General features: G+C 73.2%; 43 protein-coding genes (2 of these 43 only partly in view). 22 read left to right on the top strand and 21 right to left on the bottom strand.

Going from position 1 to position 57,671, the window contains the following annotated elements; translation table 11 throughout:
• Window positions 1-108 carry the beginning of a PPOX class F420-dependent oxidoreductase gene (locus tag AB1207_RS07385; protein ID WP_367637306.1) on the bottom strand. 288 nt of this gene lie to the left of the window's left edge, so the window shows 108 of its 396 coding nt (coding positions 1-108); its start codon is at window positions 106-108; the stop codon falls past the left edge of the window.
• Window positions 105-752 carry a TetR/AcrR family transcriptional regulator gene (locus AB1207_RS07380; protein ID WP_367637305.1) on the bottom strand — a complete coding sequence of 216 codons (648 nt, stop codon included), beginning with the start codon at window positions 750-752 and terminating at the stop codon, window positions 105-107. Before AB1207_RS07380 ends, AB1207_RS07385 begins: the two co-directional genes overlap by 4 nt.
• Window positions 753-1,076: 324 nt before the next feature.
• On the opposite strand from AB1207_RS07380, the gene AB1207_RS07375 reads away from it, so the two are divergent.
• Window positions 1,077-2,792: an ATP-binding SpoIIE family protein phosphatase gene (locus tag AB1207_RS07375; protein ID WP_367637303.1), complete on the top strand. Its 1,716-nt coding sequence runs from the start codon at window positions 1,077-1,079 to the stop codon at window positions 2,790-2,792.
• A 64-nt stretch (window positions 2,793-2,856) separates the two neighbouring features.
• Window positions 2,857-4,656: a putative bifunctional diguanylate cyclase/phosphodiesterase gene (locus tag AB1207_RS07370; RefSeq protein WP_367637302.1), complete on the top strand. Its 1,800-nt coding sequence runs from the start codon at window positions 2,857-2,859 to the stop codon at window positions 4,654-4,656.
• Between the two features lie 9 nt (window positions 4,657-4,665).
• Here the strand turns inward: AB1207_RS07370 and AB1207_RS07365 are convergent, their stop codons facing one another.
• The 6 genes from AB1207_RS07365 to AB1207_RS07340 form a co-directional block, all read right to left on the bottom strand.
• On the bottom strand, window positions 4,666-5,697 hold the full coding sequence (locus AB1207_RS07365; RefSeq protein WP_367637301.1) for a glutathione S-transferase family protein: 1,032 nt from the start codon (window positions 5,695-5,697) through the stop codon (window positions 4,666-4,668).
• A 50-nt stretch (window positions 5,698-5,747) separates the two neighbouring features.
• Window positions 5,748-7,244: an MFS transporter gene (locus AB1207_RS07360; RefSeq protein WP_367637300.1), complete on the bottom strand. Its 1,497-nt coding sequence runs from the start codon at window positions 7,242-7,244 to the stop codon at window positions 5,748-5,750.
• 161 nt (window positions 7,245-7,405) lie between these two features.
• Window positions 7,406-7,705: a hypothetical protein gene (locus AB1207_RS07355; RefSeq protein ID WP_367637299.1), complete on the bottom strand. Its 300-nt coding sequence runs from the start codon at window positions 7,703-7,705 to the stop codon at window positions 7,406-7,408.
• 159 nt (window positions 7,706-7,864) lie between these two features.
• Window positions 7,865-10,426: a cell wall-binding repeat-containing protein gene (locus tag AB1207_RS07350; RefSeq protein WP_367637298.1), complete on the bottom strand. Its 2,562-nt coding sequence runs from the start codon at window positions 10,424-10,426 to the stop codon at window positions 7,865-7,867.
• Window positions 10,423-11,511 (bottom strand): diguanylate cyclase domain-containing protein, encoded by a 1,089-nt coding sequence (locus AB1207_RS07345; protein WP_367637297.1) that lies wholly within the window; start codon window positions 11,509-11,511, stop codon window positions 10,423-10,425. Before AB1207_RS07345 ends, AB1207_RS07350 begins: the two co-directional genes overlap by 4 nt.
• 76 nt (window positions 11,512-11,587) lie before the next feature.
• Entirely contained in the window at window positions 11,588-12,226 is a 639-nt protein-coding gene (locus tag AB1207_RS07340) for a TetR/AcrR family transcriptional regulator (protein WP_367637296.1), read from the bottom strand.
• Between the two features lie 76 nt (window positions 12,227-12,302).
• Between AB1207_RS07340 and AB1207_RS07335 the strand changes: the two genes are divergently transcribed.
• The 5 genes from AB1207_RS07335 (at window position 12,303) to AB1207_RS07315 (ending at window position 19,467) form a co-directional block, all read left to right on the top strand.
• Window positions 12,303-13,781, top strand: coding sequence for a flavin-containing monooxygenase (locus tag AB1207_RS07335; protein ID WP_367637294.1), 1,479 nt, complete (start codon window positions 12,303-12,305; stop codon window positions 13,779-13,781).
• Window positions 13,778-14,635, top strand: a complete 858-nt coding sequence (locus tag AB1207_RS07330; RefSeq protein WP_367637293.1) for an alpha/beta fold hydrolase — start codon at window positions 13,778-13,780, stop codon at window positions 14,633-14,635. The genes AB1207_RS07335 and AB1207_RS07330 overlap by 4 nt, the downstream gene beginning before the upstream one ends.
• A complete protein-coding gene (locus tag AB1207_RS07325; protein WP_367637419.1) occupies window positions 14,635-15,684 on the top strand; it encodes a zinc-binding dehydrogenase in 1,050 nt (349 codons plus the stop codon). Before AB1207_RS07330 ends, AB1207_RS07325 begins: the two co-directional genes overlap by 1 nt.
• Before the next feature lie 70 nt (window positions 15,685-15,754).
• A complete protein-coding gene (locus tag AB1207_RS07320; protein ID WP_367637291.1) occupies window positions 15,755-17,878 on the top strand; it encodes a hypothetical protein in 2,124 nt (707 codons plus the stop codon).
• Complete coding sequence (locus AB1207_RS07315) at window positions 17,875-19,467, top strand: GGDEF domain-containing protein (RefSeq protein ID WP_367637289.1); 1,593 nt, start codon at window positions 17,875-17,877, stop codon at window positions 19,465-19,467. Before AB1207_RS07320 ends, AB1207_RS07315 begins: the two co-directional genes overlap by 4 nt.
• Before the next feature lie 73 nt (window positions 19,468-19,540).
• Here AB1207_RS07315 and AB1207_RS07310 read toward each other — a convergent pair whose 3' ends face one another.
• Window positions 19,541-22,402 (bottom strand): SpoIIE family protein phosphatase, encoded by a 2,862-nt coding sequence (locus tag AB1207_RS07310; RefSeq protein WP_367637287.1) that lies wholly within the window; start codon window positions 22,400-22,402, stop codon window positions 19,541-19,543.
• 131 nt (window positions 22,403-22,533) lie between these two features.
• On the opposite strand from AB1207_RS07310, the gene AB1207_RS07305 reads away from it, so the two are divergent.
• Window positions 22,534-22,731, top strand: a complete 198-nt coding sequence (locus tag AB1207_RS07305; protein ID WP_367637286.1) for an STAS domain-containing protein — start codon at window positions 22,534-22,536, stop codon at window positions 22,729-22,731.
• 75 nt (window positions 22,732-22,806) lie between these two features.
• On the opposite strand, the gene AB1207_RS07300 is transcribed toward AB1207_RS07305, so the two are convergent.
• Entirely contained in the window at window positions 22,807-23,181 is a 375-nt protein-coding gene (locus AB1207_RS07300) for an ATP-binding protein (protein WP_367637284.1), read from the bottom strand.
• Between the two features lie 227 nt (window positions 23,182-23,408).
• On the opposite strand from AB1207_RS07300, the gene AB1207_RS07295 reads away from it, so the two are divergent.
• The gene (locus AB1207_RS07295; RefSeq protein WP_367637283.1) at window positions 23,409-23,594 is read left to right on the top strand and encodes a hypothetical protein; all 186 of its coding nucleotides are present in this window, start codon (window positions 23,409-23,411) and stop codon (window positions 23,592-23,594) included.
• Between the two features lie 438 nt (window positions 23,595-24,032).
• Complete coding sequence (locus tag AB1207_RS07290) at window positions 24,033-24,959, top strand: PAS domain-containing protein (protein ID WP_367637282.1); 927 nt, start codon at window positions 24,033-24,035, stop codon at window positions 24,957-24,959.
• A 289-nt stretch (window positions 24,960-25,248) separates the two neighbouring features.
• Here AB1207_RS07290 and AB1207_RS07285 read toward each other — a convergent pair whose 3' ends face one another.
• Together AB1207_RS07285 and AB1207_RS07280 are read right to left on the bottom strand one after the other, a co-directional pair.
• A complete protein-coding gene (locus tag AB1207_RS07285) occupies window positions 25,249-25,953 on the bottom strand; it encodes a fasciclin domain-containing protein (protein WP_367637418.1) in 705 nt (234 codons plus the stop codon).
• A 218-nt stretch (window positions 25,954-26,171) separates the two neighbouring features.
• Window positions 26,172-27,623: a molybdopterin-dependent oxidoreductase gene (locus tag AB1207_RS07280; RefSeq protein WP_367637281.1), complete on the bottom strand. Its 1,452-nt coding sequence runs from the start codon at window positions 27,621-27,623 to the stop codon at window positions 26,172-26,174.
• Window positions 27,624-28,040: 417 nt separating this feature from the next.
• On the opposite strand from AB1207_RS07280, the gene AB1207_RS07275 reads away from it, so the two are divergent.
• The 4 genes from AB1207_RS07275 to AB1207_RS07260 all read left to right on the top strand — a co-directional run bounded on the left by AB1207_RS07275 (window position 28,041) and on the right by AB1207_RS07260 (window position 34,268).
• Window positions 28,041-28,928, top strand: coding sequence for a GTP-binding protein LepA (locus tag AB1207_RS07275; protein WP_367637280.1), 888 nt, complete (start codon window positions 28,041-28,043; stop codon window positions 28,926-28,928).
• Window positions 28,929-29,098: 170 nt separating this feature from the next.
• Window positions 29,099-31,753 carry a SpoIIE family protein phosphatase gene (locus tag AB1207_RS07270; RefSeq protein ID WP_367637279.1) on the top strand — a complete coding sequence of 885 codons (2,655 nt, stop codon included), beginning with the start codon at window positions 29,099-29,101 and terminating at the stop codon, window positions 31,751-31,753.
• A 491-nt stretch (window positions 31,754-32,244) separates the two neighbouring features.
• Window positions 32,245-33,171 carry a ferritin-like domain-containing protein gene (locus AB1207_RS07265; RefSeq protein ID WP_367637278.1) on the top strand — a complete coding sequence of 309 codons (927 nt, stop codon included), beginning with the start codon at window positions 32,245-32,247 and terminating at the stop codon, window positions 33,169-33,171.
• Between the two features lie 62 nt (window positions 33,172-33,233).
• Window positions 33,234-34,268, top strand: coding sequence for a cell wall-binding repeat-containing protein (locus AB1207_RS07260; RefSeq protein ID WP_367637277.1), 1,035 nt, complete (start codon window positions 33,234-33,236; stop codon window positions 34,266-34,268).
• Between the two features lie 160 nt (window positions 34,269-34,428).
• On the opposite strand, the gene AB1207_RS07255 is transcribed toward AB1207_RS07260, so the two are convergent.
• Entirely contained in the window at window positions 34,429-34,929 is a 501-nt protein-coding gene (locus AB1207_RS07255; protein ID WP_367637276.1) for a VOC family protein, read from the bottom strand.
• Between the two features lie 117 nt (window positions 34,930-35,046).
• Between AB1207_RS07255 and AB1207_RS07250 the strand changes: the two genes are divergently transcribed.
• Both AB1207_RS07250 and AB1207_RS07245 read left to right on the top strand, forming a co-directional pair.
• Window positions 35,047-35,883, top strand: a complete 837-nt coding sequence (locus AB1207_RS07250) for an alpha/beta fold hydrolase (protein ID WP_367637275.1) — start codon at window positions 35,047-35,049, stop codon at window positions 35,881-35,883.
• Between the two features lie 203 nt (window positions 35,884-36,086).
• On the top strand, window positions 36,087-36,527 hold the full coding sequence (locus AB1207_RS07245; RefSeq protein ID WP_367637274.1) for a hypothetical protein: 441 nt from the start codon (window positions 36,087-36,089) through the stop codon (window positions 36,525-36,527).
• A 33-nt stretch (window positions 36,528-36,560) separates the two neighbouring features.
• Here AB1207_RS07245 and AB1207_RS07240 read toward each other — a convergent pair whose 3' ends face one another.
• The 5 genes from AB1207_RS07240 to AB1207_RS07220 all read right to left on the bottom strand — a co-directional run bounded on the left by AB1207_RS07240 (window position 36,561) and on the right by AB1207_RS07220 (window position 44,209).
• A complete protein-coding gene (locus AB1207_RS07240; RefSeq protein ID WP_367637273.1) occupies window positions 36,561-37,643 on the bottom strand; it encodes an ABC transporter substrate-binding protein in 1,083 nt (360 codons plus the stop codon).
• A gap of 48 nt (window positions 37,644-37,691) precedes the next feature.
• Entirely contained in the window at window positions 37,692-38,651 is a 960-nt protein-coding gene (locus AB1207_RS07235; RefSeq protein WP_367637272.1) for a cell wall-binding repeat-containing protein, read from the bottom strand.
• Between the two features lie 97 nt (window positions 38,652-38,748).
• Window positions 38,749-40,053 (bottom strand): hypothetical protein, encoded by a 1,305-nt coding sequence (locus AB1207_RS07230; RefSeq protein WP_367637271.1) that lies wholly within the window; start codon window positions 40,051-40,053, stop codon window positions 38,749-38,751.
• 5 nt (window positions 40,054-40,058) lie between these two features.
• The gene (locus tag AB1207_RS07225; protein ID WP_367637270.1) at window positions 40,059-41,063 is read right to left on the bottom strand and encodes a glycosyltransferase; all 1,005 of its coding nucleotides are present in this window, start codon (window positions 41,061-41,063) and stop codon (window positions 40,059-40,061) included.
• A 521-nt stretch (window positions 41,064-41,584) separates the two neighbouring features.
• A complete protein-coding gene (locus tag AB1207_RS07220; RefSeq protein ID WP_367637268.1) occupies window positions 41,585-44,209 on the bottom strand; it encodes a beta strand repeat-containing protein in 2,625 nt (874 codons plus the stop codon).
• Between the two features lie 489 nt (window positions 44,210-44,698).
• On the opposite strand from AB1207_RS07220, the gene AB1207_RS07215 reads away from it, so the two are divergent.
• Window positions 44,699-46,954, top strand: a complete 2,256-nt coding sequence (locus AB1207_RS07215) for a putative bifunctional diguanylate cyclase/phosphodiesterase (RefSeq protein ID WP_367637267.1) — start codon at window positions 44,699-44,701, stop codon at window positions 46,952-46,954.
• Between the two features lie 3 nt (window positions 46,955-46,957).
• Here the strand turns inward: AB1207_RS07215 and AB1207_RS07210 are convergent, their stop codons facing one another.
• A complete protein-coding gene (locus tag AB1207_RS07210; RefSeq protein ID WP_367637266.1) occupies window positions 46,958-47,485 on the bottom strand; it encodes a GNAT family N-acetyltransferase in 528 nt (175 codons plus the stop codon).
• Window positions 47,486-47,624: 139 nt separating this feature from the next.
• On the opposite strand from AB1207_RS07210, the gene AB1207_RS07205 reads away from it, so the two are divergent.
• Window positions 47,625-48,539 (top strand): type IV toxin-antitoxin system AbiEi family antitoxin, encoded by a 915-nt coding sequence (locus tag AB1207_RS07205; protein WP_367637264.1) that lies wholly within the window; start codon window positions 47,625-47,627, stop codon window positions 48,537-48,539.
• Between the two features lie 46 nt (window positions 48,540-48,585).
• On the opposite strand, the gene AB1207_RS07200 is transcribed toward AB1207_RS07205, so the two are convergent.
• A complete protein-coding gene (locus AB1207_RS07200) occupies window positions 48,586-49,008 on the bottom strand; it encodes a cold shock domain-containing protein (protein ID WP_367637263.1) in 423 nt (140 codons plus the stop codon).
• A gap of 42 nt (window positions 49,009-49,050) precedes the next feature.
• Here AB1207_RS07200 and AB1207_RS07195 point away from each other — a divergent pair, with 42 nt between their 5' ends.
• From AB1207_RS07195 to AB1207_RS07185, 3 genes are read left to right on the top strand one after another with little or no spacing between them, the layout of a single operon-like run.
• Entirely contained in the window at window positions 49,051-51,342 is a 2,292-nt protein-coding gene (locus AB1207_RS07195) for a putative bifunctional diguanylate cyclase/phosphodiesterase (RefSeq protein ID WP_367637262.1), read from the top strand.
• Window positions 51,343-51,397: 55 nt separating this feature from the next.
• Window positions 51,398-53,752 (top strand): diguanylate cyclase, encoded by a 2,355-nt coding sequence (locus AB1207_RS07190; protein WP_367637261.1) that lies wholly within the window; start codon window positions 51,398-51,400, stop codon window positions 53,750-53,752.
• A gap of 23 nt (window positions 53,753-53,775) precedes the next feature.
• The gene (locus tag AB1207_RS07185) at window positions 53,776-56,013 is read left to right on the top strand and encodes a putative bifunctional diguanylate cyclase/phosphodiesterase (protein WP_367637260.1); all 2,238 of its coding nucleotides are present in this window, start codon (window positions 53,776-53,778) and stop codon (window positions 56,011-56,013) included.
• 7 nt (window positions 56,014-56,020) lie between these two features.
• Here AB1207_RS07185 and AB1207_RS07180 read toward each other — a convergent pair whose 3' ends face one another.
• On the bottom strand, window positions 56,021-56,278 hold the full coding sequence (locus tag AB1207_RS07180) for a hypothetical protein (RefSeq protein WP_367637259.1): 258 nt from the start codon (window positions 56,276-56,278) through the stop codon (window positions 56,021-56,023).
• A 193-nt stretch (window positions 56,279-56,471) separates the two neighbouring features.
• Between AB1207_RS07180 and AB1207_RS07175 the strand changes: the two genes are divergently transcribed.
• On the top strand, window positions 56,472-57,671 hold the 5' portion of the coding sequence (locus AB1207_RS07175; protein WP_367637257.1) for a PP2C family protein-serine/threonine phosphatase. It continues 903 nt past the right edge of the window; the window shows 1,200 of its 2,103 coding nt (coding positions 1-1,200); it begins with the start codon at window positions 56,472-56,474; its stop codon lies beyond the right edge, outside the window.

Below are 57,671 nucleotides of genomic sequence, written 5' to 3'. Positions count from 1 at the left end.
CCAGGTCTGGCTGACCTGGGGCGACCCGTCCGGCATCAGCGTGGTGACGAAGCAGAGCGCGCGGTCGCGCAGGACGGCGAGGAGGTCGGCGGGCAGGGCGGGGTTCACGGGGTTCCTCCGGGGGTCGTGGGGGCGCGGCCGAAGAGGGTCTCGACCACGTCGTCGGTGGGGGCCGGTCCGGGCAGGTCGGCGTGCCGCAGCCCGGCGAGCGCGACGGCGAGCGCCCGCCGCCACAGCTCCGGCGCACTGGCGCGGGAGGCGTCGAGCACGCTGCCGACCATCCGGTGGACGGCGACGAGGTCGACGGGGGTGACGCCGGGGGGCACCTCACCGGCGGCGACGGCGCGGGCGAGCAGGTCGCGGACGACGGGGGTCATGCGCTCGTGGGCGCGGCGCACGACGGCGGGCGAGCCGTCCTCGCCCCGCACGGCACGACCCAGGGCCGGGTTGGCGGCCTCGAGCTCGAGCTGCCGCTCGAAGAAGCCGACGATCCCGCGCCAGGGGTCCTCCTCGCGCGCGGCCTCCTCGGCGAGGGCGCAGACGGTGTCGACGTGGTCGCCGAAGACGGCGTCGAGCAGGTCCTGCCGGTCGGGGAAGCGGCGGTAGACGGTCCCGACGCCCATCTCGGCCTCGCGCGCGATCGCGTCGTAGGAGACGTCCAGACCCTTGCGGGACATGAGGTCCGCGGCGCACTCGACGAGCCGTCGGCGGTTGCGTTCGGCGTCGCGGCGCAGGGGGCGGTCGGGGGGCACCCCTCGACCCTAGCGAAGCGGAGCAATCTCTCCCATGTTGAGGGGCCTCTCCGTTTCTGATCCGCTGACGTCGCGGCCTCCACCTCCGCCCCCGCGCACCGACGTCGGCCCCGCGTCCACCTGCTGCACGTCCGATGCCCGAACCCCGCGCGGGGTTCGGCGTCGTCCCCGCCGACGCCGTCCAGGCGTCGCGCCGTCGGGTGCCGCACCGAGGGTCCAGGAACCTCCCAGCACACCGGGCGTCCGTGCCCTCGGTGTGGTCTGCTCTTGGGTTGACGGACGAGGACCCGTGGAGGGCCCGCCGCCCGACGACAGGGAGTCGTGATGGTCGGTGCGCGGTCGGTCTGGGAGGACCTGGCGGACTTCGCCGTGCGCCTCAGCGCGGCCGCCACCCTCGAGGACGTCCTGCACGCCCTCACCGACCACGGGCTGCGGATCCTGGGGTCGGCGGGCTGCGGCCTGGTGACCCGGGCGCAGGACGGCGGCTGGGAACTCGTGCTGGCGACGTCCTTCGGCAGCGAGCTGCGCTCCCGGTTCTCCTACGAACCCCACGACAGCCCCCTGCCGGCGTGCCGGGCCGCCCGCGAGGGGCGCACCTACCTGGTCCCGGACCGCGAGGCGGCGCTCGCCGTGCACCCGCGCATGGCCGACGTCGTCGACGTCACCGGTCGCGCCCGGTGGGCCCTGCTGCCCCTGCACGTCGCCGACGAGACGTACGGGTCGCTGGCGGTCTCCTGGGTCGCCCCGGGCGCGTTCGACGAGCAGGAGGAGACCCTCCTGGAGGTGTTCGCCGCGCACTGCGCGCCGTCGCTGCACCGGGTCGTGTCCCGGCACCGCGAGGACCAGGCGACCGCGCTCGTCGTCGGGCTCGCCCAGGAGCTGCAGCGCGGGGTCCTGTCACACCTGCCCGCCGTCGACGGCCTCGACCTCGGCGTCAGCTACCAGCCCGTGCAGGCGGGCGCGAGCATCGGGGGCGACTGGTACGACGTGCTCACCCGGTCCCGCGGGGACCTGCTGCTCGCCATCGGTGACGTCGCCGGGCACGACGCCCGGGCCGCGGCCGCCATGACCCGGCTGCGCACGATGCTGCGCGGGCTGGCCTGGGACAGCGACGACGGCCCGGCGCGGTTGCTGGACCGGCTCGACGCCGTCGTCGCCGCCCTCGAACCCGGGACCCTGGCCACGGCGGTCCTGGCGACCGCGACCCTCGAGCCGAGCGGTGCGCTGGACGTGCGGTGGGCCAACGCCGGCCACCCGCCGCCGCTCGTGCGCCGCCCCGACGGCGGGGTCGAGGTCCTGCGCGACTCCGGTGTCGACGACCTGCTGCTGGGCGTCGACGCCTCCCAGTCGCGCACCGAGCACCGCGCGGTGCTGGCCCCTGGCAGCCTCCTGGCCCTGGTGACCGACGGAGTGGTGGAGGACCGCGAGTCCGACCTGGAGCAGATGCTCGTCGCCTTCGGACGGACCCTCGACGACCCGCAGCGCTTCCGGGCCCAGGACCTGTGCGAACGGCTGGGGCGCAGCGGCGGCGGGGTTCCCGACGACGACCGCACGATCCTGCTCGTCGGCGTCGGCGGGCACGCCACCGCGGCCGGAGCGGCGGGCGGCGAGCACCTCGCCCACGCCGAGGCGGTGGGCAGTTCACGCGTCGTCGTGCTGGCCTGCTCGCCCGGGTCCGCGGCGGCCGCGCGCAGGGTCGTGCGGCAGCTGGCGCCGGCGGACGGCTGGGACGAGGACGCCGTCGACACCGCCGAACTCCTCGTGAGCGAACTCGTGACGAACGCCGTGACCCACGGCCGCAGCGACATCCGGCTGCAGGTGTCCAGTTCGGCCGACCGCCTGCTGGTGGAGGTGGCCGACGAGAACGACCGGCTGCCCGAGGTGCTGCCGACCGATCCCGACGCGCTCTCCGGCCGCGGTCTGCAGCTCGTCGAGGTCGCCGCGGACGCCTGGGGGTGCCACCGCGTGGACGGGGCCGACGGACCGGGGACGGGGAAGGTCGTGTGGTTCGCCCTGCACCGGGCGGGCCCCCTGCCCTGAGACCCGCGCCCGATCGACCCGTGCACAGGGTCAAGGATCGGGCGGGGTGCGCCGATGGTGTGGCGTGGCTGTGCTCTCGCGTGGGGTCCCCGAGGTGGCGACACCTCGGCTCATGGCGTACACGACGGGCGCCTTCTACGTGGCGGGCGGCACGGCCGCGATCCTCGTGACGTCGGGGTCCTGGTCCGCCCCCGACTGGCGCAGCGCGGCGATCCTCGCCCTCGCCGCCATCGCCGTGGCGGTCGGCTCGGTCCTGCTCCTGTGGGGCAGGAACCTGCCGCGCGGGGCGTTCGACCTCGTCGTCGCCCAGGGGGCCGCGTTCGTGGCCGCCGCCGTCGTCCTGTGCCGCGACGACGTCACCGCGCTGGGCGTGGCCGGCGTCTTCGTGTTCTGCGCCGTCGACAACCTCTACTTCTTCGCCCGGCGGGCCGCGCTGGTCCACACCGCGTGGCTGCTCACGGCCGTCGCCGGCAGCCTGCTCTGGCGCGGGGTCGAACCCGGGGTCGTCGGCGCCGTCATGACCGTCCAGGTCGCGGTCGTGGCCGTCATCGGCCGCCTCGTCCAGCGCGCCGCGCACGGCACCCGCGACAGCCTCACCGACCTGCTGAACCGCCGCGGCCTCGACGAGCGGCTCGAGGAGTCCGTCGCCACGGCCCACCGCACGGGCGCCCCGCTGTCGCTGGCGCTCGTCGACCTCGACCACTTCAAGCAGGTCAACGACCAGGGCGGCCACACCGCCGGCGACGAACTCCTCGCCGACCTCGCCGAGCGCCTGTCCTCGCGCCTGCACACCCTCGCACCGGCCGCGGCCCTGGCCCGGCACGGCGGTGACGAGTTCGCCGTCGTCCTGCCCGGCGCCGACCTCGCTCGCGCGGAGGAACTCGCGCAGGCCCTGCGCGCCGAGGCCGCCCCGACCGGGCTGTCCGTCGGCGTGGCGCAGCTGCGGGCGGCCGAGGACCCCGGAACCCTGCTGCGGCGCACGGACACCGCGCTGTACGAGGCGAAGGCCGGGGGTCGCGGCCGGGTCGCCGTCGCCGGCGGTGCCGACGACGACCTCCTGGAGGACCTGCGGACGGCGCTCGACGCGCACGCCCTCGACGTCGTGCTGCAACCCGTCGTGGTGCCGGGGGTCGGCCCCGACGCGACCCGCTTCGTCGGGGTCGAGGCCCTGGCCCGCTGGACGCACCCCGTGCGCGGCCCGGTATCCCCCGCGGTCTTCATCCCGCTGGCCGAGGCCAACGACCTCATCGGCGACCTCGACCGCGTCGTGACGCGCCGGGCCTGCGCGGACGCGGTCCTGCTGCGGGAGGCCACCGGCGCCGACCTGTTCCTCACCGTCAACGCCTCCGGACGCCACCTCGTCGACCCCGGCTTCGTGCCCGACCTGCTGGCCACGGCCGCCGAGACCGGCTGGCCCCTGTCGGGGCTCGTCGTGGAGGTCACCGAGAGCACCGTCGAGTCGGCCTCCGACGCCACCCGCGACACCCTGGAGGAACTGCGCGCCGTCGGCGTGAGAGTCGCCATCGACGACTTCGGGACGGGCTACTCCGCGCTCAGCCAGCTCGACACGATGCCCGCCGACTTCCTCAAGCTCGACGCGCACTTCACCGCGCAGCTGACCGTGAGCGACCGGCGCCGCGCCCTGCTCGCGGGCCTGCTGCGGATGTCGGGGGACCTCGGGCTCGTCGTCATCGCCGAGGGCGTGGAGACCGGGGAGCAGGAGGACGCGCTGGTCGCCCTCGGGTGCCCGCTGGCGCAGGGGTACTGGCACCAGCGGCCGCAGCCCGTCGCCGCCCTGGTCGCCGCCCTCCTCGCCGCCCGGGACCGCGACGACTCCCCCGGCGCGGTGCTCGGCGGCGTCTGACCGGCTCCGTCAGCCGGCCTGCGGGGCGTGACCGGCCGGGACGACCTCGGCGGGGACGGGAGGGGGCGGCGGGGTGCCGTCGCCGAACGGCCGGCCGCCCAGTCCTTCCCGGCCGTGCGGTTCCAGCCAGGACGACAGGTCCGGGCCGGCGGGCACGACGCCCGTTGGGTTGATGTCGCGGTGCACGACGTAGTAGTGCGCCTTGATGTGTTCGACGTCGGTGGTGTCGCCGAACCCCGGGGTCTGGTAGAGGTCGCGGAAGTAGGCCGACAGCACCGGCATCTCGGACAGCTTCTGCCGGTTGCACTTGAAGTGCCCGTGGTAGACGGGGTCGAACCGGGCGAGCGTGGTGAACAGGCGCACGTCGGCTTCGGTGATGGTGTCCCCCACGAGGTACCGCTGGGTCGACAACCGCTCCGACAGCGCGTCGAGCCGGGAGAACAGCCGGTCGTACGCCTTCTCGTACGCCTCCTGCGTGCCCGCGAAACCCGCCCGGTAGACGCCGTTGTTGACGTCGCGGAACACGTCCCGGTTCACCGCGTCGATCTCCTCGCGCAGGTGCTCGGGGTAGAGCTGCGGAGCCCCCTCGCGGTGGAACTGCGTCCACTCCAGCGAGAGGTCGATCGTGATCTGCGGGAAGTCGTTCGTCACGACCTGGCCGGTCGGGACGTCGACGATCGCGGGGACGGTGATGCCGCGGTCGTAGCCGGGGACGCGGGCGAAGAACGCCTCCTGCAGCCGCTCGATCCCGAGCACCGGGTCCCGGCCGTCGGGGTCGAGGTCGAACGTCCACGAGCGTTCGTCGTGGGTCGGTCCGCAGATGCCCATCGACAGGGCGTCCTCGAGGCCGAGCAGGCGGCGCACGATGATCGCCCGGTTGGCCCACGGGCAGGCCCGGCTCACGACGAGCCGGTACCTGCCCGCCTCCACCGGCCAGCCGTCCCGGCCGTCGGCGGTGATGCGCGTCTCGAGGTAGCGCTGGTCCCGGCGGAAGTCCCCCGTCGGGTTCACGTACCCCGTGCTGCCTCCCGTGGCGGCCATCGCGCTGCTCCCCCCGCGGCCGGGCGGACGCCGACCTGCTGGTTGCACACTCAAGCAGGCGTGGAGCCCGACCGCACCCCGTCACCGGACGACGCCGGGAACGGCAGTTCCGCGACGTCGAACAGCGGGTTCTCGTCCTGGGTGGCGACGAGTTCGTGCGCCTCCTCCTCCGAGGCGACGCTCGGCATCGCTCCCGGCAGCGGCCGCTGGGCGGACTCGCGCATGAAGAACACCCCGATCGCGCCGACGACGGAGGTGGCCATGAGGTAGACGGCCGGGACGAGGTCGTTGCCGGTGGCCTGCACCAGCGCCTCGACGATGAGCGGGGTCGTCCCGCCGAACACCGCGACGGCCACGTTGAAGGAGATCCCCATGCCGCCGTAGCGGCTCGACGTCGGGAACAGCGCCGGCAGCGCGGAGGCCTGGCACGCCACCCAGCAGGCGACGGGCACGGCCAGCATCACGAGGCCGACGAGCGTGGTGACGACGTCCCCGCGGCCGATGAGCCAGAAGATCGGCAGGCCCAGGACGATCATCCAGCCACCGCCGAACCACATGACCGGCCGACGCCCGACGCGGTCGGAGACGCGGCCCGCGACGGGCAGGAAGAGCGCGAGCACGACGAGCACGGGGATCGTCAGGAGCGTCCCGTGCAGCGGGTCGTAGCCGAGGGAGTCGGTGAGGTAGGTGGGCATGTAGCTCGTCAGGGCGTACCCGACGCTGTTCGCAGCGGCCACGAGGGCGACCGCGATGACCATGGGCCGCCAGTGCCGGCGCACGAGCTGCAGGGAGTTCTTCGGCCGACCCTCGGCCTCGGCCCGCGCGTCCGACGACGCCTCGTGCTCGTCCTGGGTCGCCTGGAACGCCGGCGACTCCTCGATCTTCAGGCGGAAGTAGACGGCGACGGAACCGATCACGCCACCGAACAGGAACGGGATGCGCCAGGCCCAGTCGAGCATCTGCTCACCGGTGGTGCTCAGCTGCACGACCGTCACGACGGCGGCGCCGAGCGCGAAACCCAGGTAGCTGCCGAAGTCCAGCAGGCTGCCGAAGAAACCGCGCCGGGCGTCCGGGGCGTACTCGCTGACGAAGGTCGTCGCGCCGGCGTACTCACCGCCGGTGGAGAAACCCTGGATGAGCTTGAGGACGACGAGCAGCACGGGGGCCAGCGCACCGACGGCCCCGTGGTCCGGCAGGACGCCGATGAGGAACGTGGCGCTGGCCATGAGGATGAGCGTGGCGGCGAGGACCTTCTGCCGTCCGACGCGGTCGCCGAGGCGCCCGAAGAACACCCCGCCGATCGGCCGCGCGAGGTACGTCGAGGCGAACACCCCGAGGCTGAACAGGAGTTGCATCCCCGGGTCGGCACCGGGCAGGAACACCCGCCCCATCGTCACGGCCAGGTAGCCGTAGATGCCGATGTCGTACCACTCCATCGTGTTGCCCACGACGGTCCCGCCGATGGCGCGGTGGAGCATGGAGCGGTCGACGACGGTGACGTCGTCGACCCGCAGCCGACGGCGACCCGCCCGGGCCCCGCCCTTCACCGCGGGCCTCCGCCCGTCGCCGCGGAGGGGGTCCGCTGTCGGTCAGGTTCCGTTCGCGAGGGGTACGGCATTCGACCAAGGGTACCGAGGCAACGTTCTCACGCTACTGGACCCTTGTACCGAAACACAGGACGGCGACGCGGCGGGCGCCCCCGGAGGGGCTACTCGGTGGCGTCGTCCTCGAGGAGCTCGACGGCCGCGTGGGCGCGGTTGAAGAAGTCCACGGACACGATCACGGCGGCCTCCGCACCGCCCCGCGTCACCACCAGGGGCTTGCGCAGCACCCCGTCGATCACGGCCGACAGGTCGACCTCGGTCTCGTCGGCGTGCGGGTAGATGGCCGACGCCGGGTCCTCCTGCGCGTCCCGGCGGAACTCCGCCACGCGCTCACGGGCCTCGGCGTACTCGGCGGCGATCTCGTCCGCGGACGTGCTCGCGCTCTCGGTCGTGGGCCCGCTCACCGGTCCACCCCCGCGTGCAGGGCGGTCGACGGGACGGTGCCCTCCGAGCCCGGAGGCGCGCAGGACAGCTGCTCGCAGAACAGGGGGCGCTCGGCGTCCATGAGCCAACGCTAGTCCAGCGCCCCGGCCGGTGCACCACCGGCCGGGACGCCGGCACCGTCAGTCCTGGGCGATGGACTTCCCGAGGGAGGCGTACGCCGCAGCCGGCACCGACGGCTCCCCGCCGAAGACGACACCCGTGGTGAGCGGCTTGGCCGCGTTGAGGCCGGCCAGCGCCGACCGGGCGGCGGGCGCCAGGTCCGGACCGGAGGTCAGCAGCAGCGGGCCTCCGAGGAGGCCGACGGCGGCGGAGCCCACGAGCGCGTCCGGCCAGTTGTCCCCCGTGGCCACCCCGACGACCTTGGTGCCGCCGGCCGCGCCCGTGAAGCGCTGCGCGACGAGGGCGGCGGTGTCGAAGCGGTCCACCCCCACGATCGCACGGGACGCGCTGCCCCCGGCGGCGGACAGGGCCGCCGCGGCAGCGGCCGCCGCCCCGCCCACGGGGACGACGCGCGTGGCGCCCGGGTCCTTCGCCTGCAGGGCGGCCTTCGTGGCGGCCGGCAGGGTCGCGCCGTCGGTCAGCAGGACCACCCCGCCCGTGCGGGCGGCGAGCGCCGAGACGGCCAGGCCGTCGGGGAAGTTCACGCCGTTGGCGAGGTAGACCGGCGCGGTGTCCGTGCCCGGCGCCTGCGCGGCGACCTCGTCGGCGATGCGGGCCGCGGTCTCGTACCGGTCGTCCCCGGCGAGGCGCTTGACCGTGAAGTTCGGGGACAGCGCGGTGAGGGCGTTCTCCACGGCCGTGGAGACCGTGCCGCTGCCGCCGAGGACGTAGATCGTCCCGCCCGGTGCCAGCACGCGCGAGATCTCGGTGCCCGTCGCGGCCGTGAGCTTGTCCGACTCCGTGAGCAGCAGCGGCGCGGCGGTCGCGGACGCCAGGCGGGCCCCGGCGAGGGCGTCGGCGTACTTCGTCGACGCAGACACCACGACGGCACCGGCCGACGCCGCGGTCGGGAACAGCGTCGTGGACGACTTCACCGACGTCTCGATGCGGTCCTTGCCGGACAGGCGGCTCTGCGGGACATCGAGGACGGGTTTGCGGACGGTCGCGTACGGCGTGACGGCCGTGGACGCCGTGGAGTCCGCGCCGGTGCCGAAGGAGTTCTTCGCGGCCACCGTGAACGTGTACTTCGACCCGTTCGCCAGGCCGGTGAGCACCTGCGTCGAGGACTGCGTCGCGGCGAACGTCACCGGGGTTCCGGGAACGCCGTCCTTGACGGGGGTGACGACGTAGCCGGTGACGGCAGCGGCTGCCGCACCCGCCCCGGTGGCGGCCGCGGCGGGTTTCCACGTCACGACCGCCTTGCCGTCGCCGGCGACCGCGGTCGGGGCGGACGGGGCGGCCGGCAGGGTTCCGACGGTGAGCGTGACGACCTGGTCGAAGTGCCCCTTGCCGTTGGAGGCCCGGACGGTGAACGTCGTGGTGCCCGCGGTGGTCGGCGTGCCGGACAGGACACCCGTCCCCGCCCCGAGGGTCAGGCCCGTCGGCGCCGTCGCGTCGACGAAGGACCACTGCGGCGTCGGGGTGCCCGACGCGGTGAACTGGAAGGAGAAGGGTTTGCCGACGGCGGCCGCGGCCGGCGGTGCCGAGGTGATGCGCGGCGCGTCGGACGGTGCGGTGGAGGCGAACTGCGCGACCTGAGCACCGTCGGCCAGCCAGAGGTTCCCGCCGAGCGTCGTCGCGACGGCGGCGGGGTTCGCCATCGCGGCCGGGTCGATCGCGACGACCGAGACGGCACCGCCGGTCATCTTCTTCAGACCACCCACGGAGGGGTCGGCGAGGAACACGGTGCCGGACAGGTCGACCGACAGCGCCGTCGGCGACCCGGTGGAACCCGTGCTGCCGACGACGGACAGCACGCCGGAGAGGGGGTCGACCTTGTCGACGGTGCGGTTCCCGGCGTCGGCGACGAGGAGGTTCCCGGACGCGTCGACGGCCACGGCGGAGGGCTTGTTCAACGGGGACGACGTGGCTGCACCGGGCTTGGCGGCGGCGGCGCTGCCGTTCCCCGCGACGATCCTGAGGGCGCCCGACGTGGCGAGCCTCTCGACCTGGTGGTTGTCCTTGTCCGCGATGTAGAGGTTCCCGGCCGCGTCGGTCGCCAGGCCCGAGGGATTGTTCAGCTTGGACGACGTCCCCGGGGCGTTCGAGGGGGCGCCGGGGTTGCCGACGACACCGGCCACCACCGTCAGGGTCGTCGGCGGCGTCGTGGCCGCGGTGTCCACCTTGACGACGACGTCGTTCCCCGTGTCCGAGACGTAGAGCGTCTTGCCGTCGGGCGAGAGCGCGAGACCCACCGGGGTGCCGAACTTCCCGTCGGCGGGGAGACCCGCGGTGCCGTCGACGCCGGCCACGACGGTGACCGTGCCGTCGAGCGCGATCTTCTTGACGACGCTCGCGCCGGACTCGGCCACGTACACGGCCCCGTTGCCGTCGACGACGACGGCACTCGGCGCGGTGAGGCCGGTGACGGGTGCGGGTGCGGCGACCGGTGCGTAGTCGTAGGGGGCCACCGCGTGGGCGGACGCAGCCCCCGCGACGATCCCGACCGGCAGGGACATCGCGAGCAGCCAGGTGGCGGGTCGGCGGAACCGGGCGACGGGACGGCGCGAGGCGGAGGTCACGTCTGGTCCATCGGCTCCCGCGGCCCGGAGGTGAAGGCGGGCCCCGTCGCGCTGGCGCGCCGGCTGCGCTTGCGCTCGTACATCGCGACGTCCGCGGCGCGCAGGAGGTCCTGCGCCGCAACGGGCCCGGCCTGTGTCGCCCACCCCGCACCCGCGCCCACGACGACACGGTGCCCCAGGACGTCGAGGGGAGGGGCCAGCGCGGCGACGAGGGCGTCGGCGACGCGCGCCACCGCCACGGGGTCGCTCGTGGCGACGACGACGACGAACTCGTCCCCGCCGAGGCGGGCGACGAGGTCCTCCTCGCGGACGACCGCCCGGAACCGGTGGGCCACCTGCACGAGCAGGTCGTCGCCGGCGTCGTGGCCGTAGCGGTCGTTGACGGGTTTGAAGCCGTCGAGGTCGAGGTAGACGAGCCCGCGGCCGCTGGTCCCCTCGAGGGCGGCGAGGAGCCCGCGCCGGTTGAGCAGCCCCGTGAGGGCGTCGTGCGTGGCGGCGTGCAGGAGTTCCGCGCCGTGCTCGGCCTGCTCCCGGGCCAGCGCGTCGGCCGCGTCGCGGTGCGCGCGGGCCAGGCGCACGGTGTCGGACAGACCGACGACCGCCAGCACGGCGAGGACGGCCGCGCTCAGGTCGCCGGCGGCCCCGGTGAAGACGGGGTCGACCTGGCACCGCCGGGCGACCACCTGCACGAGCACCGAGCCTGCGAGCACGAGGAGCGCGGAGGTCAGCAGGGCACGCCGCTGCGGCTCGACCTGGAGGCTGCGGGACAGCAGGATCCCCAGGACGACGGGGTAGAGGAACCCCACCCCCGTCGCCACGGTCGCCGTCGCGACGCCCAGGGCGAGGACCCCCGTGCGCACCGCGGTCCGGCCCGTCGGGTCACCACCACCGAGCCGGCGCTGCGCCCAAGCCGTCGTGGCGGCCGCGGTGGGCAACCAGGTGAGCAGCTGCGCGGCGAGCCCGGCCTGCACGGCCCCGGTCAGGGAGCCGAGCGACCAGGACGACAGGACGACGACGGCCGCCGCGAGGACGACGGCGACCGCGTGGACCAGCTCGCGGCGGGCCGGAGGGACGACAGCACGCACGGTGGTTCCTCGGCTGCCCCGGGGCACCGGCCGATGCGCCGTCCGGGGTGCACCGGTTCCCGGATCGACCGCCCGGCTAGGGGACGCGACCGCCGTAGATCGTCCGCAGCCACACCGTCAGCAGCACCTCGACCACGTCGTCGGCCGCCAGCCCGGGTTCCTCCCCGGCGAAGGCGGAGTGCAGGACCCGCTCGTTCATCCAGTTCAGGGCGACCGCCAGGTCGCGGGCCGGGGGACCCTCGGGCGCGGTGCCGCGGGACCGTTCGGCCTCGATCTCGGCGGCGGTCTCCTCGACGAACCGCTCCATCACGCCGTTCCACACCTCGCGGACCGCGGTGCTGGTCGCGCGGGCCTCGGCCGCGGCGAGCGTCACCGCGAGGTGGGAGCGGAACGTCCGGGCGATGGCCCCGATGACCGCGCGCCAGCGCGTCTCGACGTCCCCCGCGGGCGAGGAGACGGCCTCGTCGCGGTGGGCCCGCGCCTCCGCGACCACGCGGTCGAGCAGCGCCAGCAGCACCGCTTCCTTGGACGGGAAGTAGAAGTAGAAGGTGGGCCGGGACAGGCCGGCACCGCGGGCGAGGTCGTCGACGGAGATGTCGGTGTAGGACTTCTCGCCCAGCAACCGCTCGGCGGTGTCGAGGATGCCGCGTTCGCGCTCGTCCCCGCGGGGGCGGGACGTGCGGCGGCCCCGGACGACGGCGGTGGGCTCGCTCACCGGCCCGACTCTAGTGCGCGCCGCGTCGTTCGACACCCTGTTGACAGACTCGACAGGGCGTTGAACAGTGGTCGCCGTGGACAGCGACGCAGCGACCGAGCACCTCGACGTCCTCGTGGTGGGGGCCGGCCTGTCCGGCGTCGGGGCCGCCTGCCAGCTCGTGCGGCGACGGCCCGGGACGACGTTCGCCGTCCTGGAGTCGCGCGGGGCGATCGGCGGCACCTGGGACCTGTTCCGCTACCCCGGCGTCCGTTCGGACTCGGACATGTACACCCTCGGGTACTCCTTCCGGCCGTGGCGCGGCGGCAAGGCCATCGCCGACGGGGCCTCGATCCGGGAGTACGTGAAGGACACCGCGCGCGAGTTCGGGGTGGAGGAACGGATCCGGTTCCACCACCGCGTCGTCTCCGCGGAGTTCTCCACCGCGGCCGCCCGCTGGACCGTCGTCGTCGAGCGGCCCGCGGCCGACGGCGGCACGGAACGGGCCACCCTCACCTGCGGGTTCCTCCTCAGTTGCACCGGCTACTACCGCTACGACCGGGGTTTCACACCGGAGTTCCCCGGGACCGAGGAGTTCACCGCGGCCGGCGGCCGCGTCGTCCACCCGCAGCACTGGCCGGCGGACCTCGACGCGAGCGGGAAGCGCTTCGTCGTCATCGGCAGCGGTGCCACCGCGGTGACCCTCGTCCCGAACCTCGCCCGCGACGCCGAGCACGTGACGATGCTGCAGCGCTCCCCCAGCTGGGTCCTCGGCCTGTCCTCGCGCGACCACCTCGCCGACCGGTTGCGCGGCAGGGTTCCGGAGAGGATCTCCTACCCCCTCGTGCGCGCCAAGCACGTGGCGCTGGCGACCGCGACGTACCAGTTCAGCCGGCGTCGACCCCAGAAGGCGCGCGAGTGGCTGCGCAGCAAGGTCGCCGCGAAGCTCCCCGCGGACTTCGACGTCGACCGCCACTTCACGCCCCGGTACGACCCGTGGGACCAGCGCGTCTGCTTCGTCCCCGACGGCGACCTGTTCCGCGCCCTGCGCTCGGACCGGGCCTCCGTCGTGACCGACGGGATCGACACCTTCACCCGCGACGGGATCCGGCTCGCCTCGGGCCGGGAACTCGGTGCGGACGTCGTCGTCACCGCCACCGGCCTGGACCTGCTGTTCCTCGGCGGGATGGGGCTCGCGGTCGACGGCGAGCGGGTCGACCCGGCGCAGTCCGTCGTGTACCGGGGGATGATGTTGTCCGGGATCCCGAACTTCGCCTTCGCCCTCGGGTACACCAACGCCTCGTGGACGCTGAAGGTCGACCTGGTGACCGAGCACGTCTGCCGGTTGCTGGACCTCATGGACCGGCGCGGCCACCGCGTCGTGCGCCCGGGAACCCCCACCGACCCGCAGCGGCGGCCGCTCATCGACCTCGACTCCGGGTACGTGCGGCGGGCCGCGGGACGGCTTCCGCAGCAGGGGGTCGCGAGCCCGTGGCGCCTGCGGCAGAACTACCCCGCGGACCGCTGGACGCTGAAGCACCGCCGGGTCGACGACCGCGCGCTGGAGTTCTCGTGATCCTCGCCGACCCTCGCACCGTCGCGTTCGGCGACGGTCTGCGCGCCCGGTACCGCGTGCAGGGCGAGGGTGACCCCGTCCTGCTGCTGCACGGGATCGGCTGCAGCCTGGAGGACTTCGACGAGCAGGTGGAACTCCTGTCGGGGAAGTTCCGGTGCTGGGCTGTCGACCTCGCGGGGTTCGGCGGCAGTGACCCGCTGCCGGTCCCGAACAGCGTCCCGCGCCTCGCGGCCTTCGTCGCGGCGTTCGCCGACGCGGTCGGGATTGACGTCCCGGCGCACGTCGTCGGGAACTCCCTCGGCGGGGCCGTCGCGCTGCAGTTCACCGTCGACCACCCCGAGCGGGTGCGGACGCTCGCCCTCGCGGACCCGGCGGGTTTCGGCCGCGAGGTCACCGTGGCCCTGCGGCTGCTGACCGTCCCGGTCCTCGCGCGGCGCCTGCTCGAACCCAGCGCCGAGGCGTCGCGCCGGACGCTGCGCGCGGTGTTCCACGACCGCGACCTCGTCACCGCCGACCGCGTCGCCCGCGCCGAGGCGCTGAGCCGACGACCCCACGGCGCCCGGGTCATGCACGAGACGGCGCGCTCGCTGGGAACCCCGGTCGGGGTGCGCCGCGGGTGGCGCCGCCGGCTCCTGCGCGGCGCCGCGGCGAACCCCGTCCCGACCCTCGTCGTGTGGGGCGAGCAGGACCGCATCCTGCCCGCGGCCCACCTCGACGCCGCGCGCCGCGCCCTCCCCCACGCCCGCACCCACCTGTTCCCCGCGACCGGTCACATGCCGCAGATCGAACGGGCCGAGGAGTTCGCGAGGATGCTCGAGGAGTTCTGGACCACCACCCCAGGAGGAACGCCGTGATCCCCGCCACCATGAGAGCCCAGCGCCTGCACGTCCCGACGCGGACGATGACGGTCGAGGAGGTTCCCGTCCCGACGCCCGGACCGGGGCAGGTCCTGATCGACGTCGCCTACTGCGGGATCTGCCACTCCGACCTCGGCCTGCTGGAGGGGACGTTCACCGATCCCCGCGGCCCGGAAACCATCACGCAGGGGCACGAGGCCTCGGGAACCATCGCCGCGGTCGGCGAGGGGGTCACGGGGTGGGCCGTCGGGGACCGCGTCGTGCCGGCCGCCGGCAGGCCGTGCCGGCGCTGCGACCGCTGCCGCCGCGGGGACCTCACCAACTGCGACGACGTCCTGCTCATGGCCTTCGCCTACGACGGCGCCTGGGCGGAGTTCACCCTCGCCGAGGCCGGCGGGCTGACCCGCGTGCCCGACGGGGTTCCGCTCGACCAGGCCGCCCTGCTCGCCGACGCCGTCTCCACCCCGTTCGGCGCCGTCGTGCACACCGCCGCCGTCCAGCCCGGCGAGGCCGTCGGCGTGTGGGGCGTCGGCGGGGTCGGGACGCACCTCGTGCAGCTCGCCCGGCTCGTCGGTGCGGTGCCCGTCGTCGCCGTCGACCTCGACCCCGCGGTCCGCGAACGCGCCCTCGCCGTCGGAGCCGACCTCGCCCTCGACCCGGCCGACCCCGACCTGCGGCAGGAGATCGCCGAGGCCACCGACGGCCACCTCCTCGACGTCGCGTTCGACGCGGTCGGCCTCAAGACCACGTTCGAGCAGGGGCTCGCGATGCTCGCTCCGCGCGGTCGCGTCGTCGGTGTCGGGCTGTCCGGCCAGGAGATCTCCCTCGGCACGTCCCTGGCGTTCAACCTGTCCCGCAAGAAGGCCCTCGGTCACCTCGGCTACAAGAACTCCGACATCGGGACGCTCGCGCGGCTCGTCGCCGGCGGCCGGCTCGACCTGTCCCGGTCCGTCAGCGCCGTCGTGCCGCTGGAGGACGTGCAGGAGGGGATCCGCCGGTTGCACGAGCGGGACGGGAACCCGGTGCGGGTGCTCGTGCAGCCCTGAACCGGGACACGGTCGCGGCCGAACGGGCGATGAAGTTGAAGGCGCAACGGGGCCGCGTCGATGATCCACCGTGTTCCGCACCAGGAGGGCCCGTCGCACCGCTCGCCGCGGTGCCGCCGTCCTCCTGCTGACCCTCGCGGCCGCGACCGCCGTCGCTCCCGCCCAGGCCGCGGGCCCGGTCGGGTACGCCGCGACCGTGCTGGCGGGCGGGACCTCGGGGACACCCGTCACCAGCCCCAGCAACGCCACCGTCGTCGACGGCGCGCTCACCTGGGTCAGCTCCCCGCGGCGCGCCGTCTGGCGGCGGGCCGCGGACGGCACGACCACGGTCCTGGCGGGCATCCCGGGCGCGTCGGGACGTCCCACCCCCGGTCCGGCGACGGCCTCGACCTTCGTCCAGCCCAACGACGTGGCCGTGGACGGGGCGACGACCTACGTCGCCGACGGCGGCGGCTACCTCCTCGCCGTCCGCGACGGAACCCTGAGCATCGTCGCGGGCACGGGGAACACGGCCCCGGTCCAGGGCGCGCCCGCGACGGGTTCCGGGCTCGGCTCGCCGTACGGCCTCGCCGTCGACACCGACCACACCGTGTGGCTCGCCTCGACGGGCGCCCTCACGCACGTCCGCGCCGACGGAAAGCTCGACGTCTTCACCTCGCCCACAGCCCAGGAACTGCGCGACGTCGCCGTCGGTCCCGACGGGACGGTGTGGGTGGCCGACTACCGCGCGGGGGACGTGAAGCGGCTGGACCGGTCGACGGGCGCGCTCGTCCGCGTCCCGGAACTCAGCGGGTCCGGTGCGCTCAGCGGGTTCCCCACGAGCATCGCCGTCACCACCACCGGCGACGTCCTGACGACGTTCGCCTTCGGCAGCGGCCTCGTCCGCTGGCGGGCGGGCCGCGTCGACGTCCTCGCCCTGACGACCGGCACCGGGACGGCCGACGCCGCCTCGTTCGACGTCTCGACGGTCTCGACCGGATCGGGCGGTCTCGTCGACGTCGTGGGAGGCGGGGCAACCCCGCGGATCGCCGCCATCGCCGAGGGGTCCGCGGCCCGCTGCGTGCCCGGTCCGGTTCCCGTGGCCACAGAGGGGTCGGCCTACTCCCACCGGTTCGGGACGTCCGGCTGGCCGGCGCCGACGGTCGCCGTGGCCGCCGGTTCCGTGCTGCCTGCCGGGTTGTCGCTGAGCAGCGACGGGAGTCTCAGCGGAACTCCCGTCACGGCCGGTTCCTCGACGTTCGACCTGGCCGTGTCCAACCGGTACGCGAGCGACTCCTGCACCGTCACGTTCCAGGTGCAGGCGGTGGCACCGCCGCCGCCCCCGGCGCCGACGACGTCCGCCACCAGCCCCAGCGCCACCGCGACTTCCACCGCAACTCCCACCGCCACCGCCACCGCCACCGCGACGGCCACCGCCACCGCGACCACCACCGCCACTGCGACGACCCCGGTCGTCGTGTCCCCGACCCCCGTGCCGCCGCCTCCGCCGACGACACCCTCGCCGGTCCCGTCCGCGAGCCCCTCCGTGGTTCCGTCGACCGACGGACCCACGCCGCCCACGACGCTGTCGCCCACCACCACGCCCACCACCACGCCCACCGCCACGCCGACCGCCACGCCGACCGCCGTCGCCCCCTCCGCCACGGCGACCGTGGAACCCCTCCCGCCGGCGCCCAGCACGACCGCCACGCCCAGCACGGCCTCCGCGCCGAGGACCACGACACCGGCCCCCACGACGCCACGCCCGTCGCTGCGTGGCACCGCGACCACGGACCTCCCGGCGGTCGAGCCCCCGTCGTCCCCGGCCCCTTCGACGCGCACGACCCCGCCGCCGGCATCCCCCACGACGGCCCACGCCGTGGCCGGGCCGGAGAGCACGACGGCGCCACCCACGCAACCGACCTCCGGTGCGGCAGCGCTTCCGGTGCCCCGTGAACCCGGCTCCGGGTCGTCGGTGCGGCGGAACGTCGGGCCGGCGGTGGTCCTGGACGCCGTGGCGGCCGGGGTGCAGCAGGTGGCGATGGCCCTCGTCGCCCAGCGCCAGGTGTCCGTCGGCGTGCTGATCGTCGTCGCCGCGTTCCTGCTGGTGCAGGACCGCCTGGACCGCAGCGACCCCAAGCTCGCGGCAGCTCCACTGGTCCCGCTGCCGGACCTGCCGTACGAACCACCCACGAACCACGAGGACCACCGATGAGCAGGTCACCCCGCACCAGACCGACGTCCCTGGTGAGCTTCTCCGAACGCATGGCGTGGGTCCTGCTCGTCCGCCTGCTCGTCATCGCGATGCCCGTCGGCGCCTACTGGCTGCTGCCCTCGGAGCGCACCGCGACCTGGGCCGAGGTCGTGCAGCCCGCGGCCGCCACGGCGCTCGTGGCCGCTGCGACGTCCTGGAAGCGCCTCCCGCGACGCGCCTCCATCACCGTCCTGGGTTTCGGGCTCCTCGTCGACGGCGTCTACCTCGGCTGGGTCCTGCACTGCCTGCACGGGTTGCTGGGTCCCGTCCCGCGCATCGCGGTCGTCTACGTCCTGGCCCTGACGCTGCTCGCCTCGTTCCGCACGGGCGTCAAGGTGACGTTGTGGCACTCGATCGTGCTGGTGCTGGTCTTCGAGTTCGAGCAGGTGGGGATCCTGCCCGACACCTCCCCGGCCGCCGGCCCCGGCCACCTGCGCTGGCACCTGCTGTCGCTGTGGGTGCTCGTGGTCACCGTGGCGGCCTTCGCGGCCGCGAACGAGCGGGAGCTGCGTCGGCGTCGTTACGACAGCGACCTGCTGCGACGGTTCGGACTGGACGCCGAACGCTGCACGACGGGGACGGAGGTGGGTTCTCTGCTGGCCGTGCTGGGCCGGGACGAACTGCTGGCGCGCCGTGCCGCGGTCCTGCTCGTGCACGAGGACGGAGCCGGCCACGGAACGGTCCGGGCGACCTGCGTCGTCACCGAACCCGACGGCGTGCGGGAGGTCCGCTGGTCCGGCTGGCTCCCCGCCGGCGGTGCGCTCGCTGACGCCCTGGCGTCCCGGGTTCCCGTGCTGCGCAGCGCCCACGACGATCCCGCCCTGGCCGACGTGCTGCCGGGCGCGGGTCGGGTCGTCCTCGTCCGTGCGACCGTCCCCGGGTCCTCGACGGTGGTGCTGGTGCTGGAGGAACCCGGCGGCCGTCACCTGCGTCGCCTGGGAGCCGGCGGAGTTCCGCAGCGACTCGTGACGACCGCGGAACAGGCCACCGTCCAGGCCGCGTCCACCGTGGCGCGCACCGAACTCGTGGACCGGTTGCGGACGGCGGCGGCGACCGACGGTCTGACGGGTGTGGGGAACCGTCGCGCCCTCGACCAGGCGCTCGCCGCCGCCGTCGACGACGCGCGGAACGCGGGGAGGAACCTCTCGGTGCTGCTGCTCGACCTCGACCACTTCAAACGGCTCAACGACACCCACGGCCACGAGGCCGGGGACGACGCCCTCCGCGCCGTCGGCGCGGTGCTGCGGACGGAACTCCCGGCCGGCGCGTTCGCAGCCCGCTACGGCGGGGAGGAGTTCTGCGTCGTCCTGCCGGGTGTCGTCGACGGAGCAGCCACCGCGGAGGCGTTGTGCCGCAGGGTGCGAGACCTCGACGTACCCGGGCCGCTCACCGTCAGCGTCGGTGTCGCGTCCCTGCCGGGCGACGGCGTGAGCGCGCGCGAACTGCTGCACGCCGCCGACACCGCGCTGTACGACGCGAAGCGGGCCGGTCGGGACCGGGTGGTCGCCGCCCGTCACCGCGACGGTTCGGAATCCCGAGTCGGTTCGTAGGGGATCCGACCCCGTCGCGTCCTGGGGCCGGGACATCCCGCGACCGCAGGCCCACCCGCCCTCGGACGTCCGCTCAGGCGTCGGGCCCGGGCTCGTCCGGCACGTGCGGCGGCACCCGCCGTGGCCCGGCTTCGGCTGGGCGCGGCCGGTCCTGACGGTGCAGACGGAGGGCGACGACGGCCGCGTCGTCCTCCACGCGAGCCGGCAGCATCCGCGTGAGCATCTCATCGACGAGCGTGTCCAGGTCGAGTCCGTCCGGTCCACCGGCCTGGGCCAGTTCTTCCAGGACGTCCCGCAACCGGTCCAACCCCACCGCCAAGGACTGGTCGCTGCGGCGTTCCACCAGGCCGTCGGTGTAGAGGACGACCGTCGAACCCCGGTCCAGGACGACCTCCGCATCGCGCCGCCGGGTCCCGGGCAGCACCCCCAGCAGCAGGTCGGAACTGGCCCCCGCCAACGGCAGCACCGTCCCGTCGGGGTTGATCACCATCGCCGGCGGGTGGCCCGCGTTGGACCAGCGCAACCGGGTCACCCCCCGCTGCCGCTCGGCCGGGATCTGCTCCACCCGAGCCACGATCGCGGTGGCGGTGGTGCTCACCTGCAGGTTCGCCAGGGCTCGGTCGGTCTCGGTGAGGATCTGCGAGGGACGCTCCTCCCCCAGAGCCCCGATGGTGCGCATCACGGTACGCACCTGGCTCATCGCCGCCGCGGCCTGGATGTCGTGGCCGACGACGTCACCGATGACCAGCACCGTCGCCCCACCCGGTTGCATGAACGCGTCGTACCAGTCCCCGCCGATCTGCGCGGCCTCACCGGCCGGGCGGTACCGCACCACGATCTGCCCGTGGTCCGGTTCTGGGGGTTCGGACAGCAGGGCCCGCTGCAGACCTTCGGCGAGGTCACGCTGCTGGCGGTACAGACGCGCCGAGTCCAGGGCCAGTCCGGCGCGGTCGGCGACCTCGGCGGCGGTGGACAACTCCTGCTCGCTCAGCGCCGAGCGCTGCGCACCGCTGAACAGGCTCATCAGGCCCACGGTCCGACCCCGTCCCCGCAGCGGGAAGATCGCGCCCGAGGCAGGGGCCAGCTGGGCGAGCAGTTCCCGTCCTCGTCCGTCCGGGGCCAGCAGGTCGGTCAGTGCACGGGTGGCGTCGGGAACCAGCACCGGGCGCGCCTGCCGCAGCGCCTGCCACACGAACGCGTCGTCGCTCAGTTCACTCAGGCGCACCGCGGCGTACTTCTCCACGAGGACGCGCTGCTGCTCGTCGTGGTGCCAGACCCCCACGTCGCGCAGACCCCGACGCAGGTCCCCACTGCGACCGGCCGCGGTGCTGGCCCGAGCCGAGGTCAGCGTGGTGGCGGTGGCCTCGTCGTCCAGGATGCTGATCAGGCACCAGTCCCCCAGGGCCGGCACCACTCGTTGGGCCAGGTGCGAAACCGCCTCCTCCACCTCCAGGGTGCCCGACAGTTCCTGGGTCACCGCGGCCAGGAGGTGCGCACGGGCGGCGGCCGTCTCGGCGGCGGCCTGGGCGCTCTTGCGGGCGGTGATGTCCAGGAAGTACAACCCCAGGGCCTGGCCGGACGTCGTGGTCTCGGGCACGGCGCGCACCTCGACCCACACGTCCAACGGTGCGGGGTAGAACGCGTCGAACGTCACCGTCCGCCCGGTGGTCACGGCGTCGCGGTACCGCTGCTCGAAGACCGTGCCGACCGTGGCGGGGAAGGCGTCCCAGAAACTTCGACCGACCAGCTCCTCACGGCTCGCGCCGGCGATCCGCTGTCCCTCGTCGTTGACGTAGGTGATGGGCCAGTCGTCGTGGCCCCGGACGTCCATGGCCAGGTACGCGACCGCCATCGCGTCCATGATCTGTTCCGCGCGGGTGGCGGCCTGCCGCACTGCGCTGACGTCGAAGGCCGCGCCCAGCAACCGCGCCGGCGACCCGTCGGGCCCGGGCAAGGTCGTTCCCCGGGCAGCGACCCAGCGGTGGGTGCCGTCGGCGGCGACGATCCGGTACTGTGAGGAGTAGGTCCCGCCGTGCGTGGTGGACTCGGCCACCGCGGCGATCGTCGCCTCGCGGTCCTCGGGGTGGATGTGGGCGTACACGTCCTGCGGGCTGCCGCCGAAGGTCGCCGGGGTCAACTCCGACAACGCCAGGAGCCGTTCGTCCATCACCAGCTCACCGGTGGCCAGGTCCAGGTCGAAGGTCCCCAGCTCGGCCGCGGCGATCGTCAGCTCCAGCAGCGTCCGGTCCGCGGTGCGCTCCCCGCCGAGCGCGGCCAGTTCCAGCTGCGCTGCCGCGGCCGTCGCGATGTGGGCCAGCAGCTCGGTGTCCTGCCGGCTCCAGGCCCGCGCCTGCGGTCCGAAGACGCACAGCGCGCCGACGACCTGACCCGAGGGGCTGCGCAGGGGGGTACCGAGGTAGGCGCCGATCACCCCCGAGGCCACCGCCGCCAGCGCTGCGACGTCCTCGTCAGCTGCGGCGTCGGGAATGGCCAGGAGGTCGTCGGCGGCGGCGGTCTGCGCGCACAACCACTGCGTCAGCGGTTCAGCACCCTCAGGTCCCGGCGCTGGTTGCGGGCCGGCTGCCCCGACCAGCAGCTGCACGTCCGACAGCAGCGCGATCCGGGCCGAAGTGGTTCCCAGGAGGCGGGCGGCCATGGCCGCCAGCTCATCGAGCTGCTGCGACCTGCCTTCGCTGTCCGAGTCGTGGACGAGCCCACCGCTGGTCGACCCCACGGGGTTCCGCAGCCCCGGCCACAGGGCGTCCTGCAGCCGTCTGGCCGCGGCGATCCGCGCGGCACCGGTGAGGAGTTCCTCGCCGGCCGCCTCGGGTGCCGGCGTGGAAGGAGCCGCGGCCTCCGGGGCGTCCGACGACTGGGGTGACCGGCCCGCGGCCATCGCATCAGCGGACGCGTCCGCGGGCATGTCAGCAGGCATGTTCAAGAGCCTTTCGGGTGCCGGGGTGTCCGGCACCATCTCTGGACCGAGGAGGACCATTCTTCCCGATCAAGGCCACGCTCGGCGCTGAACGTGGCCAAGGGCCGACCGGGCGTCACCAGGTGCCCTTCATGGACTGCGCCACCGTCGGGATCCTCCTCGCCGAGGCCCGGCACGCCGCCCGCCGAGGGGGACGACTCGTCCTGGCCGGAACCCGCCCCACGGTGCGCCTCCTGCTGGACCTCTTGGAGCTGGGCCCCGTCCTGGGCGGCCACCGCACCGTCGAAGACGAACAGGCGGCGGCCGCAGGGGCGGTACTCGCGTCCTGAGCCGCCGACCCGCAGCACCGAGCACGCCCATCGGCCGCACCACAAGGCGTCAGGCCGGCCGACAGACCGGACGTCCTACGGGCCTTCCTGCACGGTGAACCAGGTCCGCTTGCCCTGTCCACGCCGCTCCGCACCCCAGCGTTGAGCCAACGCGTCGACCAGCGCCACGCCCCGTCCCCCGGTCGCCTCCGCGGCCACCTGCTTCAGCACCGGCAGGTCCGGGCTGGCATCGGTGACCTCGACGGTGACCTCCCCGGGCTCGCACTGCACCGTCAACGTCAACGGTTCGCGCCCGTGCAGGACGGCGTTGGCGACCACCTCACTGGTCAACAGCTCCAGCACGGCCTGCCCCTGCTCGCTCAAGGCGTCCGCGCAGTGCTCGGTGGCCCAGTGCCGGGCCATCCCCACCGCCGACAGGCGGCGAGGCAGGTCCCGGTGTGCGTAGCTCACGTGCACATCCCTCACCTGGCGGCCGACCCGACGTCCACAGCGCCCCCAGCGGACAATGGCCTGACGACGCTCTCGACGACACTCCTCGGTCTCCTGCCCACCCCGGGGCGTGTCCAACCACGCCCGACCTCCACCACCAGCCACCCCTGACCCCTCCAGAGCATTCTAGAAGTTGCCGATGGTGCCGTCGGCGGACGCGTGTCCACCACGCACGAGAGGGAGCAGCCGTGGCCGTGACGGACGACATCGCGATGGGTCGTGGGGTGGCGGACCACCTGGTGGTGGACGTCGCCACGACCGACGACCTCGGCGTCAGCTTCCGCCCGGTGATCGACGTCTCCAGCGGCACCGTCATCGGCTACGAGGTCCTCCCCCTGGCTCGAGGAGGAGCAGGTGAGCCGCCGGTCCCCTGATGACGTCCGGCCGCCCGGTCCCTCCTCACGGCGACGTGGTCCCCAGCGAATCGACGGGCTGGACACCTCCGGGAACGCGGCGTGCCTCTCGAGCAGGCGCGTCCGGCCACGCCTGTCGGATCAGCGTGACGTGGCGCGATGGGGTCGACGGGCCACCCCGATGCCGTCCGCGGTCAGGGCTGGCTGATGTTCGAGGAGCACGCGGTGTGAACCCACCGACCCCTTCGTCTCGTGGACGGCGGCCGCGCGTCCGACCGCCGAGGCGGGGGCCGACCGCGGACACGCCGCGGCAGACCGTGGCACAGTTGGAGCTGGCCACGAGCACTCTTCCCATGGGGGGCGGGCCACCGGTGAAGACGACGCCGCCACAGGAGGACCGGGGTCGGTACCGCAGGAGGAGTCACCGCGCCCCGCCGAGCAGAAGCCGGGGCTGCGTACATGAACGTGCTGAACATCCACGACGACCAGCGCCGCCGCGCTGAACGCGTCATGCACTTGTTGCAGCAGCTGTGGGGTGATGACCTGCCCCCAGGACCAGAACCGGAGCTGACCGTCCTCATCGACGCCGTGGCCGGCGATGACCACATGGGAGCCCAGGACGGCTACGTCGTGCAGAGCGACCGCCTCAGCTACGACGCCCTGGCCGTTCTCCTGCGCCGGTCCACCGCCCCGGCGCTGACCGCAGGGACTCTCCCCCGTGAGCTGCTGACTCGAGTGTTCGCCGCCACCCACCACCCGGGCACCCGCCACGGCAGCGACCGCAGCACCTCCGGCGACGTCCCTCACCACAGCGGGCGGCTGTCGATCCACCGTTGGCCCGACGAGTACCGCGACCTCGATCGAGATGCTGCCCAACCTCGCACGGCCCTGCGCCAGGAACCCCCGGAGGGGCGACGCACCCATCTGACGTTGGCCGGAGAACCTCGAGACGGTCACGGACAACTCCGCTCCGCGCCGCTCCCCAGCGCATCCCCGTCCCCGGCTGTCGCTGCTCAGAGCGTGGGAACTCCTGCTGCAGCCGGTCCAGTGCGCGAGATCGGCACCTGGCACCTGGACGCAGACCGGCAGGTCCTCAGCTGGGACGACAGTTGTGCTGCGGTCCTCGGCCGGACCGGAGCACCCCGGTTCACCAGTGTCCTGGAGGAGCTGGAGGAGTGGACCTACCCGCAGGACCGGCCCTCGGTAGCGGCGGGTTTCGAGCGGTGCATCCACGAGGCCCATCCGCACGAGGCCCGGTTCCGCGCACGGCACCCGCGAGGCGGCTGGATCGCGTGCAGAGCCTCCGGCCAGCGCGTCATCGACGCCGACGGGAAGGTCCACGTCGTCGGGGTGTTGCAGCACGACACCGAGACAGCCGCCGGCTGACGGCACCTGCGGCCTCGTCCGGATCGGTGGCCGATGCCCGTTCGCGGTCCACCCCTGCGCCGTCGGTGGCGGCGTTCCGGTTGTGGCGAACCCCACGCGGTGTCGTCGTCAGCGTGCCCCCCGCCGCGGCTGCGCCTGGCAGGAGAACTTCGGGCACGAGGTGCTCCACGTGCACCCGCGACACCCACGTGCGCGAACGTGGCGCCGGCGGTTCTGCCCAGTGCCAGCACAACTGCGCCGGCACCCTGGGGCACCGGCGCAGTGGACGTGCTGCTGATCAGCGGGAATCTCACATGGGGGGCATGAGGACCGAGTCGACCAGGTAGACCGTGGCGTTGGCGGTCTGCACGTTGCCGCAGATGACCTTGGTCGAGTCGTTGACCGTCATGGCGTCGGGGGTTCCGCCGACCTTGACCGTGCCCCCCTGCACGGTGGGGACGGTGCCTGCGTCGATGAGCTGCTGCGGGGTCATGCGTCCCTGGACCACGTGGTAGGTCAGCACGCTGGTCAGCGTCTTCGCACCGTCGGCGGTCTTGAGGGAGTCCACCGTCTGCGCCGGCAGCGCCTGGAAGGCGGAGTCGACGGGCGCGAAGACCGTGAACTGTCCACCGTTGAGGGTGTCGACGAGGTTCACCTGCGGGTTCAGCTTGCCCGAGACCGCCGCGGTCAGCGTCGTCAGCAGCGGGTTGTTGGAGGCGGCGGTGGTGACGTTGTCCTGGGCCATGCCCTCCACGGACCCGGCACCGCTGGGCACCTGGGCCGCGTAGTCCGCGCATCCCGACCCAACCGGCGTGGTGTCACCCATCGAGGAGTCGGAGGTCATGGTGTCGCTGGGGCTGGACGACGTGGTCGAGCTCGAGCTGGACGAACTGGACATGGAATCGCTCGGGGCGCTGCCGGCCGTGTCGTCGGAACCGCCGCAGGCCGAGACTCCCAGTCCCAGGGCACCGACCAGTGCCAGAGCGGAGAACGTGCGCTTGCCGGTGGAAGTCATCATCATCGTGGCTCACTCCTCGCTGTGTGCCCGGGCGACGTTCGCCCGGGCCCGGCGCCCCGCCACCCTCGCGAGCTCGTGCTCGCTGGTGGCCGATGCGCCTTCATCACCTCTACTTCGGTGCTGCTCGGGCGATGGTTTGGTCTGAACCGGATCCAGGTGGTCCGTCGTGGTCCGGCGGGACCGGCCCGCCCCTCTCGGACCGGCTCGCGGCGGGGTCAGGCGACGGTGAAGAACTTGCTGGGCCAGCCCGAGGAACCGTCCGGGATGGGTTTGACGACGTCCTGCGTCTGGAGCCGTCCGGAACCGTCGGTCGCCCGGGCGCGCACGGTGTGGTTCCCCGGGGTGGCACCGTCCCAGGCGTAGGTCCACTGCACCCACGTGCTCTCGTTCACCGTGGGCACCAGGGTGGCCTCGACCCAGTCCTCCTCGTCGATGCGCACCTCGACCTTGCTGATCCCGCGGGTCTGGGCCCAGGCCACCCCGGCGATCGGCACGGTCTGCCCGGAGGCGACCTTGGCGAAGGAGGCGGGGACGTCGACGCGGACGGCGGTCTTGATCGGCGCCTGCTGCGCCCAGCCGCGGTCGGTCCAGTACGCGGTCTTCGCGTCGAACCGGGTCACCTCGATGTCGGTGATCCACTTGCAGGCCGAGACGAACCCGTACAAGCCGGGCACGATCATCCGGGCCGGGAACCCGTGCACGTCGGTGAGGGGTTCACCGTTCATCCCGATGGCGATCATCGAGTCACGGCCGTCGGTGGCGTCGGCGATCGGGGTGGAGATGGTGAAACCGTCGGTGGAGGTGGAGAACAGCATGTCCGCCTCCTGCGACAGGCCGGCCCGGTCCAGCAGCGTGGTCAGCGGCACTCCCAGCCACCGCGCGTTGCCCACCAGGTTCCCGCCGACCTCGTTGGAGACGCAGGTCATCGTCATCCACCGTTCGTGCAGGTCTTCCTGCAGCAGGTCCGCGAAACTGACGGTGACCTCCCGGTCGACCATGCCGTGGATGCGCAGCGACCAGGACGACACGTCGACCTGCGGCACCGACAGGGCGGTGTCGACCCGGTAGAAGTCCTTGGCGCTGGTCACGTACGGGGTGATGCCGTCGATCGAGTCCACGCCCGGCGGGAGAGCCGACGCCGCGGACGCCGGCGCGGGCAGCCGGATGTCGGCGCGCGACGCGGCGACGGAGTTCGAGCGGTTCACCACCGTTCCGCCCCCGGCGCTGACCACGGCGGCCCCGGCGACCGTGCCGAACAGCACCGAGCGGCGCGAGAGGAGTCCACCGGCCCGCGGGGTTCGACCTCGCACCGCCCGGGTCAGCACGACCAGCGCGCCGGCCCCGGCCAGGGTGCCCACCGTGGACGGCAGCCAGCTCAGCGCGGTGGCGTCGGGACGGTTCGCCGTCGCGCCGACGGCCGCCGCCCCCAGGACCGCGACGGCGAGCAACCCGACCCGCAGCGACCGCCTGGCCACCAGCCCGACGAGGACGAACAACAGCACCAGGGTGGCGTACAGGCTGCCCAGCAGCACCGCCTTGTCGGACTGGCCGAACTGCCGGATCGCCCACTCCTTCAGCCACTCCGGGGTACGGGCGATGAACTCCTGCCCGACCCCGAGCACCGGGTCGGCCGATCGGGTGATGAAGGAGGCCAGCAGCGTTCCCACGCCCAACGTCAATCCGCCGGAGAGCAACCCGGCCCCCACCGCCGTCCACCAACGCCCCGGTGGGCGTCGGCCCGACCGATCGCCCCGCTCCTCGGCGTCCCTCGAGCTGCGACGGTGCACCAGCATCTCCCCTCGATCCACGGCCCACGACGTGCCGTCGACCTCACCTCCCTCATTCGGAGCCACCACCCCCGCAGATGAGGTCGATCCCCTCACGGAGCCTCAGAGGCCCGCTCCGCGGTCGCTCCTGCGCTGGTCCCCCGCCGACCGGGAACGATCCGTGGCTGCGCCGGACGGCGGACGGCACGCCATCGCACCCAACCCCAACGCGATCGGTGACGAAGGAGGGAGGCGGGACCACCGCCGCAGCACTCGCGACAGCGGGTCTGCATCTCCAGACGCTCAGGAAGACTTCCGATGTCCCAGCCGCAGGTGGATGCCACCAGGATCCGCGACCACGTCCACCGCCTGGCCCAGCAGCACCCACCGGTGGACCTGGCCAGCGCCGACTACACCGTCCACGACCGCCGCGCGGTCCGGGCCCGGTTCGGTCACGTCATGGACTACATGGCCCGCGTGGAGATGGAGGTCGAACGCAACGTCCTGGAACTGGCCGTCCTGCTGCCCGGCGTGAGCCAGACCGACCGCACGTTCTACGCCGACGTGTGGGGCCCCCAGGAGGAGCACCACGGCATCCTGCTGGACACGCTGGGCCAGCACCTGGGCCTGCCGCCTGTCACCGCCAACACCGGCGAGGTCCCGGCCCGGGTGCGCGTCCTGGGGGCTCTGGCCCACCTCCCGGTGGTCCACGAGGTCATCCGACTGCTCTACTACCTGACCGGTGCGGCCACCGAGAAGTCCGCGATGCTGGCCTACCAGGCCATGAGCGACGGCCTGGCCCAGATGGGTGAGGACCCGATCAAGGAGACGGTCGTCGACGCCATCAAGGTCCAGGAACCAGGCCACTTCGCCTTCTACCGCCTCTCGGCGACGGAGATGGTCCAGTCGGGCGCCATCGCCGGCTGGCAGCTGCACCTGGCCCGCTTGCTGCGATCGCGCCGCTACGGCCTGGTGGGCGCAGGCACCCGCGAGCAACGCACCGACTTCGGCGGGGTCGTCGTCGAACTCGGCCTGGACCAGCAGCTGGAACGCAACGTGCGCGACATCTCCCGCCTGGAGACCCAACTGCTCTGGGCGCACCGCCAGGGCCTGCAGGTGCCGGGCTACGCCCTCGCCGCGTTCCGCGAGGCCGCGCAGATGTACCGCTCCCGGCTCGGCGCCGACGGAGGCCCAATGGCCGCGTGAGTCGCGGATCCCCACCGCCCGCGGACGGCAGAACGCTGCACCGCACCCTCCGGGCGATCCGTGGTGTGAACGCGCAGCAGGGCACGCGGCGCGTCCGGTGCTGCATCATGACTGGTTGTGAGCGCTCTCCACTCCCTGCGGTCCGACCTGCCCGCGCGGGTGGTGAGGTCGTGAAGTGGCCGGCGGCGGTGATGCTGCCGCCCGAACCGGACGCGGTGCTGGACCGCTTCGCCTCCCTGGCCGCGAGCACCTTGCGGTCTCCCATGGCGGTGCTGTCACTGCTGAGCAGCGACCGGGAGATCGTCCTGCCGGGAGCGTCGGGGATGCCCGCGCCGTGGCAGCAGGAGCGGGTGATGGCCTGGGCCCACTCCCTGTGCCGTCACGCCGCCGCCTCGGCCGAGCTGGTGGTCGTGGACGACGTCCGCACCGACCCCCACGCGCAGGACTACCGCGAGGCGGTCGGCCACTTCGGGGTCGGGGCCTGGATCGCGGCCCCGCTGAGGTTCTCCAGCGACTTCACCCGTCTCTTCACGACGGACGAGGCCGACACCCCGGGCGGGCGGACCTCGCCGCGCCCCCCGCCCGGCGCTTCCCCAGGTCCCGGCACTGCGAGTTCCGGGCGCTCCGGCGCAGGGCCCACGGACGCGGGAACCACCGCGGAGGCGGACACCGTCGCAACCGACGACGTCAGCGTGGGCCGGGAGCGGGAGCAGGACCGCCTGCTGCAGACGCTGGACAACCTGTGGTCCGACACCGAACCGGGGTACGGCACCCCCGAGGAGGACCAGCACCCGGACGGCGGTGGCGAGCCGGTCGTCTGGGGTGTGCTGTGCGTGATGGACACCGTCGCCCGGCGCTGGAGCGAGCGGGACCGCGAACTGCTGCAGGACCTGACCGCCGCTGCGGCCGCCGAACTCCGCTCACGCGTGCTGACCTCTCGCGCAGTGGCCGCCGAACGGCAGATGGCCACCGCCCTGGCCGCCTCCACCGCCGTGCACACCCGCAGCCAGCTCCTGTTGAGCTTGTCCCGCGGTCTGTCGCAGGCGGAGACCGTCGTCGACGTGTCCGACATCCTCACCGCTCTGCTGCGCGGACAGCTGGGTGTGGACCACTTCGGTCTGCTCATCCACGAGGTCGAGCAGCGCCAGGCCCGGTACGTGGACATGTCCACCTTCCCACCCGGCACCGATCCGGCCTGGGCGCAGTTCGACCTGCGGACGGCCACCGCCCCCGCCGCCCGCGCCGTCGCCGACGGCGTCTCCTTCTTCTGCGACGACCGTGACGCGGTGCTCGCCACCGATCCCCAACTGGCCGCCCAGGGTGTCTGGGACTTCCCCGGCGCGGTGGTGATCGTCCCGTTGCTGGCCGGCGTCCGACACCGCGGCCAGCGGACGCTGGGGGCCCTGGTGCTGGTCTGGCCCACCCCCCGTGACACCTCCGACCCGGCCGACCAAGCGTTGTGGACGGCCCTGGCCGACTACACCGCGCAGACGCTGGCGCGGGTGGTGAACGCCACGCAGCGGCGCGCCGGCGCCGAACAGCTGCAGCGCTCGATGCTCACCGCGCTCCCCGAACCCGACCACCTCGAGATCCGCGCCCGCTACGTCCCCGCCGCCCGCGGGGAGGAGGTCGGCGGCGACTGGTACGACGCGGTCCTGTCGCCCGACGGCGCGACGACCCTGGTCATCGGTGACGTCACCGGCCACGACATGGCCGCCGCCGCCCAGATGGGGCAACTGCGTTCGGTGCTGCGCACCCTCGTCGACGCCTTCGACGAATCCCCCGCCGCGCTCCTGGACCGGCTCGAACCGGCCAACCAGCGGTTGGGTGTGCACGCGCTGGCCACGGCCGTCGTGGCGCGCATCGAACAGGACCCCGACCAGGACGTGGCGGCCGGTGGACGTGGCTGGCGGAGGTTGCGCTGGTCCAACGCCGGCCACCCCTGCCCCGTCCTGCTGCACCGGGACGGACGGACCGAAGCCCTGCAGACCGACAACGACCTGCTGCTGGGGCTGAACACGGGTCACCCGCGGCACGACCACGTCCACGACCTGCCGCCGGGCTCGCTGCTGCTGCTCTACACCGACGGCCTCGTCGAGCACCGCGGCCGCAGCCTGGACGACGGCCTGGCCGAGCTGCGCCGGGTGCTCAGCCAGCACGCCGACGTCCCCGTCACCGACCTGCTCGACGTCCTGCAGCGGGAGCTGATCGGCCCCGACCCCGAGGACGACTGCGCCGTGCTGGCCATCCGGATGCACCCCGAGGACCGCCCCCGGCCCGCCGAGGCCGGCCCGCAGCACACCGACATCCCCCCGGTGCAGCAGACGGCGGACTCACCCCCGTTCCCTGCCGCGGGCCAGGTTCCTGAGCCGTCGGCCCCCGGGCGCGAGCCGCACGGTGACGACCCGGCTCCGGCCGGGACCGTGGGCGGGCTGGACGCCCGCAGCACCGAGCTCGTGCTGGACCCCGACCCTGCCGCGGTCGCCCGGGCGCGGTTCTTCGTCCACGACTTCTGCTGCCGCCTGCCCGCGTGCGGAGACATCTGCGACACCTTGCAACTGCTGGTCAGCGAGGTCGTCACCAACGCCTTCCTGCACGGGCGCAGTCAGGCGCGGCTGCAGGTGACGGCCACCGCCACGTCGCTGCGCCTGGAGGTCAGCGACGACAACTCGGCCCTGCCCGCGCTGAGCGCCGCCGACCCCGACGCTCTGGGCGGACGCGGCCTGGCCCTCATCGAGGCCCTGACCAGCGCCTGGGGTGTGCGGGAGGACCCGGTCGGCAAGACCGTCTGGTTGGAGCTGACCAACGAGGCCGAGGAGGGGTGACGCCGGGTCCCGCCGAGACCCGGCGCCGCGTCTGGGCCGGCATCCCGGTGGAGCTCGACCGCCCGTCCCGCTGATCGTCGGGTCCGTCGACCCGAACGCGGCGGAGCCCGGAGCACAGCTCGAGGGGCGTGAGGACGTGCTCACACCCTTCGTGGAACCAGGGCCTCGGCCCCGTCCCCGGGGGCAGGGGCTCGGTCTGGATCCACCCGGACCTGCCGCCATGGTGGATTCCCTGGTGCTCCGTGACGCGCCAGCCCGCCCGCCCGACACACGGCGCGCGACTCCCCGGTCACTTGGGGTGGTGGTGGCGAGTGCGATCGGGCATGGTGATCGACAGACCGACCGGGCAGGCCATCCACGGCGCCGGTGGATCCGAACGAGCACTGCCGGCCGGTCTCCCACCACGAGGACGGCCCGCAGGCAAGACATCACCGGTCTTCCCGGTGGTGTGGCGACGGCGCCGGCCACGGTGCCCGGACAGAAAGCTGGCCATGTTCAAGAAGACCCTCCTCGTCGACATGATCAACCGCAGTTCCGAGACCCCCGCCGACCGCAGGAACTTCCTGCGCGGCATGGGCCTGCTGTCCGCCGGCGCCGTCGGTGCCGGCCTCGTGGGGACCGCCACGGCCGAGTCCGCCTCGGCGGCGACCCCCAGCGAGGGCAGCGTCCTCAACTTCGCCTTGAACCTCGAGTACCTCGAAGCCGAGTTCTACTGCTACGCCGCCTACGGCCACGGCCTCGCCGACGCCCTCGCCACGGGCACCGGCACCCAGGGCGGGGTCACCGGCGGGCACCGCGTCCCCTTCAAGTCCAAGGCGATGCGCTACTACGCCGAGGAGATCGCCAACGACGAGATCGCCCACGTGAAGTTCCTGCGCACCGCCCTCGGCTCGGCCGCCGTCTCCCGCCCGGCCATCAACCTGCAGGAGTCCTTCACCGGAGCCGCCGTCGCCGCCGGCGTCATCAAGCAGGGCGAAACGTTCGACCCCTTCTCCTCCGAGGCGTTCTTCCTCCTCGGCGCCTTCCTCTTCGAAGACGTCGGGGTCACCGCCTACAAGGGCGCCGCCCCGCTCATCTCCACCCCCGCCTACCTCGAAGCCGCCGCCGGCATCCTCGCCGTCGAGGCCTACCACTCCGGCATCGTGCGCACCCTGCTGTACGAGAACGGCCTGGACGCCCCCACCAACCTCATCTCCGACGCCCGCGACTCCCTCGACGGCGCAGGCGCCGACAAGGACCAGGGCATCACCGTCGGTTCCGGCGGCCGCGCCAACCTCGTCCCGACCGACGCCAACAGCATCGCGTTCAGCCGCACCCCGCAGGAGGTCCTGAACATCGTGTACCTGACGCCGGGCACCGGGGTCACCAAGGGCGGGTTCTACCCCAACGGCCTCAACGGCGAGATCGCCACCAGCTGACCGGCACCCGTGTCGCTGATCCACCCACTCTCGACCTTCCGCACACCTTGGAGCACACGACCGTGAAGAAGCACACCTTCGCCACCGCCGGGCTGGCCCTGCTCGTCGGCCTCGGCGGCGCTGCCGCCGTGGCAGCCCCCGCCCAGGCCGCGACCGGTTTCAAGTTCGACGACCGCATCTCCGGCTCGGACCGGTTCGCCACCGCCGTCGCCGCGTCCAAGCTGCTCGAACCCGTCGACGGGTCGGCCACCGACGTCGTCATCGTCAACGGGTACGCCACCGTCGACGGCCTCACCGCCTCCTACCTGGCCGGCCTGAAGTCGGCGCCCATCCTCTACACCGACACCAACGCCGTCCCGGCGGTCACCGCCGCAGAGATCGCCCGCCTGGGCGCGAAGAACGTGTGGATCATCGGCGGCACCAACCGCGTCTCGTCCGCGCAGGAGGCCGCCTGGAAGGCCGCCGGCAAGGACGTCACCCGCATCGCCGGCGCCGACCGCTACCAGACCGCCGCCCTGGTCGCCGAGGCCGACGACTCCGGGGACGCGCCCGAGCAGGTCTTCATCGCCTCGGGCACCTCCACCGCTGACGCCCTGGCCGCCGGACCCGTCGCCTGGGCGAAGAACTACCCGATCCTGCTCACCGAGGCCGGGTCCCTGCCCACCGCGACGTCCGACGCGCTCACCAAGCTCGGCACCACCGACCGGGTCGTCCTGGGCAGCACCAGCTCGGTCTCGGACGCCGTCTACGCGCAGGCCAAGGGTACGTCGCGGCTGGGCGGCACCAGCCGTCAGGACACCGCCACCAAGATCGCCGACTACGCCACCAGCAGCCAGAACTTCGACACCCAGTCCGTCGCCCTGGTCGGCGGCGCCGACAACACGGCGGCCGACGCCCTGTCGGCCGCACCCGTCGCCGGGTCGCAGGGGGTGCCGCTGCTGTTCATCGACTTCAACGGCTCCCTGGGCGCCACCACCACCGCCTACCTGTCCGCGCACAAGGCCAGCTACACCGGCCGCGGCACCGGCTGGATCTTCGGTGGAACCCCGTCCGTCCCGCAGGCCGCGGCCGACGCCGCCACCGCCGCCGTGCAGTGACGGCACGAGGGAGCGACTCCCCGCGAGGGCACTAGCCCTCGCGGGACGTTCGACGCAGTGACACAGCCGTGCGGTGGTCCTGAAGTTTCCAGGGCCACCGCACGGCTGCGTGGAGCTGGTCGCGACGGCTCCGCGGCCTGAGCCACCCCACACCCGGCGGTCAGAGCGGGGCGGTCAGTTCCAGGTTGATGTCGTCCGGGTCCTGGATCGACAGGATCTGCATGTTCTGCTCGGACAGCTCGATGATCTCCCCGTGTTCCACCCCTGCCGCGGACATGCGCGCGGCCGCCGCTTCCAGGTCGGCGCGCGAGGAAACCGCCAAGCTCACGTGGTCCAGACCAACGCGGCTGGGTGTGAAGGTCTCACCGGCAGCACCGGGAACCGGGCGCAAGCCGAGGATCTGGTCCCCGACCTCGAACACGACACCGCCGTAGAGGCGCTGCGGGTCGTCGACGGCGGTGGGGTCAGTCAGTTCGGACGTGTTGTCGATGGCCGGATCAGCGCCCAGCAGGTGGCTGTAGAAAGTCCGGGACCGTTCGATGTCGCTGACCGACAGGCGGACGTGGTGCAACCCGGTGGGCCGGGACACCGGCTGGTCGGCCGCGGAGGCAGTGGAGCTGGTCATGCTGGTGAGCATGCTGCGCGCACCGCCGAGGCGCACCCGGAACTCCAGCTGACGACTCGGCGCCGACCGACGGCCCGGAGTGATGGGTTGCGCACTGACAGTTGCCTCTTGGTGCAGACCAGACCACAGGGGTGTCGGCTCCGAACACACCCCATGACCGACATCACCGCGCACCACGGACTGTTCAAGGACACGAACCTGCACGTCGACGACACCGGTGGCAACGGTCGTCCCGTCGTGCTGATCCACGGCTGGCCGCTGTCCGGCGAGTCCTGGTCCGAGCAGGTCCCGGCCCTGGCCGCCGCGGGGTACCGCGTCCTCACCTACGACCGCCGGGGTTTCGGCCGCAGCGACAAGACCCGCAGCGGCTACGACTACGACACCCTGGCCGAGGACCTGCACGCCCTCCTGGAGCAGCTCGACCTGCGCGACGTCACCCTCGTCGGCTTCTCGATGGGCGGCGGTGAAGTCGCGCGGTACGTGAGCAACCACGGCACCGGACGCCTGCACAGCGTCGTCTTCGCCGGTGCGGTGCCCCCCTACATGGCCAAGACCGACGACAACCCGCAGGGACCGTTGACCAAGGAGCTCGCCGACGAGATGGAGGCCGGCCTCAAGGCCGACGAGGCATCTTTCTACGACGGGTTCGTCACGGGCTTCTTCTCCGTCGACGGCGTCCTGAAGGTCACCGAGGCCCAGCGCCAGGACGCGATCGCGTTGACGAAGCAGGCCGACCACACGGCGGCGCTGAAGGCGATGGAGTCCTTCGGCACGACCGACTTCCGCGGGGACCTGCCGAAGGTCACGGTGCCGGCCCTGGTCATCCACGGCGACTCCGACGCGGTCGTCCCGCTCGAGGGTTCCGGCGCCCTCACCCACGCCGCGGTCCCGGGCAGCCGGCTGCACGTCGTGGCCGGCGCCCCGCACGGTTTCAACGTCAGCCACGCCGAGGAGTTCAACCGCGTCCTGCTGGAGTTCCTCGCCTCCTGACCCCCACTGATCTCCTGCCGGTCACCGCACGGACGTGCGACGAGGAACTGCCGTGCGGTGCCGGCACCGCTGATGACGCACGGCCCGGGACGCCGATCGCAACGATCGGGGTGCCCCACGAGCGGTTCCGATGTCCGCTCAGCGGAAGCCGGTGGTTCTTCGTCGACGGGGCCGAAGACGTTCCCTACAGCAACGAGGTCTGGATGTGGCGCAGACAGCGCCGTAGACCGCTCGCGCGGGGCCTGGCCCTGGACAGCGAGCTGTTCACCACGCTCAACCCCTACCAGCAGCTGAAGCGGGAGATCCACAACGTTCTGCACGAACCTGTCGCGTGGGTCTCCCAGGCGCGGGTGACGCAGTCCCCGCTCTCGGCGCTCGTGCGCCGGCCCCTGCCGTGGCGCCCGGTCCGCGTCGTGCTGGCGCTGACGTCTACGCACGTGGTCGTCTTCTCCACCGGGGACGTGTCCTCGCCCTTCGAAGAACCGTCCTTCGAACGGTTCACCCTGACCGACGCGCGAGCGGTCGGTCGTCGGCAGATCAGGGTCATGGACGTCCGAGGCCGTGTTCGGTGGTTCCGTCTGGAACCCCACGAACCCCCGGCCCGTGGATTCCTCACCCAGCCGCGCAGCTACCGCGCGCGATGACAGGGCTCCTCCCCGGCAGGACCTCGTGGACCGTCAGGCGGTCGCGATCGCCATCTCCTGCGGCGACCTGCCCGCCACCGCCTCGGCGAGCAGAGGCGTGAGGTGCTCCAGCACGTACGTGGTGCTGAGCGGCGTGAGGAAGTAGATGGCGCCGGCCAGGACGGGATCGGTGAACACCGCCCGACCCTGCTGGACGGCGTCGAGGGAGCGCAGCGTCCCGAAGTCCAGGAGCCGGTCCACCGCTCCCTCCTCCTCGGTCGCGAACACCACGACGTCGGCATCGAGGAGGTCGGTGCGTTCCGCGGAGATCTGCGCCTGCTGTCCCGCCTCGGCCGCCCACGTCTCCAGACCGGGGGTCATCCGGAACCCCAGTTCCGTGAGGAAGTCGGTGTTCACCCCGTCCGGGTAGACGTACAGGACACCCTCGTAGGGCTCGCCCTGCGAGAACGTCGCCTGCTTGCCCGCGAACTCGGGGTGAGCGGCCGCCGTGCGGGCGTAGGCGTCCTCGACCTCCGCGACCAGGGCGTCCCCGGCGGCGGACCTCCCGACGGCCCGGGCCACCTGTCGGGTCTGGTCGGCCCAGTTCGAGAAGTACTTCTCCGAACCCGCGATGCTCGTGACGGTCGGCGCGATCGCCGTGAGCTTGTCGTACTGCTCCCGGTCGAGCCCGGCGTTCGTGCCCACGATGAGGTCGGGGGCCAGGGCGGCGATGCGTTCGAGCTGCAGGCCGTCGGACTGGCTGAGGACCTCCGGTTCCGCGCCGCCCAGCAGGTGTTCCGCCCACGGCCACACGGCGTGCGGCCGTTCCCCGTACCACTCGGTGGTCGCGACGGGGACGACCCCGAGTTCGAGCAGGACGTCCTGCTCCGTGAGTCCCACCACGACGACGCGGCGGGGTTTGGCCGGCACCACCGTCTCGCCGAACTGGTGCGCCACGGTGAGGGGGAACGCGTCCGTCGCCCCACCGGAGCCGGCGGGCACCGATGCCTCCGCCCCCGACTGCGATTCCGCATTGCCGCAGGCGGCGAGCGCGGTGGACGCGGACGCCGCCGCAGCGAGGGACAGGACCGTGCGGCGGGTGGGGGCCGAGCGCCCAGGAGAGGGAGGGGTGGTCACATCGGCAGAGGTTAGCCTCACCTTGCCTGCCGCGACCACCCCCTGCCGTCAGCTGGGCTGGGCCGCCCCGACGTAGACGCGGTCGGTCGGCTGGCGGCGGTCGAGCTCCGCCTGCGTCGCCGCCGGGGTCGTCGTCTTCTGCGTGAGCAGGAGCGGGGCCCCGGTCTCCGCGGCGAACGGGCCGGCCGCGAGGGCGTCGGGGAAGTTGTCGCCGACCGCGAGGACGGCCGAGGTGCTGGTGGGGAAGAACCGGCGTCCCACCGCGACGGCCGTGGCGTAGCGGTCAGCACCGGCGAGACGCTCGAACGTCGCGCCCTGGAAGCCGAGGGCCTTGATCTGGTCGAGGACGGCGCCGGAGACCGCCTTCTCGTCGCCGAGGACGATGAAGCGGCTCGGCTTCAGCGGCAGGAACTCGTCGGTCAGCGCGGCGCGGATCGGCTCGGGCAGGCTGTTGGGGCGCACGAGCAGGACGGGGGCGCCGATGCTGCCGGCCGCCGCCGCACCCGAGAGCGCGTCGGGGTAGTTCTCGCCGGTGGCGAGGAACACGGTGTCGGGGTCGTCGAAGAGGATCTGCGCCACCACGGCCGAGGTGTCGTAGCGGTCCTCCCCGGACAGCCGCAGGGTCGAGTACCCGAGACGCTCGAGCGACGTCTCGACCTCGGCGCTGACCGACGACGTGCCACCGACGATGTAGACGCCGAGGGGCTCGCGGGCCTTGAGCTCGGCCAGCGTGGCCGCCGGGAGCGTGTACCGGCCGGTGAGGAGCACGCGGCTCTGGTCGGCTCCCGCGGCGGCGGCCGCAGCGAGCGCGTCCGGGAAGTTCTCACCGGTCGCGAGGAAGACGGGGGCGTACTGCGCCCCCTCGAAGGCCTGGGAGACGGCGGCCGCCGTCTCGTAGCGGTCGTTGCCGGCGAGGCGCTTGTCGGCGGCCTGCGCGGCCGGAGCGGCGGCCAGGGCCAGGACGGTCGACGCGGCGAGCACGGTGAACAGACGGCGGCGGTGCGGCACTTCTTCTCCTCGGGTCAGGCGGTCCGGGCAGCCTGGCACGAGCCCGGAACCTGCTGTGCCGGAACAGTGAGAAGCGCCTGTCCGGCCCAGTCGTCTCTCAGGAGAGCGACGAGACCTGACCTTCCGCAGTCGCGTCCTCTCGGCGTCGGAGCCCCACACTCGACCGTCGAGCCGCCACGACCCCCGCCAGGAGCAGCACCCCCACCGCCGCCGGCAGGCTGCGGTAGACGAAGAACGCGTGGATCTGGGAGTGGTTGCTCAGCACGCAGTACCAGGCCGGGACGACGAGCGCCGGGAGGGCGACGGCCGCGAACGTGGCCAGTCCGCGCAGCCCGTGACGCACGAACGTCAGAGCGACGAGGACCACGAGCAGCACCGTCGAGGCCACCACGACGGGGACCGCCGTGACGGAGTGCTCGGTCCAGTAGGTCCAGTTCGCCGTGACCCCCGCGCCGAACGCGTGGGAGACGTCCCCGCCGTCGAGGCGGAACTGGCTGACCTCCTGGACGCGGGAGAACACCGACAACCCCTGTCCGAGCGCCCCGATGAACCAGCGGAACACCCACGTGAACCCGAACGCGACCGGCCACGCGGCGCCGACGGCGAGGACGGTCCGCCAGGTCTCCCGCACGTCACGGGTCGTCGCGTGCACCACCGCTGCGGCGACCGCCGCGCACAGCGCCCAGGCCATCGGCGGGACGGTGAGCAGGTCCATGTAGCAGAACAGCGCCGCCGAGAACCCGGCTCCGACCACCGCTGCGCGCCACCCGCGGGAGGCCGCCACCGCCGTCACCGCGACGCCGGCCGCCACCGTCGCCAGGGCGATGCCGTGGGTGAACGCCCTGTCGGGCATGGCGAGCGCGTTCGTCGTTGCCGCGATCGGCAGGAAGAGCGCGAATCCCGCCACTGCACCGAGCCGACGCGTCACAGCGAGGAACGCAGCCAGCACGGCGGCCGCGAACACCCCTGTGACGACGAGCCGCAAACCGGGGACGTCGGTGAGGGCGAGCACGGGCCGGGTGAGGATCGAGTACCCGGACCAGTAGCGGAAGTAGGTGGCCGGCGTCTGAAAGTCCTCCCCCGCGGCGAGGCGCTGGATCTCCCCCTTGCCGTCGTCGCAGGAGGACAGGCGCGGCCCACCGGTCGTGAGGTTCCACAGGCTGCGCGGGTCGTCCGGCGTCGTGACGCCGTACCCGAGTTCGGCGCACTCGGTGAAGCGGTCGGCGGTGCCGCCCACACCGTCGGGACCGTAGGGGGCGCCGTAGTCCCCGGTCTGGATGGCCTGCGCGAGGTGCTTGATGATCGGCTCGTTCGGGACGGCCTGCGCGCCCATGAGCAGGACGAAGAAGACGACCTGCAGGGCGACGAGCCCGGCGACGGCCTTCGCGGCGAACCTCAGCACGCCGTTCACCGACGGGCCGCGCGGTCGTGCCGGACGTCGACCTCGGGGGCCGGGCGCACGCCGTCGAGCAGCGTCAGCGGGCTGGGGTACTCGAGGTAGACGAGGCGCGAGGCCTCGTCGGAGGCGTGCCGGACCGCCTCGAGGATGACGCCGACCGCCGTGACGACGACGGCGATCATCATGAGCGCGGAGGCGAGGATCGCCGTCGGGAACCGCGGCACCAGCCCCGTCTGCACGAACTCGACGACCACGGGGATGCCCAGGACGACGGCGACGAGCGCGATGAAACCGCCGAGCAGGGAGTGGACGAGCGTGGGCCGCTCGTACCGGGCGAGCCGGACGATCCACCGCAGGATCGCCCACCCGTCGCGGTAGGTGCGCAGCTTGCTCGCCGACCCCTCCGCGCGGTCCTTGAAGCCGACGGGAACCTCGGCCTGCGGGACGCGCAGGTTGACGGCGTGCACGGTGAGCTCGGTCTCGACCTCGAAGCCGCGGGAGATGGCGGGGAAGGACTTCACGAAGCGGCGCGACATGACGCGGTACCCGCTGAGCATGTCCGTGACCGGCTCCCCGAAGACCGTGGAGACGACCTGGTTGAGCATCCTGTTGCCCGCCGCGTGCCCGCGCCGGTACGCCGTGACCGTGCTGGCCCGACGCGCCCCCACGACGTGGTCGAGCCCCTCGGTGATCAGCTTCTGGACCAGCTCCCCCGCCACGGAGGCGTCGTAGGTGTCGTCCCCGTCCAGCAGGACGTAGACGTCCGCCTCGACATCGGCGAAGGCGCGGCGGATGACGTTGCCCTTCCCCGGCCGCGGCTCGTACCGAACCAGCGCCCCATGCGCCCGCGCCACCTCAGCGGTGTCGTCGGTGCTGCGGTTGTCGTAGACGTAGACCGTCGCCTCCGGCAGCGCCGCCAGCACGTCGTCGATGACGTGGCCGACCGCGGCTGCTTCGTTGAGGCACGGAAGGATCACCGCGACGTGCGGGACGGGGGTGGTCGTGTGGGGCATGGGATGAGCGTAGGACTGAGGGATCGACGGCTGGGGGAGCGCGTGGGGCGCGCCCTGTTGTCACCGACGAGGTGGGCAACACGAGGCCCTCCTAGCAGCCACTGGGCCGGTCAAAGAGCGTGGCGAGGGTCCGGCGCCGACGGACCGGCCAGCCTGCGGCCCTTGGTATCACTGAGCCTGCCCGAAAGGTCCCTTGCGGACGAGATTTGCGACGGTTTCGTGACGGTCGACAACGGCGACGTGGACCGACGCCGCAGCCGGGTCGAAGTTGGATGCGGCCTTGGGCCCGCACCGGTGATCCCGGCGAGCGAGCTGAGTTCGGCCAGAGCGGCGACGTCCGCCCCCGTTGCCGATGCAGTTGGGCGCGAACGACTCCACCCAGGAGTGGTCGGCACGGGCCGAACCCTCAGCCCCTCGCTTTAGGTCCGTGAGGTATCCGACAGACCGACTAGAGCGGAGAGGGGCCCGCGACCGGTGGTCGCGGGCCCCTCTTTTACCTATGGATCGCAGATCGTGCTAGATCAGCCGATCTGACGGTCGCCCGACGCCAGGCTCAGCGCGTTGCCCGCCACGTCGGTGACGCTCGCCGAGTCGGTGATGGTGGCCGGCAGCTGCACACCAGCGGTCGTACCGTTCGCGATGGACGTCTGCGTCGCGAGCAGGGTGACCGTCAGGACGCGGTTGGCCGGGTAAACGACCCCGCCGACCGTCTCGTCCGCCGAGTTGAGCGTGAAGGTTGCGTTACCCGACACGTTCGTGATGTCGACGATCGTGCCGTCGGCGTCCGTCACCCGCAGGCGGCTGGTGGAGCTGGGGGCGGCAAGCGCCTCCGAGGCCACCAGCTTGACGACGTCACCCTGGTCGAGGGATCCGGCGAGACCGGCGCTCGTGGTCTGGACCGTGTTGATCAGGGTGGGGGCAGTGCTGTCGACGGCCGCGGGCGAGGTGACGTTGATGTTGGCCGTCTGAGCGGTGCCCGGGTCGCCGTCGTTGATGGGCGTGAAGCGGTAGGTGTACGAGCCCGCCGCCACGTCGTTGTCAACGAAGCTCAGCGAAGTGGCCGAGACAGTCGGCGTCACCGTGGTCACGGGGACGAATCCGGTCGTCGCGGTCACGCCCGAGGTGCTGGGCGCACGCTCGATGGTGACGGAGTCGAGGCTGTTGGCCCCGAAGGTCGCCGCGAGGGTGATGTCGTTGACGCTGGCGCCCGAGCCCGCCGTGGCGGTCGCGGTGCCGGTCAGAACCGGGTTGGAGTCGGTGAGCGCGAAAGAGCTCACGCCGCCCGCGTCGGTGGTGTAGTTGCCGGTGATGGTGTCGCCGGCGCTCAGCGCGGCCTTGAAGGTGTCGAACCCGACCGAGACGCCACCGACTGTGTAGGTGTCGTTCGCGTCGAATGCGAAGGAACGCGCAACCAGCGTGCCCGTCGTGGAGCTCTGGTCCGGGTCAACCGTTGCGGTGAACGTGTTGCCGGTCTTGTCAACCGCCGTGATGGTGGCCGCCGTCGCCGTGCCAGCACCACTGTCGACCGCAGCACCGATGAGGCCGTTCGCGGCGCGGGTGGCGACGTAGACGACAGCGCCGCCCAGGCCAAAGTTCTCCGTGGCTGCGGCGTACACGCCAGCCGTCGTGGCGCTGGTCTCAAGGCGACCGTTGACGCCACCGGTGGACGAAGTGCCACCAGCCCCACCGTTGATGTACACAACCGGGACGACAGCGCCCGGGTTGGTTCCGTCAACCGTGAAGGTGATGCTGCCATTGACAGGCTGCACCGTTGTGGAACGGAGGGCCGTGTCACCGGAGGGGAACGTGGGGGTGGCGTTGTTCACCGACGTGATGTCGGCAACGTCGGCGCCCGGGTCGACCAGGTTCTTGCCGGCCGAGTCCTGGTCAGAACTGGTCAAGAAGGTGACGGAACCGTCAGCCGCCGTGCGGATGCTGTCGGCGTTCACCAGCGTGATGCGGTAAGTCGTACCCGCAGTGAGGCCGGTGGCCGTGTAGACACGGTCGTCAGCGGCGTCCGCCGTACCACCGGTGTCGCCGACGACCGTCTGGGTCACGGACGTGCTCGGCGAGACAGCAATGGTCTGGAGGCTGGTGACGTTGCCGCCAGCCGCCGTCTTGGCTGCAGCCGAAAGCGAGGCCGGGACGCTGTTGGTGTCACCGAACGCCACCGCAGTGGTCAGCGTCGAGGCGTTGGCCGTCAGGTAGTTCGTCGTGCCGGTGCCGAGCGAGTTGGTCCCCAGCGTCAGAAGGATCGGCGCGCTGTTCTTGGCGGCCCAAGGGCCGGCCGCGAGGGCGTCGATCTTGTCGCCGTTGGCGATCGTGGCGGTGGTCTTGCCGTACTTGCCCTGCGCGACGCCGTACTCGGCGATCTTCTGGGCGGTCAGCGAACGGTCGTCACCGGCGATGGTGGTGACCGTCGCACCGAGGGCGGTGACGGCGTTCTTCACCGAGTCGGTGATGGCGTTGCCCAGAACGACCACGTTCTTGACGCCACCGGAGGTGATGGCGTTGGCGGTGGCCGACGGCAGCGAGCCCGCGTTCGTCAGCAGGACCGGGGTGCCGTCGAAGGACAGCGGGGAGGCCGCGAGGGCGTCCGGGGAGACCTGGCCGGCGAGGAGGTCCGCGCGGGCGAGGAAGACCGTCGACGACTTCGTGCTACCGAGGTTGTAGATCGCGGCGGCGGTGGCGAAGCGGTCCGAGCCGGAGACGACCTGGACCTGCAGGCCCGCGGCGGTCATCTGCGCGATGGCGGTCGCATCGACGGAGTTCGAGTCACCCAGGACGATCGCCTTGGTGGCCTTCAGCGTCTTGATCGCGTTGACCGTGTAGGCCGGGACGTTGCTCTTCTGCGTGAGCAGGATCGGCGCGTTGTTAAGACCCGCGGCGTAGGCGCCGGCCTGCGCGTCGATCGCGCGGTCGCCGTTGGCGACGACGACGGTCGAGGAACCACCGGGGAACGCCTTGACGGCGATCTGGGCAGCAGTGTCGAAGCGGTCAACACCGGAAACCTGCGAAGCGGCGGGGTCGAAACCAGCTGCAGCCTGGGCCGGCATGGCGGCGAAGCCAAGGCCGGACAGACCAACAAGAGCCGCGACGCCGGCCCCGATACCACGCCGGCGCAACCGGGAGGTTGCTGCGGTCACGATTGCCTCCAAGGCATGTGAAAGTGATGTTCCCCCCCGTGAGGGGCCGGCCCGGTTTCGGGCCTGCGACACCAGCCGCTCCGCTACTCAGCGGAGTGACCTGGTGACAGATCTGAACGTACACGAGAGTCACACCAGCAACACGGGGAGTAACGGAAGATCTCTTCGCAGACCGGCGTGTCGGGTGGCGCACACGGGCTGTGACCTGCGGTTTTACGTCTCACAGGTTCTGGTTACAGTTTGGTAACGGGCAGCCTCACCCGTCTCGACGGCCCCAGGTAACCCATCTGGAGTAGTCACACGGGATGGGGTCACCACCCACGCACGAACCATGACGCTCTGTGGCTCATGTGGGTGACCCTCTTCGGACCATGCTCTGCTGACCCCAACGGGTGGTCGTCGCGCTCTGTGACGTCGGCGATCTTGGCTTGGCTCCCTCGGGGTCCGGCCCAACGGGACCGGGTGTCACGCAGTCGGGCGATCCAGCGGGTGGACCGGCCCGTCGAACCCCTGGCCATGACGTTTCACCAGCACGCCTGGCGGGCGGCCCTCTCGGCCGCCGTGCTCGTCGTGTCCGCCCCGCTGCTGGTGGCTGCGTCCGAGCACTGGCACGACGGGCGCCCGGTCCTCCTCGCGACCGGCCTCGGCTGGCTGGCCGTCACCGTGCTCATGCCCTTCCTCGCCCTCAAGGGCACCCGCAGCGGCGTCGTCCGCTTCACCGCCTCCGCCACGCTCTGGGGCGCCGGCACGGTCCTGGCCGGCGCCTTCCCCACCGCGACGGTCGGGCCGGTGCCGTTCCCGCACCTGGCGCACGCGGTCTCGCTGGCCGGTCTGGCGTACATCGCGTTCCAGCAGCTCCGGCACGCCCGCGTCGCAGGCGACGACCAGCCCCTGCTCGTCGAGGCGTCCCTCTTCGCCACCGTCATGGCCGCCCTGTCGTGGGACGTCTTCGGCCGTACCGGCCACGTCGGCGACGGCTGGTGGCAGGCGAGCGCCTCGCTCGTGGTGCTCATCGCGTCCTTCGTGGCAGCGTCCGCCGTCGTCCTGGCCGTCGAGCACGGCGCCCTGCGACTGGCCTGCTTCGGGCTCGGGCTCGCGGCCGTCGCCACCGAGGTCACGGCCGTCACGGCGGCGCACTCCCCCCGCGCCGCGGACGTCGCCGTCCTCCTCGCCCTCGTCGGCGGCCTGCTGCTGCTCGTCTTCCAGCCGCGCGGCGGGTTCGTCCGCCACGGCGGGGTGGCCGTCACGCAGGCCGCGCGCCGGCTCCGCCTGGCCGTGACGCTGCCCGGGGCGGCGATGCTCCTCGACATCGCCGTGAACACCGTCGACCCCCGCGTCGACGGCCTCCTCTCGGCCTACTACGGCGCGGCGATCGTCGCGGCCGCCGTCCGCCAGGCGGCCACCGCCCGCGCCATCGACCGCACCCGCCAGACGCTGTCCTTCCAGGCCCAGCACGACCCGCTCACCGGCCTGCAGAACCGGACGGCACTAGCCGACGCCCTCGTCGAACCCGACCGCACCCAGTCGCTCGTCATCCTCGAGGTCAGCGGCCTCGACGACGTCACCGACGTCCTCGGCGTCGCCGTCGGCGAGGACGTCCTGCGCGCCGCCGCCGCCAACCTGCGCGAGCACGTCACGCCCCTCGACGGCACCACCTACCGCGTCCGCCACGACGAGTTCGCCGTACTCCTGCCGGGCAGCCCCGATGAGTCCGTCCGCCACCTCCCGCACGTCCTCGCCGCCGTCAGCGCCGCCCCGCTGCAGGTCCCCGGCGCCGGGCGCTTCCCCGTCGCGGCCGTGGCCGGTGTCGCCCGCGTCGACCCGGGGGCCCGCGCCGCCGGTGACGCGACCCTGCCGCTCGTCCACGCCGACCTCGCCCTGCGCGACGCCCGCAGCAACCCCGGCCTCCTGGGCTGGTCGGTGTACTCCGGCGCCGTCGCCGCCCAGCACGCCCGCCGCCTTCTCGTCCGCGAGCGCCTGGCGTCCGCCGTCGCCGAGGGCTGCATCGACGTCCACTTCCAGCCGATCGTCGACTTCACCACCGGCCGGGTCGTGAAGTTCGAGGCCCTGGCCCGCTGGGACGACCGCGAGCTCGGCCGCGTCTCCCCCGTCGAGTTCGTCGCCGTCGCCGAGGAGTCCAACCTCGTCGTCGCCCTGGGCGAGCACGTCCTGCGCCGCGCCGTCAGCACCGCGCACGCAGCCGGGGTCTTCGACGCCGAGGTCCGCCTCGCCGTCAACGTCTCCGTCGTGCAGCTGCAGTCGCCGGGCTTCGCCGAGGTCGTGCGCGAGATCCTCTCGGGCTACCGCATCTCGGCCCACCTGCTGACCCTGGAGCTGACCGAGTCGGTGTTCCTCGACTCCGACTCCCCCGCCGAGCGCGTCGTCACCGAACTCGCGCGCCTCGGCTGCCAGATCGCCATCGACGACTTCGGCACGGGCTACTCGGCGTTCGGCTACCTCGACCGCCTGCCCGTCCACGTGCTGAAGATCGACCGCTCCCTCACGCAGTCGCTCACCGGCGAGGGCAACGGGCGCTCCGTCGTCACCGCCGTCGTCGACCTCGCGAACAACCTCGGGCTCACCGTCGTCGTCGAGGGCGTCGAGACCGACGAGGAGGCCGCGATCTGCCGCTCGATGCGCGCGGGCCTGGGCCAGGGCTGGCTCTACTCCGCGGCCGTCACGTCCGACCGGATCATCTCCGAACTCGAGCGGGAGTACCCCGTCTCCCCCGAAGCCGTCCGCTGAGCATCACCAGACGTCCCCGGAGCGCCACTCGCACACCAGCTCCTGGTCCACGTCCCACGTCCCGGCGGGGTCCAGGACGCGGACGCCCCCGTCCTCGTCCGGGGTGCGCTGCGCGCCGGTGACGGTCAGCACCGACAGCGGACCGCGCCACACCCGCCACCGCCGCTCGTACAGCGGGGCACCCTCCTCGGACGCGGCGAGGAACCCCGCCCCGTGCCCGGCGACGACGACCCGCTCCAGCTCGCCCATGACCTCCGACGCCACCCCGCGTCGGCGGTGCGAGGCGGCCACCGCGACGTTCTCGACGTACCCGACGGGCAGCGCCCGCCCACCCACGAGGAACTGCCGCCGCACGACCGCCCCGTGCCCGACGAGCACGCCGTCGTCGTGGGCCAGGACGTGCCACCCGCCGAGGCCGTGCTCGAAGTCCTCGTCGGTGAAGTCCCCGAACGCGGCGTCCAGGAGGGCGCGCAGCTCGGTGCGGGTGGCGGCGGACAGGTCGGCGGTGTGGCAGGCGGTGAACGTGGTCACGGGGACAGGGTGGCGGGACGGCCCCCACTGCGCGACGTTCCGACACCTCGATCGACCGTCAGGGTGTCGGAACGCACCGCAGTGGAAGTGCTCCACAGGGACGGAGCGTGACGCCCACCGGCTGGGACAGGCTGCGCCCGTGCCAGACGCCGCCCGCCGCGCCACGCTTCGAGCTCTCGGCGTCACGGACGGACAGCTGCGGGCCAGCGCCTACCGCTCCCCGTTCCGCGGAGTGCACGCCGACGCTTCGATCCCGCCGAGCGTCGAGCGCCGCATCCGCGACGTGGTGCCGCTGCTGCCGCCGGGCGCCGCCGTCGGCGGGTGGGCCGCCGCCTGGTGGCACGGGGCCCGCGACCTCGACGGGGTGGGGCGCGACGGTGAGCTCCCGGTCCTCGTGTGCGTGCCCAGGACGAGGTCGGTGCGACCCCGCCCCGGCCTGCGGGTCCTGCGCTCGGACCTGGCCACCGAGGAGGTGACCGTCGTCCGTGGCGTCCCGGTGACGAGCGCCGTGCGCACCGCCGTCGACCTGGCCCGTCTCAGCGGAGAGCCCCGACGGGGCGTCATCGCCGTCGACGCGCTGTGGGCCGCGGGCGCCACCACCGGACCCGCCGTCCTCGCGCACCTCGACGAACGACGCCTGCGCGGCACCCCGGTGGCCCGCCGCGCCGCCGAGCTGGCGGCGGCCGGTGTCCGCTCCCCGCAGGAGACGGAGCTGCGCATGATCTGGACCCTCGACGCCGGCCTTCCGCGTCCGCTCGTCAACGAGCGCGTCGTGGACGAGGAAGGAGGGCACCTGGGCCGCGTCGACCTGCTGGACGAGGAGGCGGGTCTGGCCGGCGAGTACGACGGGCGCGGCCACCTCGCGTTGGAGGTGGCGACGGTGGACAACGTGCGCCAGGAGGGACTGGAACGTCACGGGCTCGTCATCGCCCGGTTCACCGCGATCGACACCCGTCCGGCCCACCGGCGCCGCACCGTGCACCGCCTCCAGGACGCTCACCGCCGCGGGCTGGCGACCACCGGGCCGCGGCGCTGGCACGTCGCCCGTGTGTGACGTTCCGACACCCCGCGACGCTGCGGAGGTGTCGGAACGCAGCACATCAGCGGCGGGTGTCCTCCACCACGAACCCACGGTCCAGGCCGTAGTCGGACAGGAAGTCGCGCACGGCGCGGATCTGGGAGGACCCGATCCCGTCGACGCTCAGCAGGATCTCGGTCACCTCGCGGCGGAACTCGCGCAGCGACACGGGACGCTGGGAGTTCGAGGCCGCGGGGCGGCGCTGCTCCGGCGGCGGGCCGCTGCGGCGGGATTCCACCTTCACATCGGAGGCCTTCGGGCCGCGCTCGCCCTCACCGAGGGTGAACTCGACGACCGCACCCTCGAGGGAGCCGTCCTCGGCGCCGCCGACGATGTCCTTGAAGTGGAAGAAGACGTCGTCCGGCGCTTCGGGGCTCCGGATGAAGCCGAACCCGCGCTCCTCGTCGTACGAACGGACCTTGCCCTTGGCCACTGCACCCACCACTTCCAGCTCATCGAGACCGTGCGGGGTCCATCCTCCCGCACCGTGGGAGTGGTCAAGTCCACGACTCCGGGCGCCGACACCTCCACCATGGCCTCCCCGCTCGCCCCGACGCGCCCCACGCCGGGTCGCGTCGTCGGCGGTCTGGCCATGCTGGCGCTCGCGGGCGCGCTGACGGCGCTGGCCGTCGCGCTGCCCGGCGTGGTGCGGACGCCCCTCGTGGCGATCGGCGCCGCGGCGATCACGGCCGCGGCCCTGGCGCTGATCGTCCTGTACAAGGGCCACAACTCCCACAAGTACCTCGGCGCCGCGATGCTGTGGGGTCTCGGCGCCCTCACCGCGGGCCTCTTCCCCGGGACGGACCTCGGGCCGTTCCCGGTGCCCCTGCTGGCCTTCGCCGTCGCCGGTCTGGGCCTGCTCGTCGTGCTGCTGCAGCTGCTGGTGCGCGCCCGCGCGGGCAGCGACGACCCGCCGCTGGTCGTCGACGCCCTCATGCTCGGCAGCGCCCTGGCCACCGCCGGCTGGGACGCCTTCGCGCGCACGGGCCACCACGGACCGGCGGGCTGGACGGCGGCGGTCGTCCTCGTGCTGGTCGTGAGCTCCCTCGTCGCCTGCTCGGCCATCGCGCTGGCCGTCGAGCAGCCGCGGCTGCGCGTCGCCGCCGCCGGCCTCACCGTGAACGGCGTCGGGACGGCGCTCGCCGCCGTCTGCTTCCACCACCAGTCGGTCGTGGCGTACGTGGCGTGCGCCGTGGCGGCGGTCGGCGGGGCCGTGGGCCTGCTGGGCCTGCCCCGCGACGGCGTCGTCCGGCACGGGGGACAGGCCGCGCAACGCGCTGCCCGCCGCCTCGAGATCGCCTCGCTGGTCCCCGGGCCGATCCTGCTCATCGACCTCGTCCTGCTCGTCATCGACCCGCGCGGCGACTCCGTCCTGTACGGCCTGTACATCACCGTCCTGGTGACGTTCACCGTCCGGCACGCCGCGACGGCGCGCTCCATCGACCGGACCACCGCGCACCTGACGTTCCAGGCGCTGCACGACAACCTCACCGGGCTCGGGAACCGGGCCCTGCTGGAACGCGCGCTCACCGAACCCGACCGCGCCTCCTCCCTCGTCCTCGTCGAACTCGTCGGCCTCGACGACATCAACGACGTCCTCGGTGTCAGCGCCGGTGACGCCGTCATCGCCGCGGCCGCCCGGGAGGTGGGCCTGGTCGCCGAGGAACTCGGCGGCGACGCGTTCCGCACCGCGGGCGACGAGATCGCGGTCGTGCTCCCCGGCGACCCCGCCCAGGTCCTGCGCCACGCCGAACGCGTCGTCGCGGCCGTCACCACGGCCCCCGCGACGGTTCCCGGCGCGGCGCGGTTCCCGCTGTCGGCCGCCGCGGGCGTCGCGAGCTGCCCGTTCGGTGACGACTACGACCCCACCGACGTCATGAAGCCCTTCGTGCAGGCCGACATCGCCCTGCGCGACGCCAAGCACCTCGGGCCGGGTTCCATCTCGGTCTTCACCGGGTCCGTGGCCGCCGAGCACGCCCGCCGCAGCCTGCTGCGCGACCGGCTCACGCAGGCCGTCCGCAGCGGGGAGGTCGACGTGCACTTCCAGCCCGTCGTCTCGTTCACGACGGGCCGCGTCGAGAAGTTCGAGGCGCTCGCCCGCTGGGAGGACCCCGTCCTGGGCCGCATCTCCCCGGTCGAGTTCATCGCGGTCGCCGAGGAGTCCAACCTCGTCGTGGCCCTCGGCGAGCACGTCCTGCGCTCGGCCGTCCGCTCGGCCTACGAGGCCGGGGTGTTCTCCGTCGGTGTCGGCGTGGCCGTCAACGTCTCCGTCGTGCAGCTGCAGTCCCCCGGTTTCGCGGACATCGTCGTCGAGCTCGTCGAGCAGTACCGGATCGCCCCTCACCTGCTGACGCTCGAACTCACCGAGTCGGTGTTCCTGGACGAGGACTCCCCCGCCGAACGCGTCGTCACCGAACTCGCCGGCCTCGGCTGCCAGATCGCCATCGACGACTTCGGGACGGGGTACTCGGCGTTCGGGTACCTCGGCCGCCTGCCCGTCCACGTCCTGAAGATCGACCGGTCCCTCACGCAGTCGATCACCGACGACGTCAACGGCCAGTCCGTCGTGACGTGCGTCGTGGACCTCGCGACGCGGCTCGGGCTGACCGTCGTCGTCGAGGGCGTGGAGACCGAGCAGCAGGCCGCGATCTGCCGGTTCATCGCCGCCCCCCTGGGCCAGGGCTGGTTGTACTCCCCCGCCGTCCCCCGCGAACTCCTCGGTGAGCAGCTGGCCCGCGTCTACCCGGTGCCGGAGCTCCTGACGGTCGACGGCGCCTGAGGAACCCGCGGTATCTAGACTGTTCCGGGTAGCTGGGGGTGCCGACACCCATCGGGTGAACGATCCTGACGCCGCCCCGGGCCGCGCGGCCCTGCCGGTGCGGAGCCTGACGTTCACGGCCCTGTTCGCCGTGGCGGTGTTCCTGGGCCGCCTCACGATCCTGGACGGCACGAGCCTCAGCCTCGTCTGGCCCGCCGCAGGGGTGGCGGCCGCGTGGTTCTGCGGGACGCGGAACCGGTGGCTCGACATCGCGCTCCTGGCCGCGGTCACGGTGGTCGTCAACGCCCTGACGGGCGCCGGCCCGGCACTGCTGGTGGGTTTCGTGGTCACGAACCTGGGCCAGGCCCAGCTGTTCGCCTCGTTGCGCCGCCGCTGGTTCTCCCCGGGTTCCGGGCTCGGCACCCGCCAGCTCGCGGTCCTGCTCGGCACGGCGGCGACGGCCTGCGCCGTGGGAACCGTCGGGGGGACGGTCACCGTGGCGGCCGCAGGCGGGGAGCCCAGCTGGCTCGGGGCGGCCGTGTGGTTCACCCGGAACTTCGCGGGCATCCTGCTCGTCGCGCCCGTCGTCCTGCGCCTCGAGGCCCGCGTTCACGTCGCGTGGCCCCGCACGCGTCGCGGGCGGGTCGAACTCGCAGCGGCCGTCGCGACGTCCTGCCTCGCCTACGCAGCCGTGTTCTGGGGGCCGGCCGGGATCCCCCTGTCGTTCCTGCCGCTCGCGGCGACGATCTGGCTGGCCCTGCGGTTCGACACGACGATCGTCGTCGTCACCGACCTCGTCGTGGCCGCGGTCACGGTCGTCGGCACGTTCCACGGGATCGGCCCGTTCGCGGGCATCCACGACGAGGCCGCCCGCGCCCTCGTGGTGCAGGTGCACGTGGGTTTCGTCGCCGCCCTGGGCATGGCGCTGGCGGTCGGACGCGACGAACGCGCCGTGCTCCTGGCCCGGCTCTCGGCCGCCACGACGCAGGCCCAGCAGGCCCGCGCGGAGGCCGAACGCAGCGCCCGGTTCTCCGACGCCGTGCTCGCCAGCGTCGGCAGCGGCATCGTCGTCGCCGACCCCGACGGCCGTCTCCTGCTGTTCAACGACACCGCACGCGCGTGGCACGGTCTCGACGCCGACGACAGCCTCGACCCGGCCCACCACGCCGACAACTACCACCTCTACGGGCCGGACGGGGTGACCCCGCTGACGCCGGGGCAGATCCCCCTGCTGCGGACCCTGGCCGAGGGTTCCGTCAGCGGCGCGGAGATCGTCATCTCCCGTCCCGGCGAGGGTTCCGTGCCCGTCGTCTGCAGCGGCCGGACCGTCACCGACGAGGCGGGCACTGTGCTCGGCGCCGTCGTCGCCATGCACGACCTCACCGAGGTCCGCTCCCGGGAGGCCCAGCTCGCGCGGGCCAACGCCCAGCTCGAGCTGCACGCGACCCGCGTCGAGCGGCTGGCCGAGGCCTCCCGCGCCGTCCTCGTCGCCGACGACCCGCGGCAGGCCGTCTGCGAGGCAGCCATCGAGGTCGCCGGGGCGCAGGCGGCGTTCCTGGCCCAGCCCGACGGTGCAGGCCGCCTCGTCGCGACCGCCGCCACCGGGATGCCCGACGGCTTCCGCCTCGACCTCGACGTCCGGCGGGACACCAGTCTGACGTTGTCGAGCTACCTGTTCTGCGAACCGCTCTTCGTCGCGGACGTGGCCATGCACCCGCAGGCCAACGCCCGTCTCGCGGCCGTCGGCGGACAGGTCTCCGGAGCCTGGCAGCCGGTCGTCGACGCCGACGGGGGCGTCGTCGGGGTGTTGTGCGTCGTCTGGCGCGAGCGCGTCGCGCGCCTCGACCCGACGACCGCGGCCGTCCTGTCCGGGCTCGCCGCAGAGGCCTCGCACGCGTTCACCCGGGCCGACCTGCTGCGCCGGCTGGCGCAGGCCGCCGAGCACGACCCGCTGACGGGCGCGGTCAACCGGCGGCGCTGGGACGACCTCGCGCGGACCGAGATCGCCCGCGCCACCCGGTCGCGGACGCCGCTGACGTTCGCGCTCATCGACCTCGACCACTTCAAGCGCTACAACGACACCCGCGGCCACCTCGCCGGGGACGACCTCCTGCGCGCCTTCACGGCCGCGGCCGGGGCGCAGCTGCGGGAGGTGGACACGCTCGCCCGCTGGGGTGGGGAGGAGTTCGCCCTCATGCTCCCCGACTGCTCGGCGGCGGACGCCGTGGCCGTCGTCGACCGGATCCGCGCCGCGGTCCCCGACGGGCAGACCTGCACCGTCGGGGTCTGCGAGTGGGTTCCCGGCCTCGACGTCCTCGCCGTCGACGCGGCCGCCGACCGCGCCCTCTACGCGGGCAAGGCCACGCGCAACACGACGGTCGTGGGGTCGGCCGAACCGGTGACGTCGGCGCCGGAGGTCTTCAGCCTCTAGAACGCCGGCACGAGAACACTGACGTGCGTCGTGCGTGGACCGGGTACCTGGTCGTCGGGGGAGCCCTGCTCCTGTGGTGCCTGGCCCTGCCCGTGGGCGTGCTCCGGGCGGTCGTCTACGAGGTGCTGCCCGTGGCCTCCGCGGTGGCGATCGTCGTGGGCACCCTGCGGTGGCGTCCGCCGCAGCGCCTGCCGTGGTTCCTGCTCGCCGCCGGGCAGCTGTGCTCGGCCGGCGGGGACCTCGCCTTCGCCTGGCTGCAGGTGGTCCTGCAGGTCGAGCCCTACCCGTCGGTGGCCGACCTCGGCTACCTCGCCGCCTACCCCCTCCAGGCGGTGGCGCTGGTCCTGCTGACCCGCGGCCGCCGGCTGGACCGGGCGGGCCGCATCGACGTGGCCCTCGTCACCGTGGCCATGGCGCTGCCGCTGTGGGCCTTCCTCGTCGAACCGACGGTCGAGGGCGGCGGAACCCTGCTGCAGCGCGCGGCGGACCTGTCCTACCCCCTGTGCGACCTCGTCGTCCTCGCGCTCGTCGTCCGGCTGGGGGCGATCGCCGGCGGGTACAACCTGTCCTCGCGGCTGCTGGCCCTGGGCGCCCTCGTGCTGCCGGTGGGTGACCTGACCTTCGCGTTGTTCCGCAGCGACGGGCACCTGCTGGTCCTGAACTCGGCGTGCTGGCTCCTGGCCTACCTGTCCTGGGGCGCCGCCGGTCTGCACCCCTCGATGCGCGCGGTCGCCCACCCCGACGTCCGGCCCGACCCGACGGGACGGCGGCGGCTGGGGCTCGTCGTCGTCTCGATGCTCGTGGTGCCCGGGATGCTGCTGCTCGAGGCGGTGGAGGCGACCGGCCACCACCTCCTGGACACCGCCCTGGTCGCGCTGCTGATCATCGTCCTCGGCGCCACGCGCACCCAGTTCGCGCTCACGTCCGCGCTGCGCTGGGCCCGGCGCACCGAACGGCTGCGCGCCGAGGTCGAGCACCGGGCCGCGCACGACGCGCTCACGCTGCTGCCCAACCGCGCGAGCGCGCTGGAACTGCTGCGCCAGGCGCAGGAGCGGGCCTCGCGCAGCGGGTCCACGACCGGCGTCCTCGTCGTGGACGTCGACCGCCTCGCCCGCGTCAACGACGCCCTGGGGGACGAGGTGGGCGACGGGGTGCTGCGCGCCGTCGCGCGCACGGTCGAGGACGTCGTCGGCCCCCTCGACCGCGTCGGCCGGCTCGGGGGTGACGAGTTCGTCGTCGTGGTCGAGGACGTGCAGGACGAGGCGGCGCTGGCCCGCGTCGCCGAGCGGCTGTGCCGCTTCCCCGTGCAGGCCGCCGGCCGGACCCTGGACCTCACCTGCAGCGTGGGCGTCGCCCTCCAGGACGCCGGCCGGTGCACGGAGGCCACCGAACTGCTGCACGAGGCCGTGACGGCCGCCGCCCGCGCCAAGGCGGCCGGCGGGGCCCGCACGTGGTTCTTCGACGACGCGCTGCGCACCGAGCTGAGCGGGCAGGCGGCCCTCGAGGACGCCCTGCGCGCCGGGCTGGTGGCCGGCGAGCTCGTGCTGCACTACCAACCCGTCGTCTCCCTGCAGACCGGGGGCACGCGGGGCTTCGAGGCGCTCGTGCGCTGGCACCGGTCCGGTCACGGCCTCGTCCCGCCGGACGAGTTCATCCCCGTCGCCGAGCGCAGCGACCTCGTCTGCGACCTCGGTCGCTGGGTGATGGCGCAGGCCGCGGGACAGCTCGCCCGGTGGCGCGCCGACGGCACGGTGGACGAGGACGTGCACGTGGCGGTCAACCTGTCCGGCCGGCACCTGGCCGAGACGACGCTGGTGGCGGACGTCGCGGAGGTCCTGGCCACGAGCGGGCTGCCCCCGCACCTGCTCGTCCTGGAGGCCACCGAGACGGTCGTGCTCGACGGCCCCGCAATGCTGCCGAACCTGCACGCGGTCCGCGACCTCGGCGTCCGGTTGAGCCTGGACGACTACGGGACCGGCTACACCTCGATCGAGCAGTTCCGCACGCTGCCGCTGGACGCCCTGAAGATCGACCGGAGCTTCATCGTCGCGGACGCGCCGCAGGACGTGGCCCTCGTCGGTCTGATGGTGCACGCCGCCCACACGTTCGGGCTGGTCGTCGTCGCGGAGGGTGTCGAGCGGCCCGAGCAGGTGGAGCTGCTGCGCGGCCTCGGGTGCGACCTGGTCCAGGGCTACCTGTTCTCGCGTCCCGTCCCCGCCGGGGAGGTCCCCGCGCTGCTGCGCAGGACCGTCGTCGTCTGAGCCGGCCTCAGAGGGGCGCGGGTTCGGGGGCCTGCATGACGAGCCGCTCGCGCAGGAACGTCTGCAGGTTCGCGCCCAGCGGATCGCCCGGCTGCGCCTTCTCGGGGTCGTCCAGGCCGCGCTCGCGGCGCGAGATCGCCGGGCCGTCCCGACGCAGGGACTCCAGCAGCTGCCGCGAGTAGGTGCCGGCCAGCAGGCAGTGCAGGGCTTCGGCGCGCAGGACGTCGTCGAGGCCGTCGAGCCACTGGTCGTGCGAGGCGATCACGTGAACAGTGTGCACTGCCCCGGTTCACGCGGACGACACCCGTCGGAGGCTGCGCCGCAACGGTCACCGGACGTACCATCGACGTCACTCCAACGGCGCGGCGTCCCTCACGGAGCGGATGCGCGCGACCACGGGACGCCCCTCCCCCGCCGTCGCTCGCGGGTGTCAGCACCCGCGGCTAGGGTGCGTGACGATGGACGGGACGAGCGTGACCGTGGCCGGTGGCGCCCTGAGCGAGGGCCTGCCGCAGGTCCTGCACGGGCAACCGGGGGCGGTGCTCCTGGTGCGGGTCGAGGACGGCACCGTCCTGTTCGCCAACCCCCTGGCCGAGCAGCTCGCCCCCGGCGTGAAGCTCCCCTGCCCGGTCGACGAGTGGTCCCGCCGCGCCGGCCTGGAGAGCTCGACGGGCGACGACATCAGCGACCCCGCCAACGACGCGTCCCCGCTGTCGCGCATCGCCCACGGCGAGCCGGTCCACGGCGAGCGCGTGACCGCCGCCCGGTCGTCGGACATGTCCCACGAGCGCGAGGCGCTGTGGGTGATCGGGCTGCCGCTGACCGACGCGCCCGTGGACGCCCTGACGAGCCTGGCCCTGGTCGCACTGCTGCCGCTGCGGGAAGCGGGCATGGTCCGCGACGCCCAGCAGTCCGCCGAACGCCTGCACTCGCGCGCGGTCCTCGCCAGCGACCTCTCGTTCACGATCTCCGACCCCAACCAGCCCGACAACCCGCTCGTGTGGGTCAACCCGGCGTTCGAGAAGGTGACGGGCTACGGCCGGGAGGTCCTCGGGCGCAACTGCCGGTTCCTCCAGGGGCCGGAGACCGACCGCGAGGCCGTGCGCCGCATCCGGGCGGCGCTCGACACGGGTGAGACCGTCACCGAGCTCCTCCTGAACTACCGCAAGGACGGGACGGCCTTCTGGAACGAGGTCGTCATCTCCCCCGTGCGGGACTCGGCGGGGACCGTCACCCACCACGTCGGCGTCCAGTCGGACGTGACCCTCCGGGTGCAGGCCGAGCGCGAACGCGACGAGGCCCTCGCGGCCGCCCGCGACGCCCGCCGCCGGCTGGAGTTCCTCTCCGGCGTCACCGACCAGCTGTCCGAGGTGCTCGATCCCGATGCGGCGCAGGACCTCCTGCCCTCCCTGGTCGTGCCGGAGTTCGCCGAGTGGGCGTTCGCGACGCTCCTGGACACCACCGGACGCACCCGGCACATCCGCGCCTCCCACGCGGACCCGGCCATGGCCGCGGACGCCGCACGCTTCCAGGAGATGCACGCCGACCTGGGCGACAACTCGATCTCCATGCGGGTCCTGCGCGGTGACCTCGGCCCCACCCTCGTCTCCCTCGAGGACGACCACGTCGACGTCGTGACCGCCACCCGCGAGACGGCT

The organism is Kineococcus endophyticus, from assembly GCF_040796495.1.
GTDB classification, from domain to species: domain Bacteria; phylum Actinomycetota; class Actinomycetes; order Actinomycetales; family Kineococcaceae; genus Kineococcus; species Kineococcus endophyticus.
Note: the sequence above shows the minus strand (reverse complement) of the source record. Positions and strands in the feature narration are given on the sequence as shown.

Coding starts and splice junctions, on each gene's coding strand:
- AB1207_RS07375 (WP_367637303.1), top strand. CDS start 1,077: ATGGTCGGTGCGCGGTCGGTCTGGGAGGACCTGGCGGACTTCGCCGTG.
- AB1207_RS07365 (WP_367637301.1), bottom strand. CDS start 5,697: ATGGCCGCCACGGGAGGCAGCACGGGGTACGTGAACCCGACGGGGGAC.
- AB1207_RS07315 (WP_367637289.1), top strand. CDS start 17,875: ATGAGCAGGTCACCCCGCACCAGACCGACGTCCCTGGTGAGCTTCTCC.
- AB1207_RS07310 (WP_367637287.1), bottom strand. CDS start 22,402: ATGCCTGCTGACATGCCCGCGGACGCGTCCGCTGATGCGATGGCCGCG.
- AB1207_RS07305 (WP_367637286.1), top strand. CDS start 22,534: ATGGACTGCGCCACCGTCGGGATCCTCCTCGCCGAGGCCCGGCACGCC.
- AB1207_RS07290 (WP_367637282.1), top strand. CDS start 24,033: ATGAACGTGCTGAACATCCACGACGACCAGCGCCGCCGCGCTGAACGC.
- AB1207_RS07285 (WP_367637418.1), bottom strand. CDS start 25,953: ATGACTTCCACCGGCAAGCGCACGTTCTCCGCTCTGGCACTGGTCGGT.
- AB1207_RS07275 (WP_367637280.1), top strand. CDS start 28,041: ATGTCCCAGCCGCAGGTGGATGCCACCAGGATCCGCGACCACGTCCAC.
- AB1207_RS07265 (WP_367637278.1), top strand. CDS start 32,245: ATGTTCAAGAAGACCCTCCTCGTCGACATGATCAACCGCAGTTCCGAG.
- AB1207_RS07250 (WP_367637275.1), top strand. CDS start 35,047: ATGACCGACATCACCGCGCACCACGGACTGTTCAAGGACACGAACCTG.
- AB1207_RS07245 (WP_367637274.1), top strand. CDS start 36,087: ATGTGGCGCAGACAGCGCCGTAGACCGCTCGCGCGGGGCCTGGCCCTG.
- AB1207_RS07225 (WP_367637270.1), bottom strand. CDS start 41,063: ATGCCCCACACGACCACCCCCGTCCCGCACGTCGCGGTGATCCTTCCG.